This is a genomic window from Paenibacillus sp. FSL R5-0887 (assembly GCF_038002305.1).
Classification (GTDB): Bacteria; Bacillota; Bacilli; order Paenibacillales; family Paenibacillaceae; genus Paenibacillus_AQ; species Paenibacillus_AQ odorifer.
Genome location: NZ_JBBOCE010000001.1, coordinates 3,458,812 through 3,516,482, shown reverse-complemented (window position 1 = coordinate 3,516,482; position 57,671 = coordinate 3,458,812). Strand labels below are relative to the sequence as shown.

The following is a 57,671-nucleotide window of genomic DNA, read 5'->3' as shown; positions in this document are numbered from 1 at the left end:
TATTGCGATGAAAATCACTAAATTGATGGTATTCCATTCTTATTTTAAAGTCAATAAAGCAAGTGGAACTATTATTTGATATATAAATTACAATTATTTCTAATTCATTGATTTAGTAACTATATACTTATTGTAATTTTAACCAAATAAAAAGTGATGAATCACAATTTTTTTTGTGTTTTTAGTTGACTTATAAAAATTACCTGTTCATAATGGACGAAGTAAGCGGAAAAAACGCGCTAAGGACTCAAAATGATGTCGTGGGAAACGTTTCCCATCATTTCATGCGTTTCCACAACCTGATTTTCATCGGGTGAAGGGGGGACTCATCATAGGAGTGGAGCAAGGTAAATATGAATATCAAAGATATTGCAAGGCTATCAGGCGTGGGTATCGCCACAGTCTCCAGAGTAATCAATAATAGCGGTGTTGTAAGCGATACAACTAGAGCTAAAGTGATGGCGGTTGTTAGAGAACATAACTATATTCCAAACGGTAATGCGAGCAACTTGAAAAAAACGCGATCTAATACCATAGCGCTAATGGTAAAAGGGATCTCAAACCCGTTTTTTGCCGACATGATCAAAGAAGTTGAACGCCAGGTGAACCTGCGGGGATGTCCGCTAATGATCCAGCATGTAGAAGATGGAGTAGACGAGATCGATATCGCTCTACAGCTTGTAAAAGAAAAAAATCTATATGGCGTAATTTTTATGGGCGGAACGTATGATCATTCCGAAGATAAATTCAAACAATTAAAAATTCCATTTGTTCTGACTACCATCACGACTACAAAAGAAGTCGATCCTGCTGTTTTTTCAAGCGTGATCATTGATGATCTTCAGGAATCTTATAAGGCTGTCAGCTATTTAATCTCATTAGGACATCGCAATATCTGTTTTTTGGCCAGATTTCCTCTGGTGCAAAATACAACAGGTAACCGGCGGCTTATGGGTTATATCAAGGCGCTTGAGGAGCATGGAATTGAGTACGACCCTTCAATGGTAGAGGACTGTGAATATAGTCCAAGCTCAGGCTTTACAGCTACCAAACGTCTGCTCAATAAGAAAAAAGATATCACTGCTGTTTTTGCTGCATCAGATACGATTGCCATTGGGGCGGCTAAGGCGTTATTGTCCTTGGGCTTATCAATTCCAAATGATGTTTCGATCATCGGATTCGACGGGATTGAAATGGCAGAATATTATCATCCATCTCTGGATACGATCAGCCAACCCGGAGTGGATATGGCGAAGGCCAGTGTTGAAATTTTGTTTGACCTGATCACAGGTGATTCGCAAAACAAACATATGGTATTCGAATCCGTACTGGTTAAGCGGGGATCTTGCAAGAAAATAAACAAATGAATAAGAACGAAAAGGAGATAACTCATGGCATTATTAACAGTTGAGACAGGCTCTCCTACCTTGAGAATGACAACGACCATCAGTATTATCTCCCCCGTCGATTCAGGCAACATGTCTGGAGGAACGCTCTACCTGCTGCATGGTGCTGGTGATAACGCCAGTACTTGGCACAGGATGACTACTATTGAGCAGTATGCAAGTCAATATGGTTGTACAGTCATAATGCCCCAAGTAAACAGGAGCTACTATACAGACATGGAGTACGGACTGGATTACTTCCACTATGTGACCCATGAGCTTCCCGAGCTTTGTGGCCGAATGATGAGGTTGGATGATAATCCGCAGAAGACGTATATCGCTGGTTTATCGATGGGCGGGTATGGCGCTCTGAAATGTGGACTTACCTATCCCGAGCGTTACAGCAAAGTGGTTTCGTTATCAGGAGTTACCGATCTCCAGAAACGATTAAACGATCCGCAAATGTCCAAGGACATGGCGAGGGAGATGGCGGGTACTTTTGGAAAACGCTTACAAATTAAGCCGGATCAGGATCTGTACGCTTTAGCCGCTAAATTGGTCGACGATAAACGTAACCTGCCTTCGATTCTGACTTGCTGTGGTTCGGAAGATCCGTTTGTGGAGATGAATCGGGAATTCGCAGCTTACCTAGAGACGACCCCTTATGAATTTCAGTATGTTGAGACCCCTGGAACTCATGAATGGCGATTCTGGGAGGAGCATCTGAAGACAACCTTTGATTTCTTGTACAACTAAAAGACATAAGCAGAGTGAGGAGATGCAAATTGAAATCCGAAGTTGCAATACCGGCTAAAAAAATGAACGACAGCAGATTCCAACTGTTCCTAAGAGAAGTCTGGAAGAACAGAATGGTCTATACTCTGGTGCTTCCTGGACTAGTGTGGCTTTTCCTATTCGCTTATCTGCCGATGGGTGGTCTATCTCTGGCTTTTAAAGATTTTAAAGCGAACTTAGGAATTTGGGGCAGCCCATGGAGCGGATTCGAGAATTTCACCTATGTGTTCCGTGACCCAGCTTTTATTGACGCCGTATGGAGAACGTTAACCATTAACATCGGTAAGCTGATTATTCAGTTCCCTTTTCCAATCATATTGGCATTGCTGCTGAATGAACTGCGCATGAATCGTTACAAAAAAGCTTTACAGACGGTGTTTACATTTCCGAACTTCCTGTCATGGATCGTAGTATCCGGGGTTGTTATCAATGTGCTTTCCTATGATGGTCTGGTTAACAGCCTCATTCAAATGTTTGGCGGGACAGGCATTAACTTCCTAGGTTCTGAAAAAATGTTCGTTCCGATGTTGTATCTTACGGATATCTGGAAATCAGCAGGTTGGGGAGCCATTATCTTTATGGCCGCTATCTCTGGTATTGATACAGACCAATATGAATCCGCACAGATTGATGGTGCTACACGCTTGCAGCAAATGTTCCGCATTACTCTGCCTAACATTCTTCCGACGATTACGATTATGTTTATCCTTTCTGTCGGTGGCCTGATGTCATCTGGATTTGACCAAATCTTTAACTTGAGCAACGCTGCAACGAAAAACGTCTCGGAAGTACTAGATGTGTATATCTACCGAATCACGTTCCAGTCTTCAACAGACTTTTCATTCTCCACTGCAGTCAGTTTGTTCCGTTCACTTGTTAATATGATTCTGCTGATTCTGGCAGACAGAGCTGCCAAACTTATGGGCGGAGACGGTTTATTCCGGTAAGAAAGGAGTGCAAATGTATGAGTAAAAAAAAGCTGACAATTATGCAAGACCATAAAAAAATGACCGCTATGGATTATGTGATTTTCGTAATTCTGAGTGTAGGCGCTTTGGCCATTCTTATTCCATTCTGGAATGTCATTATGATTTCTTTTTCTACGCAAAAAGAATACGCTGATAACCCTATGATGTTATTTCCGAAGAACCCAACACTGGAATCTTATCGGGCACTCTTTGCTGATGGGCGGATCGGGACAGGGTATTGGAATACCTTTAAGATCTTAATCTTAGGACTCCCGCTTAGCTTGTTCTTGACGACAAGTATGGCTTACGGCCTTAGCCGCAATAAATTCCCGGGTAAAAAGCTGATTTTTATGCTTGTCCTGTTCACAATGATTTTTAATGGCGGGATTGTACCTTTGTACCTGGTGATGAAGGATCTGCATCTGACAGGCAACCTTTGGTCAGTTATTCTGGCTGGAAGCTTCAGTGCGTTTAACCTGATTCTGATGTCGAACTATTTTAGCAGTCTGCCTGAGTCCCTGATGGAATCTGCGCGACTTGATGGTGCTGGGGAATGGAGAATCCTATTCTCTGTAGTCCTGCCATTATCTGCTCCAATCGTAGCTACCATCACACTGTTCTACGGAGTAGCCTTCTGGAATGGATGGTATGACGCCATGATCTTCCTGCGGAAAGCGGATCAGATGCCACTGCAGAACGTGTTGCGATCTATCATTATGGAAGCCCAAGTGAATGCATCGAATGCCACAAGTGTTGACGCAGTGGGTAAACAATCATTCTCCATGGGTATGAAAATGGCGGCAGTATTCGTTACCATGGTTCCTATTATGTGTTTCTTCCCAATGCTCCAAAAGCACTTTGCCAAAGGGGTACTTACAGGGGCTATCAAGACCTAGTGGTTTATGATTTATCCATATAAAAGAGGGTCAGTCACACAATTTAAGGAGGACAAAATGAATATTTTAAAAAGAAAATCTGTAAAGTCAATCCTTGCCGGTGTTTTATGTCTTACTCCAATCATGTTGGCAGCATGCTCAAGCTCAGACAACAATGCTAATAGCGGAAATTCAGGCAATCCAACAGATGGATATAAAGATGAGTTGAAGATTTCGTTAGCCAGTACCATTAAGACAACAGAATCTGATTTTGATAACGTGTATCATAAATATTTTACGGATAAGTTCAATATTAAATGGGATTACAACTATATTGAATGGGATTCATGGGCTGAGAAGCTTCGCCTATGGATTAACTCTGGTGATCTTCCTGACGTAGCAAGCTGGAACTATGTTCACGGTGATGCGCTTAATTACATTGATCAAGGGCTGCTGTACAAGCTGCCAGATGACTGGAAAGAACGCTGGCCGAATGTGGCAGCCGCTTATAAGCTGACAGGACTTGGCGATGAATTGGAGAAAGCGGTAGGTGGCACTTATGTTCTGCCAAGACCGGTATACTTTGAGAACAAGCCGGCAGATCCGCTCATTAACCAAATCGGAGTAATTGCTCTGCGTTCTGACTGGGCTAAAGCCGTTGGTTTTGAATTGAAGGATGCCTACACTACTACAGAACTGATGGAATTTGCTAGATTGCTTAAAGAGAAAGACCCTGGCAAGGTAGGAGATAAACTCATTCCTATTTCTTATGACATCAACGATGCTTTGACTAATATTGTAATGGCTAATAGCGTGCATTCCAGAGTAGAGTCAGCATTCTATAAAGATGCAGATGGCAAATACCAATGGGGTCCAGCCAACGATGAAACGTTAGCGGCACTGAAAGAACTTCAAACTACTTATAAAGAAGGATTACTGCACCCTGAGTTTTATACTTGGAAAAATGGTGAATCTGGCCAAAAGTTCACAGTTAACGGTGTTTCCGGTATTACGAGTCTAGGTGGTTTGGCTTCTTACAGAAAAGACATGGACGTTAAAATGAAAGATAACCTAGGTGTAAATAGTGATGACCTAGTACACACAGCTATTGTACTTGGCGATGACGGTAAATATCGTAACCTCGATCAAGTTAACTTCTGGTCTGCTGTAATCTTCTCGCCAGATATTAGCAAAGAGAAATTTGAACGGATTATGGACTTCATGGAATATACAACAAGTAAAGAAGGTCAATTGACCGTTAACTTGGGCTTTGAAGGAACAGACTGGAAAAAAGGCGAAAATGGCGAATTAATCAGCCTACTCCCTGAAGGAACAACATTGGATAAGAAATATCCGAACCGTTTTGAAGGACTGTATGTCTTGGCGGATGACTTTAGTGTCGTGAACCCTGCGATCAAAAAAGAATATCGCGATCGTTCTGTAGAACTGTTCAAGGAAAAAGCTGAGCTTGCGTTAAAAGACAAAGCAACGGCTGAATATGACTGGGACTACCAGTTGTATGATTCCAAGGCTAAAAATCAGGCTTCCTTTGACTATGCTACAGAATACACTAACCTGATTTTGAAACCAGGCGATCTAGAGGCGAACTGGAAAGAATGGGTTAAGAGCAAACAATCCCTCGTTCAGCCGGTTCTAGATGAACTAAACAATCTAAAAAAATAGCTTTCGCCCTATGCATGTAGGAATGAACCTACAGGACCCGCGTGCAATTCTTGCACACGGGTTTTTCCATTCATAGGCATCGGCAGAATTGAACAATGGAGGATTTGAAATGAATGAGCAGCAACTGACTACCTTGTTGAACCAGATGACGCTTGAAGAAAAGATTGCACAATTGCAGCAGCTAGCCGCTAATTTCTATGAAGGGGCAGAGGATGGAGGACAAATCACTGGCCCTATGGCATCCATGGGAATTACGGACCACATGATCGAGAGCAGCGGCTCTGTACTTGGTCTATCAGGTGCAGCGCAAGTCATTGCGGTTCAGGAAGCCCATTTACGCAAAAATAGATTGGGCATTCCCTTGCTGATGATGGCGGATATTGTGCATGGCTTCAAGACGATTTTTCCGGTCCCGCTGGCAATTGGCTGCTCTTGGGATATGGATCGCGCAGAGCTGAGCGCCGAGATTGCGGCTAAAGAAGCGGCAGTCTCCGGTGTGCACGTTACTTATGCGCCAATGGCGGATCTTGTACGGGACCCACGTTGGGGAAGAGTAATGGAATCTACAGGAGAAGATCCATATTTGAATGGTAGGTTTGCCCGTGCGTTTGTGCGCGGATTTCAAGGAAGCGACTTGACTGGTGATGTAGATCGTCTGGCGGCTTGTATTAAGCACTTTGCTGCCTATGGTCTATCCGAAGGCGGTCGTGATTATAATACGGTGGATTTATCGGAACGGCAGCTGCGTGAATATTATCTGCCGGCCTATCGTGCAGCACTGGATGAAGGTGCAGAAATGGTCATGACTTCATTTAATACGATTGATGGGATTCCGATAAGCGGCAACGTCAAGCTGCTTCGCCAGCTGCTTCGTGAGGAATGGGGATTTGATGGCGTATTGATTTCGGATTGGGGTGCAGTGAAGGAACTGATCCCACATGGTGTCGCCGAGGATGAGGCTGAGGCAGCACTTAAAGCCATCAAAGCTGGTGTAGACATCGAGATGATGACGGCTTGTTACGTTCATCAGCTTCCGGCGCTTGTTGCAGATGGACAAGTAGATGAAAAGATTATTGATGAAGCTGTGCTTCGTATTTTGAAATTGAAGCAAAGATTGGGCTTGTTCGAGCATCCGTTCCGCGGAGCTGACGTCGAGAAAGAGCGTGAGGTAATCTTCTGTGAAGATCATCGAAATGCGGCGCGTGAGTTGGCGGCTAAATCCTGCGTACTGCTCAAGAATGATCAGGTTCTGCCGCTTGCTGCAGAGCAACGGATTGCGCTAATTGGACCGTTTGCTACTAGCGGTGATATTCTTGGACCGTGGTCGTGGTTGGGTTCAACGGAAGAGGCAAGCCGTCTTGCACCAGCACTTCAAGCTCGCGCAGGTGCGGGTAAGATTACTGTTGCAGAAGGTTCTGGAGTCGATAGCTTTACAGAGGAACAGTGGCTGGAGGCGGAAGCGGCTGCTAAGCAAGCTGATGTGATTGTACTGGCGCTTGGTGAACATTCAGAGATGAGTGGAGAAGCGGGCAGCCGTTCAGATATCCGTTTGCCGGAAGCGCAGCTTGAGCTTTTACAACGTCTGAAACAGCTGAATAAGCCTATCGTGGTGGTGTTGTTTAATGGACGTCCACTAGACTTGGCCGGTGTGTACGAGCATGCAGATGCTATTCTGGAAGCTTGGTTCCCGGGCAGTGAAGGCGGAGCGGCAATTGCCAGTCTACTTTATGGAGATGAGAATCCTTCAGGAAGATTAACGATGTCTTTCCCGGTATCCGTTGGGCAGATTCCAGTCTATTACAATCATTTCAACACTGGACGCCCACTTCATGCTCCGGGTGCCGACAAACGTTATGTCTCGCAATATCTGGACATTCCTAATGAGCCGCTTTTGCCATTTGGTTTTGGACTGAGCTATACGTCATTTAGCTATAGTGAACCAATTCTGTCCGGTGAAATTATGACTGAAAATCAGCCTATTGAAATAAAAGTTACGGTGACCAATACTGGAGAAGTAGATGGGGAAGAGGTAGTGCAGCTGTATATCCGAGACATTTCCGGAGAGGTCGTCAGACCGATGAAGGAACTGAAGGATTTTGCCAAAATCGACCTCTCACCAGGGGAAAGTCGTGAAGTGACCTTTACACTTACCGAACAGCAGCTTCGTTACTATCATAGCGATCTAAGCTTTAGCAGCGATCCGGGACGATTTAAATTATTCGTCGGTTCGAACAGCAATGAGGTTAAAGAACGGGATTTTTGCTTAACATTAACATAAGTAGAATATATACGGCAGTAACGCCGTAATGGAGGAAGTGTATAATATGACTACTAATTTGAATACTAACATCCGTTTAAACGCCGGGGATCTATCCTTCACTTTTACAAACAGCGGGGACTTGTTCCAAGTCCTCTATGAACGGACAATGATCAATCAATTGCTGCCAAGCATTGTGGATGGTTCATTATCCAATCTATATTTGCGAGTGCACAATGATGGAAACATTCAAGCCATTCCTTTGCTGGGCATTCATTCTTCAAGCACTGTACGTAAGGCTGGAAACCGTTTGGTTTGGGAAGGTACTGCGGAAAATATTGAATATCAAGTTATTTTCACCCCTACTGCAGAAGGAGCTTGGTTCTGGGATGTGAAGCTTACTGGACAAAATGCAGAGGTAGATCTCGTGTACGGACAGGATGTAGGGATTGCTGATATCGCCGCTGTCCGCAGTAATGAAGCTTACCTGTCACAGTATATCGATCATGCGGTATTTGAGGATCAATCCAACGGGTACGTTGTTTGCTCTAGACAGAATCAGCCGCAGGGCGGGAAATTCCCATATCTGCAACAGGGTTCACTTACCAAGGCAACAAGCTTCTCAACAGACGGTTTTCAATTCTTTGGACTGTCCTATAAAGAAACCAACCAACCAGAGAGCTTGGGTCGTGAGCAATTAAGTAATGAGATCTATCAATATGAATTCGCATATACTGCGCTGCAATCGGAACGGGTGAAGCTGAGCGGGGAAACACGGTTTGTGTTCTACGGATTGTTTAAGCAAGATCATCCAGAAGCGATCACTACGCTAGAATTTGCTAATGATATTGCTGCGGCTTGGGATGCTGTTAAAGATTTACCTTTAGAAGCTGAAGCAGCACTTGAACGTTCTTTCTTCTCGAAGGAGCTGGGAGCACCGCTGGCTGCAGATTCGCTGACAGAGAAAGAGATCGAGGTCTTGTTTCCGGTTCGTTATCAGGAGGAGAGAGAAGGAGACACACTACTTTCCTTTTTCACTGAGAATTATGAGCACGTAGTATTAAAAGAGAAAGAAATGCGCGTAGAACGGCCACACGGCCATATCCTGATGAGTGGGGATAACGCTCGACTTAATGATAAGGTCATCACAACAACTTCTTATATGTACGGGATCTTTAACTCCCAAGTGGTAATTGGAAATACCAATTTCAACAAGCTAATGTCCAATCCAAGAAATGCGCTTAACATTCCAAAAGCTTCAGGACAACGCATTTATGTAGAGTGGAACGGTGAATATCGTTTGCTGACCATGCCTTCTCTATTTGAGGTTGGTTTCAACTATGCTCGTTGGTATTACAGAACAGATGGTGAATGCTTCATTATTACGAACTACACCACCGAAGATTCGCCAGAGATATTCCTGAATGTGCGTTCGGAAAGCGGACGAGCTTATCGTTATTTAGTCACTAATCAAATCACTATGAACGTTAATGAATACGAGCTTCCATATCAATCTAAGCAAGAAAGTGGAGCAGTAATCTTCTCCGCTGACAGAAGCACACTAAGTGCTGGTGAATATCCTGACTTACAGTATAAATTACAGGTACAGGGTGCGGTGTTAACTCTGCAGGATGAAGGTAGACTTGTCTCTCCTGTTCAACCAACTGAAGCGCCGTTAGCAGTTCTGGAGCTGTCTGCCATCAGTGAATGGACCTTGAATATTCAAGGGCTTCTGGATGGTAAGTCACTTGCTCCAAGAAATCGTTCAGCTGAGGAAGAAATTTCTGCTTATCGCGCGTTTTATGCTGGTGTGATGAATGGCTTCCGCCTGACGCTTGGGGACGGAACAGAAGGTGAACTGTTTAAGGTTAACGCTCTGACTTGGTGGTACACACATAACATGCTGGTTCACTATTCGGTTCCACATGGTTTAGAGCAATATGGTGGCGCTGCTTGGGGAACCCGGGATGTATGTCAGGGACCTGTGGAATATTTCATGGCTACGCAAAAATACGAACAGGTTCGTGAAATTTTGCTGACGCTGTATAGTCATCAATATGAAGATGATGGCAACTGGCCACAGTGGTTCATGTTTGATAAATACACGAAGATACAACAAGAAGAAAGTCATGGAGATATTATTGTATGGCCGCTTAAGGTGCTTGGAGACTACTTGGCAGTAACTCAGGATTACAGCATCTTGGGAGCAACAGTACCGTATACCCGTAAGCACAGCTTTGACTTTACAGAAGAAAAGGCGACGTTGCTGGATCACGCACGGAAGGAAATTGCTTATATTAAGGATCATTTCCTGCATGACACACATCTGTCTTCTTACGGTGATGGAGACTGGGATGATACGCTCCAGCCTGCAAATCCACAGCTGAAGCAGTATATGGTCAGCAGTTGGACAGTGGCACTTACCTATCAGACACTTAATCAGTTCTCAGAGGTGCTTCGTTCAGTTGATCAAGCTGAGGCAGAGGAACTGAAGGCGATGGTGGAAGGGATCCGTAAGGATTTCCATACTCATATGCTTCAATCCGAAGTGATTCCTGGCTTCCTGTATATGGAAGACCCTGAGCAAATTAAACTTATGGTGCACCCAAGTGACACAGAAACAGGTATTCAGTACCGTCTGCTGCCTATGACGCGCAGTATGATCAGTGAGCTGCTTACTCCGGAACAGGCCGAAGCACACTATGATGTCATTCAGGATAAACTATTCTGCCCTGACGGTGTGCGTCTGATGAATCGTCCAGCTCAATATGTTGGCGGGGTCAGCACTCATTTCAAACGTGCGGAGCAAGCGGCTAACTTTGGCCGGGAAATTGGACTTCAGTATGTGCATGCACATATCCGTTATGTAGAGGCTATGGCTAAGCTCGGTAAAACCGATCAGGTCTGGAAGGGTCTGGCAGCGATTAATCCGATCGGAATCCGCGATGTGGTGCCAAACGCTGAACTACGTCAAGCTAACTCCTATTTCAGTAGCTCGGATGGTAAATTTAACACCCGTTATGAGGCACAGGAGAATTTCGATAAACTGCGCAATGGTGACGTAGCTGTTAAAGGTGGCTGGAGAATCTATTCCAGCGGTCCTGGGATCTATATGAACCAGTTAATCTCGAATGCACTGGGGATCCGTACGGAAGGTGGAGACTTAATTGTTGACCCGATTCTGCCGGAATCGCTGGATGGAATGCACTTCAGCTTTGAATATGCAGGCACTAAGGTAGACTTTATCTATCACCTTACAGGGCGTGAGATTAGTCAAATTACTATCAACGGTACGGAAGTACAAACAGAAGGTACACCTAACCGCTATCGTAGTGGTGGTGTTCGCATCAAACGTGCGGACTTTGATCGTCTCAGCACGGAAGTTGGAAATGTGATAGAGATTTATAAGTAACATTATATATAGAAGGGCAATCTCCGCGTTAAGCGCGGAAATTGCCCTTTTTTTGTGTTTTTTACATTCGGCTCGGTGTCGGTAACCCAAGCACTTCGAGCACATCTCCCAAGATGTCCTTGAATCTTGAAGTGAGCCAGAGGCGGAATTTGATCGTAGCTGGATCTCCTTTTAGAATCGGACATGCAGAATAGAAGTTGTTGAACAGTGTAGCTAAGGTATGTGCGTAAGTGCAGAGCGTATTTGGCGTTAACTCTATACTTGCTGAATGTAATATCTCGGGCCAGAGGCTTAGCTGTCTTAGCAGCGCAAGCTCTGCTTTTTCCAATTCGGAAGGGAACTGAAGCTGTGCGGCAGCTGTAAGGATTGGGATCGTAGCTTTACTCAAAACGCTTGTCGCACGCGCAAAAGTATACATCAGATAAACTCCGGTATTGCCGGATATTTCGGTAGCCTGTTTGAAATCAAACACGATTTCCGTTCCTAAATTAAACCGCAGCAGATAGTAGCGAATCGCAGCAGTGGCAATCAATCGGCTGGACAGGCCGTCTTTATCGGAACGTGTGTGCTCAATGTTCTGTTCCATAAGCTCCACCAGATCGCTTACCTTAATCCCGATTCCCTGGCGCCCGGACATAGCATAAGAAGATTTGCCTTCTGAAATATCTATACCCAGCTCGGCCGCCGAAGCGGGACTAAGAGATACAACACCATAGCTCACATGATGGAGTTTGTCTGCTTGCTCGTTATAACCTAGTGCCCCTAAGGCTTGCTTAACCATCTGTTGTGGATATTCCTGTCTGTAATCGATCACATTGATGACTCTGTCCGCCTGCCCATAAGATTCTTGGGTTCCAGTTAATCCAGTTGTCCATAAACCGGACGAGAATTCGCTATAGGAGAAATCTTTGGTCAAAAGACCAAATTTCCAGAGATGATAGGCAATATCTTTGGCTGTATACGTTAAAATCCCATTCGAACGCACCAGCACCTTATCGAGCTGATGCTCCTCTGAATCCGCTCCAATGTTAGCCTCTGTTCCTTGCTTTAGCACCCAGCAGCCTGCGAGTTTACCTTCAGTCTCTTGTACAAAAACGGCTGTCTGCTTCAGTAGCTCAGCTGCGGCTACCCAAAATCCCTCTTTTAAAATACTGCTCTCCCATACCAGCAAATCATAATAAATTCCAAAATGTTTCATTTCCTCTACATGCTCTCTAACGATGCGTTCAGCTACAAGGTTGCCCAGCCAGGCTTCGTTACCGCCCCCTTGTTCAAGGGAGTGCAGTATATCTGTGCGCTTATGTGTCATCTCAGGGTTCAGCGCATATTCTTTGTTCACTTTGGCATAAAGATCCCAGCAAAAATCACCGAAACGTTGGTGTTCCCCTTCTAAAGATATATTTAATAATCCAACAACTGTATCCGCCAGCTGATTGCCGAGATCATCAATGTAGTTATGGACCTCTACGTTATACCCAGTTCTTTTCATAATTCTGACTAGAGTATCGCCGATACAGGCGTTTCTTAGATGACCTACGTGGGCGGCTTTGTTGGGGTTGATAGAAGTGTGCTCGATGATGACTTTTTCCCCAGTGCTGGCAGGCAGTTCAAAGGAATGTTCAGCCCAGCTTTGCCAATTCATATACAAATTGATAAATCCGGGAGCAGCGACTTCAACTTTTTGTAAAAGACCGGCGAAGCGCCCTTGGAATTGAAGCTCTGCTTTCACTAATTCTGCTATGACCATTGGGGATTTACGTAGAGTTTTGGCTAGCTGCATAGCAATATTGCATGAATAATCACCATGCTCTAGATTTGCTGGCTGTTCGATCAGAATGGCAATGTCCTCTGGATAGTCAGCTCCTAAGGTATTGAATACACGTTGTACACTGTGCTCGATTCCGTCTTTGATGATTTGATTTAACATGGTATACCCTCCTTTGAAAATACAAAAAAGCCCTCGTCTCAAAAGAGACGAGGGCTTTAGCGCTCGCGGTACCACTCTCGTTGCTGAACAAGTTGTTCAGCCACCTTACGGGATAACGGCCTTCAGCCGGGACTTCCTACTAAGGTTCAGAAGTCCATCTCACGGGTGCGCTTCATTAAAGGGATCTGTACCGGCTTACACTCTCCCGGCTCGCTGAGGACTAGATCTCGTTAACTACTCTCCCGCTCATCGATGCTTAATTAATTTTTACCAGTATACCTAATATTTCATAAAAAGCAATAGTGGTTAGCTTCTTAACAATCTTGGTTGCTCTTTGTTGTTAGCTTATCAGATTAGTAGATTATAAATTTGGAAAAAGAAGGCTGTCTTGTTATAGGACCAGCTGTTCCTTTGCACAACAGTCCACACGCTAACTCAAGCCAAGGAATATTACTATACGGAGCCACTAATCTTTCAATTTGTAGTGGAAGGGAGGAGTGAATAAAACATGGCTATCTTTTCTACTGGACCTATAGATAACAGCCCAATCCTAGGGGTCAGACCGTCGCAACTGGTAACCGTAAAAGTAGTTAATCGGGATTCTCTTAATCCTTATAATCTAGTTATTCAAGGTTTCCTTCTTAACGGATCAAGAACGATGTATGTGAATGAAACAGTAAATCTAGCACCTAATCAAGTTTTAACTAAGAACTATTTTGCCGACTTGGACGCATTTGAATTTGTGTTTACAACAGTAGAAGCAGTTGAAGCAGAGGTTGGGATTTCAGTCTGGGGAAAACAGAACTCGGGGGCATTGGTAGATCCTCATCGCATAGTTGCGTGGGAGAAGCAGGCAGTATTAATTTAATAATTATTTTTGTGACACAGTTAACGTTAAAGGAGTGATGAGAAATTGAGTTATTTATCTACCGGACCGATAGACAATAGTATGGTAGGGGGTGTAAGACCTACTCAGCATGTTACTGTCAAAATTGATAACCGAAGTGACATTGATTCATCAATGGCTCTTGTTCAAGGATACTATATGGATGGGACAAGAACTTTATATGTCAGCGAGCTGATAAATGTAGCACCTAATGAAGTTATAACACGTGATTATTATGCCGATTTTGATGCGTTTGAATTTATTTTTACAACTACAAGTCTGGTAGATGATCCGATTCAAATCTCAGTATGGGGAAAAAATAGCGTTGGCCAGATTGTGACTGCCCATCGACTTGTACATGCAGAATTGCTTGGTGTAACGCAAGGAATAACTGGCGCGACCGGAGCGACTGGTGCAACGGGAGCGACCGGAGCCGATGGAGCAACGGGTGCTACCGGAGCAGGAGAGACTGGGGCGACAGGTGCAACAGGGGCAGATGGAGTGACTGGGGCGACTGGTGCAACGGGAGCAGACGGAGCAACTGGAGCGACCGGAGCAGGAGAGACTGGGGCAACAGGTGCCGATGGAGCTACAGGTGCAACTGGTGCAACCGGAGCGGATGGAGTAACGGGTGCTACCGGAGCAGGAGAGACTGGGGCGACAGGTACAACAGGGGCAGATGGTGCGACTGGTGCAACGGGAGCAGACGGAGCAACGGGTGCAACAGGAGCGACCGGAGCAGGAGAGACTGGGGCAACAGGAGCAGATGGAGTAACTGGGGCGACTGGTGCAACGGGAGCTGACGGAGCAACTGGAGCGACCGGAGCAGGAGAGACAGGTGCAACAGGTGCAGATGGAGTGACTGGTGCAACGGGAGCGGATGGAGCAACGGGTGCAACGGGAGCAGACGGAGCAACCGGGGCGACCGGAGCAGACGGAGCAACTGGAGCGACTGGAGTCGATGGAGCAACTGGGGCGACTGGTGCAACGGGAGCTGACGGAGCAACGGGTGCTACCGGAGCGACCGGAGCAGGAGAGACTGGGGCGACAGGAGCCGATGGAGCTACAGGTGCAACTGGTGCAACAGGAGCCGATGGAGCTACAGGTGCAACGGGAGCAACTGGAGCGGATGGAGCAACGGGTGCTACCGGAGCAGGAGAGACTGGAGCTACAGGAGCAGACGGAGTAACTGGTGCGACAGGAGCCGATGGAGTGACTGGTGCAACTGGAGCAACGGGAGCCGATGGAGCAACGGGTGCCACAGGAGCGACAGGAGCCGATGGAGTGACTGGTGCGACTGGTGCGACAGGAGCAGACGGAGTAACTGGGGCGACTGGTGCAACCGGAGCGGATGGAGCAACTGGAGCAACTGGAGCGACCGGAGCAACCGGAGCGACAGGAGTAGCTGGAGCAACCGGAGCAACCGGAGCAACGGGAGTAGCTGGAGCAACCGGAGCAACGGGTGAAGCTGGAGCAACCGGAGCAACGGGTGAAGCTGGAGCAACCGGAGCAACGGGTGAAGCTGGAGCGACTGGAGCAACTGGAGCAGGAGAGACTGGTGCGACTGGTGCTACGGGAGCAACGGGAGTAGACGGAGCAACGGGTGAAACAGGAGTGACCGGAGCGACTGGAGTAGCAGGAGCAACTGGAGCAACAGGAGCAACAGGAGTAGCTGGTGTAACCGGAGCAACGGGTGAAACAGGAGTGACCGGAGCAACAGGAGCAACGGGTGAAACAGGAGTAACCGGAGCGACTGGAGTAGCAGGAGCAACAGGAGCAACAGGAGTAGCTGGTGTAACTGGAGCAACGGGTGAAACAGGAGTAACCGGAGCAACAGGAGTAGCTGGTGTAACCGGAGCAACGGGTGAAGCTGGAGTGACCGGAGCGACTGGAGTAGCAGGAGCAACTGGAGCAACAGGAGTAGCTGGTGTAACCGGAGCAACAGGAGTAGCTGGTGTAACCGGAGCAACGGGTGAAACAGGAGTAACCGGAGCAACTGGAGCAACAGGAGTAGCTGGGGCAACCGGAGCAACGAGTGAAGCTGGAGCGACTGGAGCAACGGGAGTAGCAGGAGCAACGGGAGCAACAGGAGTAGCTGGAGTAACAGGAGCGACTGGAATAGCTGGTGTAACCGGAGCTACCGGAGCTACCGGAGCTACCGGAGTAACTGGAGCAACAGGTCCGAATATTCAACAAGAAGGGTTTTCTGCTTTCAAACCCTCATTGGCAATTTCCACATCTACACAATTAACTGGCTGGACTGTGACAACACCTTTTTATGATAGCCCGTCTTTCGACGAAGTTGGTGGAAATTATACCATTCCGACAACTGGTAGATATTCGATTGAAGCGACTATCAATTATTCCACAACTGCCTCACTTTCTATCAGTCTTGGTGCTGGAGTTAATCCGGCTTTCGTAGTTCAGAGAACTTCTCCTACTGCAACAAATCTGGTAAGTGGGTTGTTCCCAGTACTTGATGTGAATGTAGCGCTTATATTAGATTTGAGAGCAATTTTGGGAAGTGGTACTGTGACGCTAGCTGGAGAATTTGCATTAACCGCAGGTGATGTGATTGGCTTGTTCTATGTGGCAAATGGTTTGACGGTTCCTTTGAATTTGGGTGGAGCGAACTCAGCAGGTATCGTCTGGTCTGTTCATGAATTAACTTAAGCTTATTTATCTTCAAGTTCAGTGTTTATAACAGGGGTAATTCGGTAGCCGTTAGTGTGGCTCTCGGGTTACCCTCTGTTTTGTTGGCATATGTTATAAGTCGACTGGAACGTTGCTTATTAGATTCTTATTCTATTAAACCATTACAGATTTTTAGCTTATTTTAATAAATCAAATATGTGTAATAGTAGTTTTTAAATGGATGTCCACACCTTAATTCAAAATAAGAATAATACTATAAAGAGCCAAAAAATAGGAACTAATTTTCTAGGCTCATAGATTATCAACTTAGAGTAGGTAGGAGGAATGATTATAGATAAAACCACGTTTTTTACAAAGCTATTGAGGAGAATCTTGTTCGGTTGATTTGATTTTCGCAATTCAAATAATAAGCGTATTTTAAAATTCATAAAAAATGAGGTGTTGAAAATTGAGTCAACTATCTACTGGTCCTATAGAAAATAATCTGGTAGGCGGTGTAAGACCTACTCAGCTTGTTACTCTTAAAATTGTCAATCAGAGTGATGATACTCCGTCAACGGTTCAAGTCGAAGGCTATTATATGAATGGGACAAGAACTTTATATGTAAGTGAACAGGTTAATTTAGCTCCTAATCAAGTGGTTAATAGGGATTATTATGCAAACTTTGATTCATTTGAATTTCTATTCACAACACCTATTACGATTGATGATCCCATTCAAATTTCAGTTTGGGGGAAGAGTAGCACAGGTCAATTAGTGACTGCTCATCGCCTTGTCTACTCTGAATTATATGGAGAAAATATAGGAATTACAGGTGCTACTGGAGCTACTGGAGCTACAGGAAGCGTTGGTGCAACGGGAGCGACAGGTGCTGGCGAAACCGGAGCCACAGGTGCTGGAGCCACGGGAGCGACAGGAAGTGCAGGGGCAACGGGGGCGACAGGAAGTACTGGCGAAACCGGAGCCACAGGTGCTGGAGCTACTGGAGCGACAGGAAGCGTCGGAGCAACGGGAGCAACAGGAAGCACTGGAGCAACGGGAGCGACAGGTGCTGGCGTAACCGGAGCAACAGGAACTGCTGGAGCAACGGGAGCAACAGGAAGCACTGGAGCAACGGGAGCGACAGGTGCTGGCGTAACCGGAGCAACAGGAACTGCTGGAGCAACGGGAGCAACAGGAAGTGCTGGAGCAACGGGAGCGACAGGAACTGCTGGCGTAACGGGAGCGACAGGAAGTGCTGGAGCAACGGGAGCGACAGGTAGTGCTGGTGTAACTGGAGCGACAGGAACTGCTGGAGCAACGGGAGCGACAGGAACTGCTGGAGCAACGGGAGCAACAGGTGCTGGCGTAACCGGAGCAACAGGAACTGCTGGAGCAACGGGAGCAACAGGAACTGCTGGAGCAACGGGAGCAACAGGTGCTGGCGTAACGGGAGCGACAGGAAGTGCTGGAGCAACGGGAGCGACGGGTAGCGCTGGTGTAACTGGAGCGACAGGAACTGCTGGAGTAACGGGAGCGACAGGAAGTGCTGGAGCAACGGGAGCGACGGGTAGCGCTGGTGTAACTGGAGCGACAGGAACTGCTGGTGTAACTGGAGCGACAGGAAGTACTGGAGCAACGGGAGCAACAGGTGCTGGTGTAACTGGAGCAACAGGTGCTACTGGTTCAGGTGCAATTATTCCATATTCTTCTGGTCTTCCAGTAGCAATGACCACTGTATTAGGGGGGCTTTTGAATACTTCAAGTGCAGTTGGTTTTGGTAGCAGTGCAACTAATATCAGTATTACAGGCGGTACTATAGATCTCACCGGAGCGGCTGGAACCTTGCTGAACTTTGCGTTCTCGGTTCCTAGAACTGGAACGATTACGTCTATGGCAGCCTATTTCAGTGCGACAGCTTCCGTTAGTTTGGTGGGGTCTACGGTAACAATCACGGCTCAATTATACAGATCTACTACACCTAACAATACCTTCACAGCAGTACCTGGGGCTTTAGTTACGTTAAGTCCTCCGCTTACAGGATTAATTGCTCTTGGAACTATTAGCAGTGGTAATACCACAGGTTTGAGCATCCCTGTAACTGTGGGAGAACGCTTGTTGTTGGTCTTCACTTCGACGGTCACGGCTGGCATTGACGTTGCAACAACTGTTGCTGGCTATGCTAGTGCAGGAGTTACAATCGCATAATCTGAAGAAAAAGGGATATCCCGATAGCCCTATGGGCTGCAGGATATCCTGATTTTTTCTCCAACGTTGTTATTTAGATCATTAGAATCTCCCGGATGTCTTGCTCTGTGAGGGTAGACAAGCTTTCTTGACCTGGCTGGATGACCTCATCGATCAAGTTCTTTTTCTTCTGCTGCAGCTCATACATCTTGTCCTCTACGGTGCCTTGGGTGACGAGACGAATTACTTGCACTACATTTTTCTGCCCGATACGGTGAGCCCGATCCGCAGCTTGCTGCTCGACGGCAGGGTTCCACCAAAGATCGTAAAGGATTACAGTGTCTGCCCCAGTTAAGTTGAGCCCGGTCCCGCCGGCCTTTAAGGAGATTAAGAAAATATCACGCTCTCCTTCATTAAATTTATTACATAAATCTACTCGTTGAGAAACAGGCGTTTGACCATCTAAATAAAAGTATGGAATGCCCTGATATCCTAGTTCACGTCCAATCAGGCCGAGCATCTCTGTGAATTGTGAGAATACTAACATACGTTTACCCGAACTGCGACATTCTTCTATAATTTCGAGCAGCTGCTCGAATTTAGCAGAGCTTCCTTCATATCCATCGACAAAAAGAGCAGGGTGGCAGCACAACTGGCGCAGACGAGTTAGTCCCGCCAGAACTTTGATCCGATTATTATTGCCGAAGCTATCTTGGGTCAAATGCTTAAGCGCCTCTTTTTTCAAACGGGCGAGATAAGCTACATATAACTTTTTTTGCTCCGGCAGCAGTTCACATGCTTGTACGGATTCGATTTTGTCCGGAAGTTCCTTTAACACATCACTCTTTAAGCGCCGCAGCAAAAAGGGACGCGCCCGCTTCGCAACCGTTTCTCTTGGTAAATCATGAAAAGCTTTTTTGCCTGGAAACAACCCAGGGAACACGGTGCCGAAAATGGACCATAAATCTTCCAACGCATTCTCCACGGGAGTACCCGTAAGTGCAAAACGGTGCCGGGCTTGTAGCGCCATTACAGCTTGGGCTGTCTGTGTAGTATGGTTTTTTATAGTTTGTGCTTCATCGAGAATCAGGGTATGAAAAGACTTTTTAGCATACAGCTGAACATCTCTGCGAAGCAACGGATAAGAAGTGATGATTACATCAGCTTTTGCTGTATTTTTTAAAATCCGCCCGCGTTCAATTAGACTACCGTCTGCAATGACAGCTTTGATCTCTGGTGTGAATTTTTTAAGCTCATTAAGCCAGTTATAAGTGAGAGACGCAGGAGCGACAATTAGGGCAGGCAGTCCATTCTGACGGATCTCTGGAAGTTCTGACAGGAGAAAAGCGATACTTTGCAGCGTTTTGCCTAACCCCATATCATCCGCCAAAATACCACCAAAACGGTAATGGGCCAACGTCTTCAGCCACTGAAACCCATACTGTTGATAATCCCTTAGCACAGGAACCAGACTGTCAGGTATAGGAAAATCAAGATTCTCAGGATTCCGCATGTTCGCAAGTAACCTTTTAAAGGATCTGCCCAGCTTAATGGAGTCACTCTTAGCATCCGTGGAGGTCAAATGTAACCCGCGAACAACGGGCAGAGAAAATTCCACCCCTTTGATCTCACCTTCCCGGATGCCTATATCATTCATAAAGGTAATGATTTCTTGAAGCTCCTCGCTCTCCAGTGGTAGCAGGGCCCCATCAGGCAAGCGGTAGTATCTGCGTTTTTCCTGCAGGGATTTCAGAACCATAACAATCTCAGCTTCTGGAATCCCGCCCATATCGAATTTAAAATCAAGCCAGTCCGTCTTTTCATTCCAACTAATGCTCACCTTTGGGGGTGTAGTGCTCGTGAACAGTCTTGCTTTGACTGCGGAGGTCGCATAGACCGAAAGCAGCGGTTCCAGCAGCGGAATGGTATGGTACAAAAAATCGTACTCGCCCTCTTCGTCTGTCATAATATATCCGCCTTCAGTTTTAGCGAAGGATTCGTGCTCCATCAGCTCCAGAATGCGGGCTTCTCCCTCCCCGTCTCGCAAAAGAATCAAATTCGTCCCGCGAACATGGGCTTTTTCATCTAAGGGATTGATCACAATGTCACCATATTGGAACTCTAGTCCGGCGAGCAGCCGATCTCTCACACGGTCCAGATAAAGTCTCGCGATAAGCCTATGTTGGACAATCCGATCCGCGATGGAATCGGCGATATGGACGTTGCCTAGCTTTTTCAGACCAGGAATAACCTTGTCCATAAAAGACTCCATTTGCTCGGGGGCAATATCGATACCATTTCGGCGGGAGGAATCCAGCATTTTTTTCATTTCAGCAAGGCGTATGCATTCTTGAGGGGATAGCTTCAGCAACTTACCTTCCGATAGTACTATCCCGTAATCTTCTAAGACCGAAATCTGCTCAAGTCCTTGAATATCCAGATGATATCCATCCTCTTCTGCCTGTTCAAATTCAAAGCTGAGTGGAGGCGCCTCATTGGACACGTGGATGCCTTCGTATAGCACCTCTTCTTGTTGCAAAAATACCGACGAGACCTCTGAAAGCGCAGGTTGAAGCGACTCCCAGAAAAAAGGAGGGACGGCCAGCAAACGATCTCCCCCAATACTTCCCCCATAAGGTGAGTAAGGAGTTACGTTATCGCGGTACATTTTTTCATTTAATACAATATCAATCAGCTTCTGTAGAACAACATTGTCTTCCTTCCGAAAGCTGTAAATGGCAGGATCATAGATAAAATGTTTCGAGAACTCAAAGGATTCTCCGCGGTGTACGCTTTCTAGAAATCCCCTTATTTTCTGAACAATATATAGACGTTTTGGACCGACTTTCATTTCTATACCCAGCATGGTGTGGCTGTAACTATAAGTGAACGGCTTGCATGTAAACTCTATATTTAGAGGAAGTCTGTTATCTACAAAAGCCCCCGTACCGCTAGGACGCGGTGTATGGTTGCTGAACATCCCCAGTAGGCTGCTCACGAGCTGTTGATCTCTGGACTTTCCCCCGTTGTCTTGCGCAGTATCTGTAAAAATACGTGGGGTTAGAATCTCAGTATCTTCTATAGAGGACAGGTGCGAAGCTCCGGTAGGCTCTGAACGATCTCGGCCAGTTTTAAGGGCGTCAACGTTGATCAGCACAGCCGCGATATGTTTACAGAATGGCCCCCCATGGGAGTAGGCTGGACAATTACACTCTGCCTGGACATCCCCATCAATATCAATGACCACCATAACTTCATAGTCGATCGCCCCCTGAACAATGGCTTCATATCGAGAGCGGGGCAAATCTGGAATGGAGTCATTGTATTCTTCAACTTCAATTATATCGACACTTTCAGTTTGGTAATAAGCTAATCCTTTTTCAAAAATAGACTTGCCGCACAGCAGTTTGATTACCCGTTCTGATACACTAAAGCCCATAACATAATTCCTTCCTCATAACTTGATCTTGAAAAGCCCGAATTTAATATAGTACTTATGATAACAGAACGGGCGTGCGCATCAAATAGGGGGTGTTGTTTTACTTATTCCATGCATGATAAAAGCGATCGTCAGGTTGATTTCTTCCTCGTCGTTCCAGTCCTTATCTGGCTGCAGCAGCAAGCGATTCATCAAATAACCTACGACAGATGAGAGTGTGAAGCGTATAAGTGTGGGTGTAGGCACCTCGATGATTTCACCCTTTTCCTTAAAATGTTCAACAATATCAATCACGCGCTCCAGTATTTTGCTAAGAATATTCTCTACAAACTGCGCTCTAACTGTTGGCTGAAAAGGAATCTCCTGAATAAGAATCTTAAGAATTTTAAAATTCTTGCGGGCGAAATCCAGCCGATTGATCATAAATGCCCGCAGGAACTCCTCAAAGCTGTCGTAGGGCATATCAAGCACGCCGTTGAAATTCCGCAGCACAAAAGGCGCAAGCATGCGACTCATGGTAGGACCTACTATGGCAAGCAGCAGATCATTTTTAGTCTTGTAATAGCGAAAAATCGTTCCCTCCGCCACGCCCGCCTTCTGAGAAATTTCACTCGTGGATGTCGCAGAGTATCCTTTTTCGGAAAACACCTCAATCGCCGCTTGTAGAATAGAAATCTGCTTCGGTGTCAGTTTCTCGTCTTTGCCAAGGGTCAGCAGCTCTTCTATCCACTGCTCTTCTATATTTTGTTCCGTAGAAACTTCCTCTTTCATTACAATAACCCTCCATGCTTGATTCATTTTGTTTCAATGATAATAGCTTTTGTGAAGTTACATTTTGCGATGCTTGCGCAGTGCCAATACATTCAGCAGCATAAATAGCAGCGAAAATCCTATAAGTACATAGACATCCATTGCAATTGCGCTCCATCCTTTGCCACGGACCATAATGTTCATCAGAGCTTCTGATCCGTAATAGATCGGTGTAGCGAGGCCAACGCGCTGGAGCCACAGTGGGAGGGTATCGAGCGGGAATAATCCACTGAGGAAGATTTGTGGCACTATAATGAGTGGAATGAACTGTATCATTTGCAACTCATTGGCTGCAAAAGCCGACAGCAGTGTGCCCAACGTCAGCGCTGTCATCGATAGGAGTAATGTGATCAGCAATACGTAACCAAAGCTGCCTGTCATCATAATGCCAAGAATCTGTATGGAATACCATGAGATCAATAGCGCCTGAAAAACGGTAAATATGCCGAAACCACATACATACCCGAGCACAATCTCCCATCTTTTTAATGGAGTCGAAAGTAGGCGTTCAAGCGTGCCTGTGGTTCGTTCCCTTAAGAAGGATACACCTGCAATCAAGAATACGAAAAAGAAAACAAATACGCCAATCATAATGGGACCGAAACGGTCGATCGTCTTCATATTCTCAGAACCGTAAAGATAGCTGATCTGCGGCTGTAATTGTTCCTTTGTACTTGGAAGAAGTTTTTGGGAGATTTGTTGCAGCGTCATGATTACTGCCTTATTGGCTGTAGGGTTGCTACCTTCTAACAGCACTTGAGGCGTTACTTGCGAATCTCCGGCGGTTCCGTTCAAAGTGATCAAAGCGTCAATTTTTCCTTCAACTAAAGCGCCTTTTCCCAGCTCTGCGCTGGCATATTCTTTGATGATGGCATTTTGTTCTTTTAACGCAGCTGACATATTTAGAGGTACACCGGACACACCGATTTTGGGTTCATAGGCGTCACCGTTGAAGACCAAGCTCATTAAGCTTAGAACGAGGAGTGGTGCAATGAACATTAATGCCATCGTTCTTTTATCATGAATAAACTGTCGCAAAATCCTTAAGGTGATCGCTCGGATTCTCATGAACGCACACCTCCATAATATAAAAAGGCTTCTTCAATAGAAGCTGAACCGGTGGCTTGCAGCAGTCCGGCAGGCGTGTCGGCAGCAAGCAGCTTGCCATCACGGATCATTCCGAGCCGGTCACATTTTTCAGCTTCATCCATGACATGCGTGGTCAGCACAATGGTGGTGCCTTTCTGGTTCAGCGCTTTTAGTTCCTTCCAGATGGATAGCCGCAGCACCGGGTCTATGCCAACTGTAGGTTCATCAAGAATAAGCAACGGCGGTTCATGCAGCAGCGCGATCGCCAATGATAAGCGGCGTTTCATCCCGCCGGAGTATTGGTCTACTCTTTTTCTTAAATGATCTTGTAAATTAACGATCTCCATTACGGCTGTGATGCGTTTGGAGCGTTGCTCCCCCTTTAGTCCATATAGCGCTGCAAAAAACTCCAGATTCTCCTTCGCGCTAAGCTCCGTGTACAAGGCATCAGACTGGGCCATATACCCAATCTGTTGCAGCATAGTCAGCTTCGGCATCGTCACGCCAAGTATTTTCACCTCGCCGGAGGTTACCTCATCGATACCTGTAAGCAGCTTCACTAATGTTGTTTTTCCTGAGCCCGATGGCCCTAGTATGCCAAAGGTTTCCGCACGTTCCACTTGAAGCGAAATATCCTCGAGCACCTGTTTCTCTCCAAACGCTTTCCCGACATGGCTCACTGAAATAACTGGAATCTTTGAACCCATGTTTATCTCCTCGATTCTGAATGTTCTGGGATACTTACTTGAGTTGAAGGTGTAGAAGGTGATGGTGATGTTGATGGTGATGTTGATGGTGATGGTGATGGTGATGGTGATGGTGATGGTGATGGTGATGGTGATGTTGATGGTGATGGTGATGGTGATGGTGATGAACTGCATTGCGTTAAACACTCTAATTATATAATGAGTGAGTACTCACTCATTACTGTGCATCAAAAGTTAGGAATTGTAAACCATATATTTTATACAAAGGTATCCCACAGTATTAGCTTAATCCCGATTGACGTTTGTTAATTCAACATGTCCTTTTACTATGTATATAGATAGAGATGATCTGAATAAAAGGCAAAAGTGCCACTAAATAGCGCCAGTCCGCCTAAACTAGGTAATAGAAAGGCATAAATGCCCTTAAATGGCGTCGATCTACTTAAATCAGCTAAAAGAAAGGCATAAATGCCTCACAATAGCACGGGTTTACCTAAACCAGACAAAAGAAGGGCATAAATGCCACTAAATAGGCATGATTTAGATAAATCAAGCTAAAGAACGGTATAAATCCCTCACAAAGAGCTCAATCCCGCTAAAGTTAGCAAAAGAACGGTATAAATCCCGTAGAAAGAACTCAATCCCGCTAAAGTCAGCAAAAGAACGGTATAAATCCCGCACAATGAGCCGAATCTCCTAACCTTACGCAGAAACCGCCCCAACAGACCAGGTAGTTTTTAAATCGTAAGCAGCAGCCACATAATTGATAGCAGACTCTCGCCAGCAACAAGCTTCCCCACGCGCCCAAGCGAACTCCACATATACTCCACGTGCCCATCGACCCCAGCAACAAGCTTCCCCCACGCGCCAAGCGAACTCTGCAATATACTCCAAGTGCCCATCGACCTCCTCAACAAGCTTTCCCACCCGCCCAAGCGACCTCCCAATATACTCCACCCGCCCACCTCGGCAACAAGCTTCCCCCACCCGCCTGCAATCTCAAATTAGTCCCTACGTCTCACCAATCCCAAACAATTCTCCAACTCAATAAGGTAGCCACACCAAGCACCTTTTTACGAAAAAAGGCTGTTTTTGCTGTTTAGTTCATTTGGTTTAGAGCAAGAAAATTGTTAAATGAGCTAATATACCTGATTTTTTTAAAAAAAGAATACTAGTTAATATTTCCATTACATTCCTCTGCAACAGAATTGACAATTGTAGACGAAAATGACATTAGCAGTTACCTATACGAAAAGGGTGAATCTAATTGAAAAACAGTAAATGGATTAGCGCAACGTTGGCTTCAGCACTTCTTGCAACAGTAGGCGTTGGAAGTGTATCTGCAGCTAGCACCGGCAGTAATGTAAAATCTGTAGCTACCAATCAAGTCGCTGCTGTTACAGCAGTTAAAGAAGGTACAACTACTTGGAATGTAAACGGAACGCCGATTGTGTTTAACACCATTAACAGCAGTGGTTACAAGCTTTACTCGCTGACTCAGGTAGCTGGTGAAATTGGGGCTAAGGTAGTACTGGGAACAAGCGGGTTTGAACTTAACGACAGCAAAGGACTACATAATGTGCAACTCAAAACAGGCTCAAAGAGCTATCAAGTAGATGGTAATTCCGAATCGTTCACAGTGGCTCCAGTGTTTTATAACGGTAAAACCTATGTAGAGCTGACTAAGTTAGTTATTGCATTAGGTGGAGAGCTGGACGCTGATGCTAGCACGATTTTGAGCTTTGCACGTCCGGAAGGATTGTTTGATACTTTGCACTGGACGGCAGCTGGTAACCTGATTGCGAACAAAAGTGATGCTGAAACTACTCAGCTTATCAAATTCAGTACAGAACCAGGTAACTATGAAGTGTTTTCGTCAAATGACAGTGCGGTGGACTTTGCAGTATCGCCGGATCAACAGTGGGGAGCTTTTAATGATGAGAAAGGTTTGCTGAATCTGATTAACTTGTCTAGCGGAGCTGTTAAAACACTAGGCACCGACAATAGCGTGAAGACAGATCTGGTTTGGTCCAAAGATGGGAAAAGCATTTACTTCATCCAAGGAGACAAGCAAGAAAAAATCGCTAAAATCTCAGTAGAGACTGGTGATGTTAAATCCGTTTTGGCTGACAAGGTTGAGAATAAATCTGAACTGCGCATTTCTGCTGACGAAAAAAACGCCGTTTATATCGTTAATTTGACGGGTGTTGCTAAAAATGATGCAGACAGCACAGAAGATTCTCTTACGGTAGACTTCAGCTCGGCAGGAGAGCAGCTTTACAAGCTTGATCTGGCTACAAAAGATGCTAAACCAGCTGCATTAACAACCACAGCGGATAACAAGCTTTACCCAGAGATTTTGGCTGATGGAAATGTGGCATACCTGAGCGCAGATGCAGACGGCAATGCGAAGAATACCCTGAAGCTTGTAAAAGCGGACGCAACCAGCACTAATATTGCACTTGATATCGAAGTGAATTGGTCCACTGGCGTTAGCAATGGTTTGGTAGTGGCAGGTACTACGGCAGACGGAAGCACAGTGATCTATTCTATCGATGGTAGTGGTGCAAAGACCGAACTGTTCCGTACGACTGAAGATGTATCTGAAGTATCTGTATCTAAAGATGGAAGCAAGCTTGCGATTGTGAGCGGCGACAGCGTATGGGTTATCCAAGGCGGTAAAGGGCTGCAACTGACTAAATAATGATTATCCTAAAACATATTTTAACGGCCTAGAGCCGAGAGGAGAAAATAGTACAATGAAAATCTTCAAGAAATTAACAGTAACGGCTTTAACAGCCGTAATCGCGGTAACCGCATCTTTTGCAGGGATTGCAGCAGCAGCAGATTCACTTAGTGGCAAAATCACCGTTAACGGTTCAACCGCACTTCTTCCATTGACCTTGCAAGCGGCAAAAGAATTCCAAAAGCTCCACCCTAAAGTGAAAATCGCAGCATCTGGTAAAGGTTCTGTAACTGGACCACAAGCTGTGAAAAAAGGCATCGCTGATATCGGCGCTTGCGACTGGGATGCTAGCATCGACGTACCAGGCTTCAAAGCTTTTGACGGACAGGTAGCGAACAAAGTAGCTGTCATTCCTTTTGCAACGATTGTAAACAAAAATGTGGGTGTAGATAACCTCACAACAGAACAACTTAAAGGCATTTTCGCTGGCAAAATCACCAACTGGAAAGAAGTAGGCGGCGCAGATGCAGATATCGTTGTCATCACTCGCTCTTTCGGTTCTGGTACCCGCGTTAACTATCAAGCTAAAGCCTTGGATGGCGGAGATATCGTTAAAAAAGCTAAGAACTACAAAGAAACAGGTTCATCCGGCGACATGAAAACAGCAGTAGGAACTACTCCTAACTCCATCGGTTATATCGACCTTGTTTATGTAAGTGGCGACGTAAAAGCAGTGAAACACAACGGTATCGCAGCTACTACAGACAACGTAATTAACGGTTCTTATAAGATTTGGGCTTATGGTTACTACATGACTAAAGGTCAACCTACTGGCGCAACTAAAGAATTTATCGAATACGTACAAAGCAAAAAGTTCCAACAAGGTTCTCTGAAAAAGCTTAAATTCATTCCGATCGCAGCAATGAAGGGTTAATAACATCTGAAGATCATATTGAACGGTAACAGCGGCCAGCCCCGATTTTGATACGGGGTTGGCCGCTTACAGGAGGGAAAGTATGGGGGCACCAGTCCACAACCTGGCAACTAAGGTTAAGGAGGGCGTTACAGAAGTTAGCGCCAACTCCAAACGTCACAGTAGACATATGTTTAGCAACCGATTATTCCGCTTTTATTTCTTATTCAGCATTCTTGCACTTTGCTTCGTGCTTGGACTTGTAATTCTATTTATCGGCAAAACGGCGCTGCTTCTGTTTGGTCATCTCTCGCCTGCGGACTTTTTCTTTTCTTTTAACTGGACGCCTGAAGAGGACTCGTTTGGGGCTGCTGCCTTCATTGTAAATACACTTTCACTGACGGCTTTGACCCTGCTGATCGCAGTACCTATTTCTGTGGGTATGGCCGTGCTCTGTGCGGAGATTGCTCCGAAGTGGATGAAGACCTTCATTCGCCCGGTGCTCGATTTGCTCGTTGGGATTCCTTCTATAGTATATGGTTATTTAGGCTTAACGGTATTACTTCCTTTCCTGCGTAGAGTTAGTGGGGAGAGCTTGGGTGATGGTTTGCTGGCTGCGGCCCTCGTACTCGCATTAATGGTCCTGCCAACGATTTGTCGAATCAGTGATGATGCTATTGTCGCTGTCCCACGCAAATATCGGGATGCTGCGTACGCTCTTGGATCTACCCGTTTGCAAGTCATTATGCGTGTTGTTTTGCCTGCGGCCAGCAGAGGGATTATCTCTGCAGTCATCCTCGGGATGACTCGTGCTGTGGGGGAGACAATGGCTGTAGTTATGGTTATCGGAAACACACCACAGTTGGCGAAAACCTTATTTACACCTGCTTCGGTCTTGACTAGTAACATCGTTATGCAAATCTCGAATGTAGAGTTTGAATCAACCTGGAATTATGCCCTACATATGATGGCCTTTCTTCTACTGGTGATTTCCTTTGTACTGATTCTGATCATCCGCGTGCTGGGTAGAAAAAGGAGGGATGCAGCGTGAACGGATTCGCAAGTACAAAGCATACAGCGCGTGCTCAGAGACGCAATAAGATGGCGACTATAGGGTTTTATACGCTTGGGGCTTTAGTTATGCTGCTAATCTTCTGGCTGCTCTTCACGATTCTTAGTAAAGGTCTGCCAGCGCTGCGGCCTGACTTCCTGATTAAACAGCCTGAAGAGATTGACGTAGGTGGCGGGATCGGTCCTGTACTTTTCAACTCTTTTTATATTTTGTTCATCTCGCTGCTTATTTCCGTCCCTATCGGTTTAGGTGCGGGGATTTATATGGCGGAGTATGCTCCGGATAATGCTTTTACAGGCGGCCTGCGTATATGTGTAGAAGCTCTCTCTTCGGTTCCTTCAATTGTATTTGGTATGCTTGGACTTGCGATATTTGCTGAATATTTTGGAATCGGCCTGACGATTCTTGGCGGTGGGGTAAGCTTGGCGCTTTTGAATCTGCCTATGCTTGCACGTGTGACGGAGGAAGCGGTTCGTGCTGTTCCTGGGGAGATGCGTGAAGCTGGATATGCACTGGGCATGACTAAATTCCATGTGATCCGCACAGTAGTTCTACCCGTTGCAATGTCAGCCATTGTTACTGGGATTTGTCTCGTTGCTGGACGCGCCTTCGGGGAGTCTGCGGTTATTATCCTTACCGCGGGTCTCAGTACCTCGGGCGAAATGTGGGACTTTAATCTATTCTCACCGGGTGAAACCCTTGCAGTGCATCTATGGTATGTACAATCTGAAGCAATTGTAGAAGATGCGCGGCAAATCGCTGACAAATCAGCGGCAGTACTCGTATTTGTAGTTCTGTTTATTAACTTTGCCTTCCGTTTTCCGCTCTGGCTCGGAAATCGCCGCAAAGGGCGCTGATTCGCTCATATAGGAAGACATGCATAAAAAACTGTCTCTCGGCGAGAAATCGCCGTGAACAGTTTTTTTATTACCGATTAAATAAACAAGGTGCTCCATTTATCGATAAAATTGCTAATGTGCGTGTCTTTTGAGTAATTAGATTGGCCACGCTTATAGAGAGCTAAAAAAGTTTCCATATTTAAAAATCAGAAATGGGAATGTGAAGAGTAATAGTCGATGAGTAATGAGTGGTTTTTAATTGCACTTTATACACTTATTTTTGATGGGGATAGGTTTGTTTGGGTTTAATTGTACTTTGTGCAGTTAAAAATGGTGAAAAGGACATTCTAGGAGTAAATCTGAGAATATAAGTGTATGAAATGCAATTAAAGCGAGTTTTGGAGGTAAAAGGGTACTTTTAGTTGCAGAAAATGCAATTAGATAGCATGTAGCGGCGTTTCTCCGGAAAAGCAGCCGTGATGTTCTAATGCGGCGGGGTATGATGTGGTATTGACTCATAGAAACTGATCATCGATTGCTAAGCTTCACAGAACCCTGAGCCCCAATGAGTTCTAAGTGTGACCAAGTCCGAGCGAGCATCAAAGGTTAAGCTCCATCGACTCATAGCCCGACGAGGCATGGGTTTTCACTGAATTCTAAGTTTCGAATGCTAAGCTCTATCGGATCCTGAGCTCCGACAAGGCTAAAGTTTTCATCAAGTTCTGAGCTTCGAATCCAAGCTCCATTAATCTCTGAAACTCAACTAATCCAGAGCCGCGAATCTTTAAGCTCAGTCATTCAGTCGTCTAATCGTCCCAGTGACTCCCTGAGCCCCGCCCAACCCCTCCCCTGAACACAGAAACAGCCTTCCCGAAGGAAGGCTGTTTCTATATGACGTCCCGGAAGGGATTCGAACCCCCGACCGTGCGCTTAGAAGGCGCATGCTCTATCCAGCTGAGCTACCGGGACATGGTTGCTGGCAGAAAAGCAAGCAGGAATTATCATATCATATGGGGTGTTTTTTTTCAAGCTGTTTTTTAAAAAGAGTACGGGGTATGCTATAATCTACAATTATTAAGTTTCGGAAGAAGCTTAAGGTATTAATAACTTTTATAATGGTTAGGATTCCATTCACATAAGTAGACATAAGGAGGTGCCCTCATTAAACATTCGGATTCCCCCGCCACCAAAGAGAATATCGTCCTTTTCCCCAAGACACTGGACTATTATCAAATCCAGCTGACGGTGATGCTGGAAAGTGAACGCTACGGGGAAGCGATGGAGCTGCTTCGTTTTTTGCTGCAGTGTCAAGGACAGGAAGAGCGAAATTACGAGGAATGGCGGTCCCTGCTGGAATGGCTCGAAACGGCATTTCCTTACGCGTCCCAGAATGGAGATGCGGAGGGAGCTGTTCACCCCGAAGACGAAGATTTAAGGGAAGAGGATATGGCCCGCTTTTTGGCCAAATCTAAAATGAACGAGGATACGGGGTATCCCAAAAAGCTGCTGCAGCGGGTGATGAACGAGCCTCTGTCTGAGGCGACAATACTTGCACTAGAGCAGCTATCCTATCTGGAAGGTGGCGGCGTTGACGAGGAGCTGACCACTTGGCTACAGGGGGATAATGTTCATCCACTGCTGCAATTTCGGACCTTGCAGACGCTTAAGCGGCGTGGGATGCAGGGAACAGTGAAGCTGATTCGCGGACATGAAAAGGTACTTGTAGAGATCGAGAGCGTGCCACTGCAGACGGAGGATTTTCCTCCGCAGGTGAGTCATGTGCTGGAGCGGGTAGCCGGGCAGGCTGAGGTGCATGAGCCTACGCTGTATTATTTTGCACAAGAGCTCTGGGGCCAGTTCATCATGTCGATTTATGGGTCGGATGAATATCGGAAATTGCTGGAAGGCGAAGACGTTTTGCTGGATATTTGGGCAGGAGCGTTGCACCAATTTGTTTCTGAGAGTTTAAACGGCTCCCGACAAGAGGAAGAGACACGTGGAATGTATGGCATCACAGACGGCATGCGCTTTCAATTTGAGGGAGCTTATCGTGCTCTCAAGGGTTTTGTAAAGACTTCTCTACTTGATAAATAAAGTAATGTTGTATATAATATAATGGTTATTCTGTGCGTGGATTGTATCATTATTTGAAGTAAACTTGTGAACCTATATTTTGGAGGGAAAAGTATAATATGAAAGCAACATGGGAAAAAATAGAGAAGAACCTTGGAGTTCTTGAAGTAGAAGTAGACGCAGAACGCGTAACAGCAGCACTTGATAAAGCTTTTAACAAAGTCGTTAAAAAAGCTAACGTACCAGGCTTCCGTAAAGGTAAAGTACCTCGGCCGATCTTTGAATCCCGTTTTGGTGTAGAAAGCTTGTACCAAGATGCAATCGACATTCTTCTTCCTGAAGCTTACGGTGAAGCAGTTGAACAAACTGACATCTTCCCTGTAGACCGTCCTGAAGTTGATATTGAGCAATTTGCTAAAGGCCAATCCTTTATCTTCAAAGCGAAGATCACGGTTAAACCTGAAGTGAAGCTCGGCGATTACAAAGGTCTGGAAGTTCCAGTACAAAAAGCTGAAGTGACTGAAGAAGAGTTGAGTGCTGAACTTGCTCGTCTGCAAGAACGTCATGCTGAGCTTGTAGTAGTTGAAGAAGAAGCAGCAGCTAACGGCGACATCGCTGTAATCGATTTTGACGGATATGTTGATGATGTACCGTTTGAAGGCGGAAAAGCTGAACGTCACTCTCTTGAGCTTGGCAGCAACTCCTTCATTCCAGGATTCGAAGAGCAAGTGGTAGGAATGGCTACTGGAGATTTCAAAGATGTTGAAGTTACTTTCCCTGATGAATACCATGCAGAGAACCTTGCGGGTAAAAAAGCAGTATTCAAAGTGAAGCTGCACGAAATCAAACGCAAACAACTTCCTGCATTGGATGATGAGTTCGCTAAAGATGTAAGTGAATTCGAAACTTTGGATGAGTACAAAGCAGATTTGAAGGCTCAGCTCGAATCCCGTAAAGAGGAAGAACTGAAAGGCCTTCGTGAGAATGCAGTTGTTGATAAAGCAGCAGCTAACGCTGAAGTTGAAATCCCTGAAGCTATGATCAACAGTGAAGTTGAGAATATGGTTCGTGACTTCGACACTCGTCTTCGTCAACAAGGCATGAACATGGATATGTTCCTTAGCTTCTCCGGCCAAACTCGTGAAGACTTGCAGAACCAAATGAAAGGCGATGCTGAAAAACGCGTTCGCAACAACCTGGTATTGGAAGTTATCGCAAAACAAGAGAACATTGAAGTTTCCGAAGAAGAAGTTAACGAAGAGTTGGCTACTATGGCTGAAGCTTACAAACGTACTCCAGAAGAAATCCGCAGCATCTTGGCAGCTAACGGTTCACTGGGCAGCTTGAACGAAGAGCTTTCGTTGCGTAAAACCATTGATTTCCTTGTTAGCAATAGTGTAGAAGTTGAAGCAGTAGAAGAAGCACCAGCTGCTGAAGACACTAAAGCTGAGTAGGATATTTTAAAATTATAAGAAGGTATAAGTTTCACTTTATACTTTATTCTTATAATTCTCGCATAAACGCTTACCGTCCTTAAAAGGACGCCGAAGGCGTTTTAGCTTGACACTACCTAGAACGGCCAAGTTACACGGCCTCCATACAGATATGATAAGGCACGTAAGTTTCGTTACGTGCCTTATTTTTATCCTCGGCCGCAAATATATGTGACTACATAGGTATCCGTATGAACGTATGGCAATAAGGTAATAGGGGCGGTAACGTCACAATTCACAAGCAGCGGACTGTCCACTGTAGTGAAAAAATGACATCGCGCCGTGAACGTGTTAAAATATTTCTGAAACGATAAGACTAATCTGTACAGAGAAAAGAGGTTGGTGGCATGAGTCTGGTACCAATGGTTGTGGAATCAACAAGTCGTGGAGAACGTTCGTACGATATCTATTCCAGATTACTCAAGGATCGCATCATTTTCTTAAGCAGTGCGATTGACGATGATGTCGCCAATCTGGTTATTGCTCAATTGCTGTTTTTGGCAGCAGATGATCCCGAGAAGGACATTCACTTGTACCTCAACTCACCCGGTGGTTCAGTAACAGCCGGCATGGGTATATACGATACGATGCAATATATCAAACCGGATGTTTCAACCATTTGTGTAGGGATGGCAGCAAGCATGGGATCGCTCCTTCTAACAGCTGGGGCGCCGGGCAAAAGATATGCGCTGACCAACAGCGAAGTTATGATTCATCAACCGCTCGGCGGTGTTCAAGGTCAAGCGTCTGATATTTGGATTCACACTGACTGGATCCTCAAGACGAGACAGAAGCTGAATCAAATTTATGTAGATCGCACAGGTCAGCCCCTTGAAAAAATCGAACGGGACACAGACCGCGATAACTTCATGAGCGCGGAAGAAGCCAAGGAATATGGGCTTATTGACCAGGTTCTTTCTTCACCGATGAAATCTTAAAGGGGTGGTTAGATGTTTAAATTTAATGATGAAAAAGGGCAATTGAAATGTTCTTTTTGCGGTAAATCACAAGAGCAGGTTCGTAAGCTTGTAGCAGGACCGGGCGTTTATATATGTGACGAATGTATCGAGCTTTGCACGGAAATTGTGGAAGAAGAGCTCGGTCATGAGGAAGAGCTTGATCTGAAGGATATTCCAAAACCAAAGGAAATTCGTGATATTTTGGATCAATATGTAATCGGTCAAGAGCAAGCGAAGAAATCTCTTTCTGTAGCGGTTTATAACCACTACAAGCGCGTGAACAGCCAAAGCAAGATCGAAGATGTTGAGCTGACTAAGAGTAATATCCTTTTGCTCGGTCCAACAGGTTCTGGTAAAACCTTGTTAGCACAAACGATGGCGAAGATTATCAACGTTCCTTTTGCTATTGCAGACGCTACTTCCTTAACGGAAGCTGGTTATGTTGGCGAGGATGTTGAGAACATTCTGCTCAAACTCATTCAAGCTGCAGATTACGATGTGGAGAAAGCCGAACGCGGCATTATCTATATTGATGAAATTGATAAAGTAGCACGTAAATCCGAGAATCCGTCCATTACTCGTGACGTTTCCGGCGAAGGTGTGCAGCAAGCGCTTCTGAAGATTCTGGAAGGAACTGTTGCTTCTGTGCCTCCGCAGGGCGGACGTAAGCATCCTCACCAGGAGTTTATTCAGATCGACACGACGAACATCCTGTTCATCGTTGGCGGTGCCTTTGACGGTCTGGAGCAAATGATTAAACGCCGTATCGGTAAAAAAATCATTGGCTTCAACGCAGCAGTTGAAGGACAAAAGGATCTTAAGCCTGGCGAATATTTGTCGATGGTATTGCCTGAAGATTTGCTCAAATTCGGTCTTATTCCTGAATTTGTAGGCCGTCTGCCAGTCATCTCGACTTTGGAGCCGCTTGATGAGAATACGCTTGTACGTATCCTTTCCGAGCCTAAAAATGCACTCACTAAACAATATATCAAGCTGCTGGAAATGGACAACGTAGCGTTGAAGTTCGAACCATTGGCACTCGAAGCAATTGCCAAGGAAGCGATCAAACGTAATACGGGAGCCCGTGGACTGCGCGCGATTATTGAGAGCATCATGCTCGATGTGATGTATGAAGTTCCTTCACGCGATGATATTAAGGATTGTGTGATCACGGAACAGGTCGTTCAGGAGAAAGCTTTGCCTGAGCTCAACCTTAAGAAAGACAAGAAGAAAGAGGAAAGCGCGTAAGCCGCTTTTCCTTAACAATACATGTCACAGTCTCCACCTTTCTTCCGCTTATCCCGCTTCACATTAGCGGGAGCGAAGGGGTGGAGCTTTGGCGTTATGGGGGAGAAAAATCATGTTCTTGAGACACCAAACCCGTCCTGTCAATGTTGGCGGGCTCATTATTGGGGGAAACAACGAGGTTGCGATTCAAAGCATGTGTACAACCAAAACCGCTGATGTGGAGGCTACTGTAGCTGAAATATTGCGGCTTGAGGAAGCAGGCTGCCAGCTAGTACGCGTAACTGTCAACAATGAAGAGGCGGCTGCCGCAATCAAGGAGATCAAGAAACAGATTCATATCCCACTCGTAGCGGATATTCATTTCAACTATAAGCTAGCGTTGATGGCTATCGAGAACGGCATCGATAAAGTACGGATTAATCCGGGGAACATTGGTCGTCGCGAAAAGGTAGAAGCGGTAGTTAAAGCATGTAAAGAAAAAGGAATTCCGATTCGGATTGGTGTAAACGCTGGTTCTTTGGAGAATCACCTTTTGGAGAAATACGGATATCCAACCCCAGAAGCCATGGTAGAAAGTGCGTTATACCATATTGGGATTCTGGAGGAACTGGATTTCCACGACATTATCGTTTCTCTAAAAGCATCCGATGTGCCAATGGCCATCGAAGCTTACCGTCAGGCTGCGGAAGTTATCCCTTATCCACTGCACTTGGGGATTACAGAATCTGGCACATTGTTTGCTGGTACAGTGAAGAGCTCCGCAGGTATTGGTGCACTGCTCTCTATGGGCATCGGCAGCACACTGCGTATCTCGCTTAGTGCCGATCCGGTTGAAGAGATTAAGGTGGCGCGTGAGCTGCTGAAGACGTTTGGTCTGATCTCTAACGCGGCGACGCTGATCTCTTGTCCGACTTGCGGACGACTGGATATCGATCTTTTCTCCATCGCTAATGAGGTGGAAGAATACATTTCGAAGCTTAAGGTGCCTATTAAAGTTTCCGTCCTTGGCTGTGCTGTTAACGGTCCTGGTGAAGCACGTGAAGCAGATATCGGTATTGCTGGCGCTCGTGGGGAAGGTTTGCTTTTCCGTTACGGCCAAATGATCCGTAAAGTGCCTGAAGCAGAACTCGTGAACGAGCTGAAAAAGGAAATTGATGCGATCGTGGTGGCTTACGAGGCAACGGGCGAAATCCCAGGCCGCGCCCACGCTAACCTTGCACCTCCGGTGCAATCGAAGTAACTTGGTCTGAATGGTATTTATAAGAATTTTCAATCTCATAATATTATAAACACTTCTTAGCATCGTATAGTAATTTTGGGCGACGTTAGGTAAGTAGTGATCTAAGTGGCGAAGAACGTCCTGTGCAGTTCCGGTATATCCGGGGCTCATGGGGCGTTTTTTTTGCGTTTATTTCCATTTTGGAGGAAGGGATGAGTAAACATGAACTATGAACAAGCCCATGAAAAATTTATTGCGCAGCATCTTGCAAGCAGAACGGGCGAACGTCGGGGGAGGCTGGAGAGAGGGCATGGCCACGCCGAGAAATTATTTTTGCAGAATGTCTGGTGGCCGCTTTGTGGTGATTTCAATAATCTTCATCCGGAGTATGAGGTGCTGGATTTACAAAGACGAGCTTATTTTGCTGATTTTGCTTTTTTGCCGGGGCCGATCAAGCTTTTGTTTGAGATCAAAGGGTATGCAGCTCATGTAAGAGACATGGATAGGCTGAAGTATTGTAATGAGCTAAATCGTGAAACTTTTCTGTACGGAATGGGTTATCAAGTAATTTCATTTGCCTATGATGATGTTGAACAGCGCCCTGAGTTATGTGTTACACTGCTGCGTTTGGCGCTAAGCCGCTACCAAATTGTAGATGCACCGCGTGGCAGACTGCTAATCGCTGAGAAGGAAATCATGCGTTTAGTGGTGCGTCAAGCTGGGGTGATACGCCCTAAAGAAGTCGCTGATTATTTCACGCTAGATCCCAAAACAGTACGCATGATGCTAAAGAATCTCTGTGAAAAAGGCTGGCTTACCCCTGTGAACAGGGGGATCGGCGTCAAAAATGTTGAGTATAAGCTGGCTCGTGATGTTCTTTATTACTGGGATTGATATTTGTAAAGGCTGGTGGTTGATGGCTGATGGCTGATGGAGCAGGTGTAGCAGAAGTGTTTGATGGGGCTGATCATATAGGCGTAACAATGTTGGCCATGGCTTTTGCTGAAGGTGGAAATTTGAAAAGAAGGTATGTGAAGGAGCTTGATGTGAAGTCCGTTATGAAGTAAAACGCAACAATTAGGGAAATTCTCCCTGAAATAAGCCGATTATGGCTCAAAATCAAGCTTATTAGGGAAAAACTCCCTAATAAGAGGAGCATTTCTCCCATTTATGTGTGATTCGTCCAATAATCAGGGAGGATTTCCCTAATTGGCAGCTTTGAGGTCGTGAATCAATGATAAATAGGGAGGATTTCCCTAATTATTTGGCAGGGTACCAATGATACTTAGATTTTTGTACTAAATAGGATGTTTCTACGGGCATAGGAGATACAAAGGGATATGTTCAGCAAATTAAGTTAACTCTGCATCTTAGAGGTAAACTGACGTAACTTCTAGAAGTAACCCACCGTCCCTAGCTAACTCAACTTCTAAAAGTAGCTCACCATGCCCAGCTGGCTTAGCCTCTAGAAGTAGCTCACCGTCCTCAGCTAACTCAGCTTCTAGAAGTAGCTCACCATCCCCAGTTAACTCAGCTTTTAGAAGTAACCCACTGCGTTCAGCTGACTCAGCTTCTAGAAGTAGCTCACCATCCCCAGTTAACTCAGCTTTTAGAAGTAACCCAATGCGTCCAACTAACTCAGCTTCTAAAAGTACCTCCTCGAACTCAACAAAATAAACGTCTACAGGAAACTCCAGACGCCCTTACCCTTTGCGCTACGCACAACTAGGTTCCTTACCCCCACGTAGCACCGATCACGATACTCAGTTACTAAGTATGACGATTCCCCTTAACACCACAGTTACTCAAATTCCCTTTCCACTAATCTCTCCCTCATTTCTCCGCATTCCTCCTTCATTCCTCTTCATCTCTTCATCCCTCCTTTACTTCCGCACTCCTCCTCACTCCTCCGCATTCCTTCCTCTCCAACTTCCTCTCCAACCTCCTCAACAATCTCCTTTTTTTAAAATTATCTAAGCTACATTCGTACTCCCCATACTCATTAATGCCCTTATAGTTAATTATCAGAGTCTATCCTACTGCAACAATTCAACAAATCCTCAAATTCGCGTTTACTAATTACCGAAACGGCTATACTACCTAATAGTAGCCAAGGGTGGAAAGGTAGACTGAACGAAACAGGAGGATGACCTATGGAATTAAGTATAGTTGTGATGATCGTGCAGCTCTTTTTCGCGCTGGTTATCGGCGTATACTTTTGGAATCTGCTGCGGGGTCAGAAGACAAATAAGACAGCGGTGGAACGAGAGTCGCGCAAGGAACTAGACAAGTTACGGAAAATGCGGATGATTACATTAACTAAACCATTGTCGGAGAAAACACGTCCGGCTTCTATTGGAGATATTGTCGGGCAAAAAGATGGGCTGCGCGCCCTGAAAGCCGCACTTTGCAGCGCTAATCCGCAGCATGTGATTATTTATGGTCCGCCGGGAGTGGGCAAGACTGCGGCAGCGCGTGTTGTCATGGAAGAGGCGAAAAAGAATGTGCTTTCTCCTTTTAAAAGTGACGCTAAATTCACAGAGATTGACGCCACTACCGCTCGTTTTGATGAGCGTGGTATTGCTGACCCGTTGATCGGCTCTGTGCATGATCCTATTTATCAAGGTGCAGGGGCCATGGGTGTGGCGGGTGTGCCACAGCCGAAACCGGGCGCGGTCACTAAGGCGCATGGCGGGATTCTTTTTCTGGATGAGATAGGAGAGCTTCACCCTATTCAGATGAATAAGCTGCTTAAAGTGCTTGAAGACCGGAAGGTCCTGCTAGAGAGCGCTTATTATAATTCGGAGGATAATAATACTCCGGCTTATATTCATGATATTTTTCAAAATGGATTGCCTGCTGATTTCCGGCTAGTTGGCGCTACTACGCGCTCTCCGGATGAGATTTCACCTGCGCTGCGTTCGCGCTGCATGGAGATTTATTTCCGCCCGCTGCTGCCGGATGAGATTGCCGTCATCGCGCGTGACGCGATACAGAAAATTGGGCTTAAACCAAGTCCGGAAGCAGTCACTGTGGTGCAACAGTATGCAACCAACGGCCGGGAGGCAGTTAACATGATCCAGCTGGCTGCTGGGTTAGCTTTAACTGAGCAGAGAGATACACTAAATGCTGCTGATGTGGAATGGGTGGCAGGCAGCAGCCAGCTTCCGCTGCGTACGGAACGCAAGATTCCTTCGGCACCACAGATTGGATTAGTGAACGGTCTTGCTGTGTATGGACCGGGTATGGGGACTTTGCTCGAAATCGAAGTTTCCGCAGCGCCTGCTGTGAACGGCCAAGGCAGATTGAACGTGACAGGTGTGGTGGATGAAGAAGAGATCGGTGGAGGCTCCCGCACGATTCGGCGAAAAAGTATGGCAAAGGGCTCAGTTGAGAATGTATTGACCGTACTGCGTACGATGAATCTGGAGCCCGATCGTTATGATCTACATGTGAATTTCCCAGGGGGTACACCGATTGACGGACCTTCTGCTGGAGTAGCGATGGCAGTAGCAATTGTCTCCGCTATTCGTGGACTTCCCGTGGATAACACGGTAGCGATCACAGGTGAGATAGGCATCCATGGTCGAGTTAAGCCAGTGGGCGGTGTAATTGCCAAAGTAGAAGCTGCTTTTCAAGCTGGAGCCACTACAGTGCTTATTCCAAAAGAAAACTGGCAGTCGCTCTTCGCTGACCTCGCACCATTACGCGTTATTCCAATGGAAACAGTAGAAGAGGTGTTCCGTCACCTGTTCGGTGCCGATACAGCTGATGTAAGGCTGCCTGCAGTTGCTGGAGAGCTGTTCTCCGCTGCACCTTCACTCCTGAAGGCCGATGCGGCTGGTGAATCTGCAAAGGGTTAAACTAAATTGATCCCTAATTCGAAGAATAAGGTGAGATTTGTCGCTGTAAAATAAAGGAGGCTGCAGGCAATTCTGCTGCTTCCTTTTTAAATGCTACAAGAAACGTTGTCTCTATTTATGGAAAAGCAAGTCGGTTCTTCTTGAAATCTAAGGACTCTGTTGGTGTTTTGGGGCTGCTTTTGTTAGAATGAATGCATATGAGATTAATTGAGAGCCATGGGAGGTGCGAAAGCGATGATGACAAATAAAACAAAAGGTCGTCGTTTTCCTTTATTGCCGCTAAGAGGGCTTCTTGTGTACCCAAGCATGGTTCTTCACTTGGATGTGGGCCGTGAGAAGTCAGTTCGGGCGCTAGAGAAAGCTATGGTTGAAGATAATTTGATTCTTCTTTGTTCCCAGTCGGAAGTGAATATTGAAGAGCCAGGTCAGGACGATATTTTTCGGGTCGGTACTGTCGCCAATGTGCGGCAAATGCTGAAGCTTCCAAACGGTACGATACGTGTACTGGTTGAAGGTGTAGAACGGGCCGAAATTATTAATTATATCGATAATGATGAGTACTATGAGGTTATGGCGCGTGAGCTGCCGGAAGATGAAGATAGCGATCAAGAATGTGACGCGCTGATGCGTACAGTACTCAATCAGTTCGAACACTATATTACGTTATCCAAAAAAGTGACCCCAGAGACCCTCGCTGCTGTATCCGATATAGAAGAGCCTGGTCGACTTGCGGATGTCATTACGAGTCATTTATCGCTAAAAATTAAGGATAAGCAAGAAATTCTCGAGACGATTGATGTCAGTAAACGGCTGGAGAAGCTTCTTGATATTCTTAATAATGAGCGTGAAGTGCTGGAGCTTGAACGTAAGATCAATCAACGTGTCAAAAAGCAGATGGAAAAGACGCAGAAGGAATATTATTTGCGTGAGCAAATGAAAGCGATCCAGAAAGAACTCGGCGAGAAGGAAGGCCGGGTAGGAGAAGCGGAAGAGCTGCGGACGCTAATGGAAGAGAAAAATGTTCCAGAACGTGTGAAAGAAAAGATGGAGAAAGAAATCGATCGGCTGGAAAAAATGCCAGTCAGCTCTGCGGAAGGCGGCGTCATTCGCAACTATGTAGATTGGCTGCTTAGTCTCCCTTGGAGTGAACAGACAGAGGATGATCTTGACATCAAAAAGGCCGAGCAGGTACTTGATGAGGATCACTACGGTTTGGAAAAACCGAAGGAACGGGTATTGGAATATTTGGCCGTTCAGCAGCTGGTTAAGAAGCTTAAGGGTCCGATTTTATGTCTTGTAGGTCCTCCGGGGGTGGGGAAAACCTCACTGGCTCGTTCCATCGCCCGCTCGCTCAACCGCAAGTTCGTCCGTATCTCGTTAGGTGGTGTACGTGATGAGGCGGAGATTCGAGGACATCGCCGGACTTATGTAGGTGCGATGCCGGGCCGGATTATCCAAGGCATGAAGACGGCGGGTACGATTAATCCGGTTATCCTATTGGATGAAATCGATAAGATGGCTGCGGATTTCCGTGGAGATCCATCTTCAGCGCTGCTTGAGGTGTTGGATCCAGAACAAAACAACACGTTTAGTGATCATTTTGTAGAGCTGCCGTTCGACTTGTCGAACGTAATGTTTGTAACAACAGCGAACGTAGTGCATAATATTCCGCGTCCTTTGCTGGATCGAATGGAAATGTTGTTCATTCCGGGATATACGGAACTGGAGAAACTGCAAATCGGCAGCCGTTATCTATTACCTAAGCAGAAGAAAAACCACGGTCTTGCAGAAGATCAACTGATTATCGAAGACGATAGCTTATTACGCATTGTCCGCGAATATACCCGTGAATCCGGTGTTCGTAATTTGGAACAGCAGATTGCAGCATTATGCCGCAAAGCTGCGAAACAAATCGTGTCTGAGGAAAAAGAGAAAGTGGTCATTCTTCCTGACGACATCAAGGATTATCTTGGGGCTTCTAAATATCGTTACGGTATGGCTGAGCTTGAAGATCAGATCGGTACGGTCACTGGGCTAGCTTGGACTGAGGTCGGTGGAGATACACTGCTGATCGAAGTTACGGTTGTGCAGGGAACAGGTAAACTAACCCTTACCGGACAGCTTGGCGATGTAATGAAGGAGTCGGCACAGGCAGCATTCAGCTATACTCGTTCGAAGGCGGAGGAGCTGGGGCTCCAGCCCGATTTTTATGAGAAGATTGATATTCATATCCATATCCCGGAAGGTGCAATTCCGAAGGATGGTCCGTCTGCAGGGATTACGATTGCAACCGCATTGATCTCCGCGCTCACGAAACGTTATGTTTCGAAGGATGTGGCGATGACAGGTGAAATCACCTTGCGGGGACGTGTACTGCCCATTGGTGGATTGAAAGAGAAATCCCTTGCGGCTCACCGAGCTGGATATAAAAAGATCCTTCTTCCCAAAGACAATGAACGGGATTTGAAAGATATTCCTGAGAGCGTACGTAATGATGTTGAGTTCGTACCTGTATCTAATATGGATCAGGTCTTGCATCATGCGTTAGTTGAGCATCATAATGAAATTAGCAGTGAGCCACCGAGTAGTGTGCATTAGAAAGGAAGTCCTATGAAAGTTAATATTGCCGAATTTATTATCAGTGCCGTTGGCCCTGATCAGTACCCTGATGATTCCTTGCCAGAGGTTGCTCTGGCAGGGCGTTCCAATGTGGGGAAGTCTTCCCTCATTAACCGAATGATTAACCGTAAGAATCTGGCTCGGACAAGCTCCACGCCTGGTAAGACACAACACATGAACTATTACCGTATCAATGAAGACAGCATGTATTTTGTTGACTTTCCAGGTTACGGGTATGCCAAAGTCTCCAAGACACAACGCGCGGTGTGGGGTAAAATGGTTGAGAAATACCTCTCTGAGCGCGATACGTTGAAGCTTGTTCTGCTTATTGTGGACCTGCGGCATTCGCCTACCAGCAATGATAAGATGATGTTCGACTGGTTGAAGCATTATGATCTTCCTATGTGCGTTGTAGCGACCAAAGCGGATAAAATTCCTAAGACACGCTGGCAAAAGCATATCAAGACCATGAAGCAGGAGCTGGGCGTGCTGCCAGGGGATAATTTTATTCCATTCTCCTCGGAAATTGGTCTCGGCAAAGACGAGCTTTGGGGCTTAATCGATGGGTATATTCGCCCTTCTGAGAATGAATCTCCGGATTCAGAGGATGCTGAAATGATAGCAAATGAATCTCAGCAAGAGGAGTCAACCGAAGCGTAAGATATGAACTCATTTAAAATCAAGCAACCATTCCTGGTGGGAATGGTTGTATTTTTTTGTTGATAAAACTAAAATTTCTATGGAAAAGGACCGATAGATAACATATGATAGATATTCATTGCCACATCTTACCCTTTTTGGATGACGGAGCCTCTGATTGGGAAGCTGCTCTTGCCATGGCGCAAGACGCCCACAGAGAAGGGATTACTTCAGTCATCGCCACGCCACATCATGCCAACGGTCAATATATGAATAATGCCCCCAAGATTAAAGAAGCTGTGGAGATGATGAATGAGAGACTTCGTCAGGCTGGTAATCCACTGCTTGTTCTTCCAGGTCAAGAGATCCGTATCTACGGTGATCTGCTGAATGATCTGGAGCGGGGGGAACTGCTGAGTCTTGCAGATTCGCGGTATATTTTACTGGAAATGCCTTCTTCACGAGTACCACGTAACATGGAAGAAATCTGCCACGAGCTGATCATTCAAGGGTTCGTTCCGGTCATCGCCCATCCGGAGCGCAATGCTGAAATAGCTGCTGATCCTTCTAAACTAGAGAGATTGATAGAGTTAGGATCACTTGGACAGGTAACCGCACAGAGTCTTGCAGGCGTTTTCGGGAATAAGCTACAGAGATTGTCGCTGGAGCTATGCCGTAGAAATGCAGTACATGTGTTGGCCTCTGATGCACATGACAGTGTTCATCGTCCTTTTGGATTAAACGCTGCTTATGTGGTTATGGAGAAAGAATTAGGCCCTGAGATGCGTGACTATGTTCGCGGCAATGCTCAGCAAATTATGACCAATGGCGAGGTTATTCATGGAAAACACGTACAAACAAGGGGAAACCGACAAAAATTGTTTGGATTTTTTTTCCGAAAGGGCTGACTAATCTACCTAATAGTGGTAGAATGGGTTTTATTGGGTGATTTAATGCTATACGTAATAGCGTAGCATTTGGGCGAATTGTTCTAGGTCTATGGTAGTACAGTATTTTAATACATAAGAAGAGGTGGATATTTAGTGACTTTGAAAAAGAAACTAGTAGTATCAACATTAGCAGCAAGTATGGTAGCAGCATCCGTAGCGGGTCTTCCGTTGGGAAGCCTTGGAGCAGTAGGCACAGCATCTGCGGCTACAGTTAGTAGCAGTGCAGCAGTTAAGGATAAGGTTCTTGCTGTTTACAAACAATTGACCGCAACAGATGCAGTTTATCTTTACAATTTGAAGACTGAGGTTGCAGCACTGAGTGAGAAAGAATTTACAGAAATTTTTGCTCCAGTACTGAACAAGCTTTCACTGGATGGAGAAGAAACAAAAACATCACTTAAATTGTTCCAAAGCGTTACTAGTGTAGTCTACGATGTCTATGGAAATGACTTCTCCGGAATCCAAGTGATCCGTAACGATGACAAAAACATTGCTTTGGTAAGCAAAATTGCAGCTAAAGCGGGTGTGTCTGGACTTACTGTTGATAGTGTTGCTGAATTCTTGAGCAGTATTGAAACAGAACTTCGTGAACTGGTAGGTAACAAGTCATCAGCAGATTTGTTGGCAATTCTTACATCTGAATCTGGTTACGAGACTTTGTTGGATGAAGCCATTGCGAAAGTGATGAACCACACTACAGGTGCAGGAGCTCTTACAGTAAGTCAGGCTTTGAACAAGCTTGGAGTTACTGCTAATGATGTTAAGCAAACATTGAAAAACCTGAACAATAATATTAAATCCGCAAAACCTGCGGCAAAATCACTTGCTGTTGCTTACGTTAAAGCTTATGGATTTAGTACTGGCGGCGGAGTCGGTCCTGGTAGCGGTGGAAGCGGGAATGGAAGTGTTACAACGCCTGTAGCTCCTGTTCAAACTCCAGGAATCTATGACGTATCTAAGCTCGTAAGCATTGTTGACGGTAAAGCAACCTTGAAATTGGTTGATGCTGATGTAATTAAAGAATTTGATAAACTAGTTGCAGCGAACCCTGGTAAAACTGGTCTTACTTTGACCCTGAATCTGGGAACAGTAAACGCTACTACAGTTGAAGTTCCACTTTCCCAAGCCATTATTGAAGCTGCAAAAGCTAAAGGTATTGCGAATATCGCCGTTACTTTCAACGGTGTAACTGTAACGATTCCTGTAAGCCAATTCAGCACAGCGATTTCATTGACAGTAACTACAGCTAAACCAGAAGTTGTAACTTCCGTTACCAAGCTGAAATTGGCTTCGGATGTGTATGAATTCACACTTAGTGTGAACGGTGTAGTACAAAGCACATTTAAACAACCAATTACTATCAAATTGCCACTTAAGAATACTGATGGTCTTGATAAAGAATTGCTTTCCGTTGGTAAGCTTGTATACGGCGACCTGCAATTCCAAGGTGGAGTTCTTGATGGAGATTTCATCGTAGAACCACGTGATACATTCTCTTCTTACGCAGTACTTGAGAATAAAGTCTCCTTTAATGATATTGCTGCTGTACAAGCATGGGCTGGTAGACAAATTCAAGTCGTAGCTGCTAAAGGTGCAATTGAAGGAGTCGGAGCAGGTAAATTTGCACCGAAGAGCAACGTAACTCGTGCTGAGTTCTCCAAAATGTTGATTCGTGCGCTTAACCTGGAAAACAACTCTGCTGTACAAAGCTTTAGCGATGTAAGTTCAACTGCTTGGTATGCACCATATGTAGCAGTTGCAGCAGAAAAAGGGATTATTACTGGACGCAGTGCGGCCAAATTTGATCCTAATGCAACTATTACACGTGCAGAAATGGCAACAATGATCTCCCGTGCGTTGAAATCTATCAATCCTGATGCAAAAACAGATTCTACTGCAATCAGCAAATTCTCTGATGCTGCTAAGATCAGCGCATCCCTAAGAGATGGCGTAGCGTTTGCAGCTAGCCACAACCTGGTTATCGGAAATGCTGGCAAGTTCAACCCGAACGATACAGCTACCCGTGCTGAAGCAGCAGTAATTATCTACCGTACTATTAACTTCAAGTAAATAAAACTTATAGTATACAGCCTCCTCTCATGTAGGTGAGAGGAGGCGATTTTTTTGCAAATAGGGAAGATTTGAACAGGCATCGAAATATTTCAGAAATAGCTTGGGGGTAATTTCACTTGTCATCACAAGAATTGGATCTTCGCGATTATTTTCAGATCGTCAGGAAGAGACTATGGCTCATTTTCAGCATAGTTGTATTGGTGTGCGGTATTGCTGGTGTATATAGTCTGTATATTAAAAACCCGGTATATGAGGCATCCACGAAGATTATCGTTAACCAAACACCGACGCAGTCAGCGGTGGGGCAGCTTGATTTAAACCAGATTAATACCAATATTCAATTAATTAATACGTATAAGGAAATTATTAAGACTCCGGCCATCCTTGATATTGTTACAAAGGATTATCCGCAATTCAATATTACTGCGGAAGAGCTATTAAAAAAGGTTAATGTGAGTTCCGTAAATAATACGCAGGTGATGACACTTGTCGTTCGAGATAATTCTTATCAGCGGGCTGCTGAAATCGTGAATGCCATTTCACTTGTGTTCAAGGAAGAAATTCCAAGTCTATTTAATGTGGAAAATGTATCGATTCTGAATGAAGCTAAAGTGAATCCAACTGTTGAGCCACGGCCGGTAGAACCAAATGTTTTACTGAACATGGCTATTGCTTTTATCGTCTCTTTGATGATTGGATTAGGGATTGCCTTCCTGCTGGAATATATGGATGACACCCTGAAGACAGAAGCTGATATTGAGAAGTATCTTGGTTTGCCTACCATAGCTATGATTACAAGATTGGGTCAAGATGAAAGCAAGCAAGGTGCCACACAAACACAGAAACAATCATCCAGAAAGGCGGGGGACCTCGAACATGTCACAGCTTCCAAATAAACAACGCCATCTGATCACCGTTACGAACCCACGCTCTCCTGTCTCTGAAGCATTTCGCGCATTGCGCACGAATATTGATTTTTCTTCTGTAGATCAGACTATTCAAGTGATTATGGTCACTTCCTCCGGACCGGAAGAAGGTAAATCTACGGTATCTGCTAACCTGGCGGCAGCTTACGCACAAGCAGATAAAAGAGTATTGTTGATTGACGCCGATTTGCGGAAGCCAACGGCACATAAGACTTTTACACTAAGTAACCGTTTTGGTTTATCCTCCCTACTGTCTCAGCAGGCAGTTCTTGAGGACACTGTCCAAGACTCTGGAGTTAATAATCTTTCAATTATGACCTCTGGACCAATCCCGCCCAACCCGGCGGAAATGATGGCATCTAATCGGATGAGTACTCTTTTACAGGATTTGCGTCAGCGGTATGATGTCATTCTTATTGATACTCCACCACTATTAGCGGTTACGGATGCACAAATTGTGGCCTCGAAGAGTGATGGCGTTATTATGGTTGTCAGCTATGGTAAGGTAAAACGCGATATCGCAGTAAAAGCTAAAGCTAATCTAGATCGTGTAGGTGCAAAAATGCTCGGCGTTGTTCTCAATAATGTAAAACGTAAAGCTAGTGAAGGGTACTATTACTACTACTATGGAAATTGATTTATTCATAATTAAAAATGTTATTTTTGGAGGCACTGAAAATGACAGCGAAATCTAGAGTGATTCTTTTATTCTTCATTGATCTTGCGATCATTTGGTTCAGTATTGTGACATCTTATTTGTTTCGGTACCCTAACCATGCTCTTCAGGAATATGTTGTACAGATGCTGCAATTTGGTTTGATTGCAACATTTGCATTTGGTGGAAGCCTGATATACTTCGGTCTTTACCGAAGAATGTGGCAATATGCCAGTATCGGTGAGATTATATCGGTTTCTAAAGCTATTGTAGTAGGGTCTTTATTTTCATTTGCACTGGCGTATCTAATTTTGCCGGATAGAGTACCTCTTGCCATAGAAGTTCGGTCCATGGAGACTATTCTTTTATTAGTAGGTGGAGTTCGATTTTTATGGAGAGTACTTCATAATGACCGAATCAATTACAAAGACACTAAGACCCATACACTAATTGTAGGTGCTGGTGATTGTGGGTTATTAATTGCTCGGGAAATGATGGGACCCTCTTTTGCACATACCAAATTAATCGGTTTCATTGATGATAATGCGAATAAATACCATATGTATATATTGGGTGTTCCTGTATTAGGTAATCGATATGCTATCCCAGCTATTGTGAAAGAAAGAGAAATTCATGAGATTATCATCGCCATGCCCTCTGTTTCACGTACTGAGATTTCTGAGATTATTAATCTTGCCAAAAAGACTGGAGCAAAGCTGAAGATTATACCGGCTCTTAATGATCTGATCGCTGGAAAAATATCAGTTAAGAAACTTCGGGATGTTAGCGTAGAAGATTTATTAGGTCGTGAGCCGATCGTAGCTGATTTAAACAGTATTTTAGGTTATGTACATCATAAGACGGTGTTAGTTACGGGGGCTGGCGGATCTATTGGTTCAGAGTTATGCCGGCAGATTGCTCCTTTTGGTCCGGACAAGCTAATGTTACTTGGACACGGTGAGAACAGTATTTACACGATTGAAATGGAGCTTCGTAAGAGTTTTCCGGAGTTGAACATTGTAACCGTGATAGCAGATGTACAGGATCGCAGTCGGATAATGGATGTATTCAGTGGCCATAGACCGCATGTGGTCTTTCACGCAGCAGCACATAAACACGTTCCTTTAATGGAGCGTAATCCTTCGGAAGCCATTAAAAATAATGTTTTTGGCACCAAAAATGTTGCGGATTGTGCAGATAAATATGGTGCCGAGAGATTCGTAATGATCTCTTCTGATAAGGCGGTTAACCCAACCAGTGTAATGGGTGCCACTAAACGGATTGCGGAAATGTATGTGCAGAGCCTGCACACCACAAGTCAAACAAAGTTCTCTGCTGTGCGTTTTGGGAATGTTCTTGGCAGTCGTGGTAGTGTGATTCCAGCCTTTAAGCAGCAGATCGCTGCCGGGGGGCCAGTGACTGTGACTCATCCAGAAATGGTGCGTTATTTCATGACGATTCCGGAAGCTGTTCAGCTTGTCATCCAATCTGGTTCTTTCGCCAAAGGCGGAGAAGTGTTCATTCTGGATATGGGAGAGCCGGTTAAGATTCTAACGTTGGCGGAAGACTTAATTACGCTCTCTGGATATGAACCCTATAAGGACATTGATATTCATTTCTCCGGTATTCGTGAGGGTGAGAAGTTATATGAAGAGTTGCTTACAGATGAAGAAAATCTAGGTTCTACTGATCATGGAAGAATCTTTATCGGTAAACCTAATGTCATAAGTCTGAACCAGTTAGAACTGGAGTTTAAACGTTTGGAACGTGTTCTCGCTGAGGAACCAGAAGTCATCCGCGAAATAATCAATCAGATTGTACCGATGCAGCCCGTTGCCCAAGTTGCTATTAGCTAAGTAATTCATAAAGGAGGATATAAAGTGTTCAACAAACGATGGAAAAAGATCCTTTTATGGACGCTGTCAGTTATTGTAGTACTGGGTGTTGGCGGCTTGTTCGCCGCGAATTATGCTGTCGATAAGCTGATGAATTCAATGGCAGATGGTTTTGATCTGGAATCTGAGGATAATGTTGGTGGGCAAGATCAAGGAACGGCACCGACTGATACAGTTGATGATAGTAATGTCGAACCTGTAGAGTCTGCGGTACCTTCTACTCCACCAGTAAATGATGAGGGAAATAGTAATCAAAGTAGTAAAAATAACGATAAACCTAATGGTGAAACAACAGCTTCTACTACTAGTGAACCGACCAAAGCTCCATCATCAGATAAAGAGGGCTCTTCAGATGGTTACACAGCACAGGTCTCCACAGATAAAGCTAAGCAAATTCAAGAAAATGTAACGATTAAGGATAAAGCAGATGTTGCTTCTATTGTTCTTGGTCAACTTAGCGTATCAGATATTAACCACCTAAAAGAGTTAGCCAAAGGTGGTTTAACCGTAGAAGAAAAGCGAGAAGCACGCAGTATCATTCTCGGTAAAGTATCTGATGAGCAATACAATCAGTTATCTCAAATTGCTAAAAAGTACGGAGTTAGTCAAGGAAAAACACGTGACCAAATTATTGCTGAAGAAGAACGACTAAAAGCGAAAGAAAAGGGAAGTGAATAAACATGTCTAAAGCAACACTATCAGTCGTAGCTTTATCATTAGTTGCTTCAATTGGTCTAGCACCATTAACAGCATCCGCACCTATATCTGTGTCAGCAGCGGCTGCGTTACCGAGTACAACGACTAAGGCTGCAACTAATACGATTAAAGTGCAAAGTATGAACGTGAATTTGATTTTTGACGGCGTAAGTATTCATCCACCCGCAGGTCAGTATGTATTCATGTACAACAATACAACTTATGTTCCATTGCGGTTTATGTCATATGCCTTGCAAAAGAGTGTAGCTTGGGATGCTAAAAACGTTAAAGTTACCGTAGCAGAGCCTAGCAGCTCAGAGCTAGTTGTGATTAAAGAATATCTAATGAATGCAACGAACGGGAATAATACTTCAGCAGCAGCGAAGAATATTGTCCTCAATCAAGTTAAGGCAAGTTATGTATTTAACGGTGCAACCAAGGCTTTGCCTACAAGCCAATCTAGCTTTATTCTGAATGGTTCCTTATATGTACCCCTACGTTTTTTATCGGAATCTGTAGGTCATAACATTAGCTGGGATCAGAAGACGAAGACCATTACTGCAGCTTCCAAGGCTTATCAGGAACAAACCACTAATGGATCGACAAACAATGACAATGTTAAGGACCCATCTCCAGTAGCGACACCAGTGCCAACGGATACAATAGGTGCACCAGGTGGTACAGGTGCAACAGGTGGTGGTTCTGCAGGAACTGGAAAGGTTTCATATGAAACTATCACTAGTGACACAGAAGCTAAACTTACGGCGCTTAAAAATCAAAGTCAATCGACATTAATGAGTATTGCATTTGAGTATGTTGGAGCAACAGATGAGGCGAGTAAGAAAAGTATTAAAGCTAAAGGGGTACAACAACTAGCCTCATTCACAGCTAGCTTCAATAGTATAGTTGCTGATGCTGAACAAAAACTGAACAGCAATGGGTATAGCACGGAGATTATTAGTCAATATAAAAGTGAATTTGAATCACAGCTTCAGTTAGGGAAAGATCTGGCTGCGGGAATGGCGGATTAAATATCCGCTGTTTCTTTATCAATATATATGCAGAGGTTGAGTGATGGATGAAGCCTTACTTAGTTGTAAAAAAAACATTTGATTGGATTACTGCTTGTTTTTTAATCATTTTATCTTCACCTATCATGTTAGCAGCAACTATAGCTATCAAGATTGGTTCGAAAGGTCCTGTTTTATTTCGTCAGAAGCGACCTGGTAAGATGGGAAAGATATTTACAGTGTATAAATTCAGAACAATGTCATTAGAGACTGACCAAGATGGAAATCTATTACCTGACATACTAAGAATGACTAGAGTAGGTTCCTTTTTGAGAAAATGTAGTATAGATGAATTGCCGCAATTATTCAATATTCTCAAAGGCGACATGAGCTTTATTGGTCCCCGTCCTCTACTAGTACAATATCTTAAACATTATACTCCTGAACAAAATCGTAGACATGAAGTGGTCCCTGGCATTTCTGGGTGGGCCCAGGTGAACGGTAGGAATACCATCAGTTGGGAAGAAAAATTTCAATATGACGTTTGGTATGTAGATCATATTAGTCTCAGTTTGGATACTAAAATTGTCTTTAAAACCATAAAGAACGTTCTAGTAAGAGAAGGAATAAATAATTCTCAGAATGATACAATGCCGATTTTCTCTGGGAGTACTCTAGATATCTAAGTAGAAAGAGCGAAAGCTGGGTGAATATGGGTGTCTAAGTTATTGATTTTGGGAGCAGGTGGGCATGGCAAGGTAGTTGCTGATGCAGCGTTGAGTACTGGTAATTGGGACGAAATAGCCTTCCTAGATAATAATAAAGAGCTTAATGATGTATTGGGAAAAGCTGTATTGGGTGGATTTGAAAGTTATATGGATCATAGAGAAGATTATTCAGCAGCGTTTGTAGCCATAGGAAATAATGTGACAAGAATGATATGGCTGGACAGACTTGAACGTGCAGGTTATGAAATTCCAAGTATCATTCATCCATCTAGTACAATAAGCAGATTCAGCCAGATAGAAAGAGGCAGTGTCATTATGGCTGGAGTAGTAGTAAATGCTAGTGCTAGAGTTGGTAAAGGCAGTATTCTAAACACTTCATCTACTATTGACCATGACTGTACATTAGAAAATGGGGTGCATATTTCTCCTGGTGTTAATGTATGTGGAACTGTTCATGTGAAAAGCTGTAGTTGGTTGGGTGTGGGTTCTAAAGTGCTAAATAATGTAACTATCGGATTTAACGTAATTGTAGCTGCTGGAACGATAGTGATAAAGGATATCCCGGATAATGTAATGGTGGCAGGAGTGCCTGCGAAAATAAAGAAAAACTTGGAGATGAAGAGCGATGCCGGAAAGGATTTTTTTATCCCCGCCTCATATGAGTGGGAACGAAATGAAGTACATACAAGAAGCGTTTGATACTAACTGGATTGCTCCCCTGGGGACAAATGTGGATAAATTCGAAGAAGAATTATGCGAGTACGTAGGTGTAGAACATGGACTGGCTTTATCCTCTGGGACAGCAGGTATTCATTTAGCACTGAAATATTTTGGTGTCGGTCCAGGGGACTATGTGTTTTGCTCTGATCTAACCTTTGCGGGAAGTTGTAATCCGATTTTATATCAATATGCTAATCCTGTATTCATTGATTCTGAACCTGAAACTTGGAATATGTCTCCTATTGCTTTAGAGGAGGCATTTGAGTGGGCTAAAAAAGAAAATAAAATGCCAAAGGCAGTTATTATAGTTGATTTATATGGTCAGAGTGCTGATTATGATTTGCTAATTCCGATATGTGAACAATATGGTGTTCCAGTTATAGAGGATGCAGCTGAAGCGCTAGGTGCAACGTACAAAGGTAAGAAATGCGGATCATTTGGACATATTGGTATTTTTTCATTTAATGGTAACAAAATTATAACTACCTCAGGTGGTGGTATGGTCGTATCCAATGACGAGGATGCTATTAAAAAAATGCGTTTTTGGGCTACGCAATCGAAAGAAACGTCAAGACATTATGAACATAAAGAGATTGGCTATAATTACAGAATGTCCAATATCTGCGCTGGAATCGGGCGAGGGCAGTTAGAGGCATTAGATTCTTTTATTCAAAAACGTAGAACAATTAATAATTTATATAGAGAATCTCTGAGCGACCTTCCGTTGTCTTTTATGCCAATATCTAATAATGGAAAGCCTAACCATTGGTTGTCAGTTTTAAATCTTTCATCCGGCGAATTAGTTACTCCTGAAGATATCATAGTGCTCCTTGAGGAGGCTAATATTGAATCTCGTCCTGTATGGAAACCAATGCATTCACAACCATTATTTAAAGATTATCCTTTCTTTTCACATGCTAATAATATATCTGGAGGTTTGTTCAAAACTGGTATTTGCCTTCCTTCTGGAAGTGCAATGACTCAAAAGCATTGCGAACAAGTAATTAGTATTATAAAAGGACATTTAATGAAAAATTACTAATCATAGTAAATTCGTTATTTTCTGAAAGGAAGTTTAAGTGAGTTTACGATTTAAGGAGCTATGATAATGGAATTATTATTAAAGATTCTATTTTACTTAAGCGGATTTATTATTGTATGGGCAATGATTGGTTATCCAGTATCATTACGGTTAATAGGTAAGTTGTATAAGAATAGAAAATTGATGAAAAATTATTCACATCAACCAACTGTAACTTTAATGATTGTTGCTCATAATGAACAAAAAGTTATTCTCGATAAGCTGAATAATATATTAGAACTCGACTATCCAGAGGATAAAATAGAGTTCTTAATTTCTTCAGATAACAGTACGGACAATACCAATCAAATTGTAAAGAGTTTTATTGAGAGTCATAAAGAAAAGAATATTATATTATATGAAGTTAATGCTCGAAAAGGAAAGACCAACGCGCAGAACGAAGCTCATAAGAAAGTTAAAACAGAATATTTAGTCATGACTGATGCTAACTCAATTATGAAAAAGGATGCTATAAAAGAACTTATGGCTGCTTTTACTTCTCGGAAGATTGCTTATGTTACTGGGAAACTATCCATAGTGAATAATGAAGTGAATGATGTTAGTAGTTCGGAAGCAAGCTATTGGGATAGTGATCTAGCAATTCGCGAACTTGAAGGAAGAATACAGACAATAACAGCTGGAAATGGTGCGATTTATGCATGCAGAACTTCTGATTATTATGATTTTAATCCGATACAATGTCATGACAGTGCTATGCCACCATTTTATGCATTAAACGGTAAGAGAGCTATTTGTAATCATGATGCAATTGCGTATGAAAAAGCTGGTGAGGTAATTGAAGATGAATTTGGACGGAAAGTTCGTATGAACCGAATTATTCTCAATCATATTTTACCTGATTTGAGAATACTCAATATTTTTAAGTATAAGTGGTTTTCGTACTTTTACTTTGGTCATAGGACATGCAGATATTTATTGTGGTGTTCGCATCTGATTGTATTTTTGACTAATGCACTTTTAATACCAAGTTCAACCTTTTTTCTTGTTACATTTGGTGGGCAGATACTATTTTATTTATTAGCTTTAACTAAAGCAGTAACTAAAACAAATAATAAACTATCTACTTTAATTTACTATTATTGCGTAACAATACTTGCTCAGTGGGTGGGAGTATATAAAATACTGACTGGGAAGTCCAAACCGTTTTGGGAGAAAGCTGAGAGTACAAGGTAAGACCTAATTAGACGAGGTGAAAGAAAATGAAAATAACTGTAGCAGGAGCAGGCTATGTTGGCCTATCAAATGCAATACTATTAGCTCAACATAATGAAATAATTGCTCTAGATATTATTCAAGATAAAGTTGATATGATTAATAATAGAATCTCACCGATTAATGATAATGAGATTGAAGAATATTTGGCAAATAAAAATTTGAATTTAAAAGCAACTACTGATAATTATATAGCATTTAAAGATGCAGACTATGTTATTATCGCTACACCAACCAATTATGATCCTGATAAGAATTATTTTAATACAAGAAATGTTGAAGCAGTTATTGCTAATGTTTTATCCATAAATCCAACTGCTGTGATGGTTATTAAGTCAACAGTACCGGTTGGTTATACTAAAAAAGTAAAAGAGATGTTTGAAACAGATAATATTATCTTTTCACCTGAATTCTTAAGAGAGGGTAAAGCCTTACACGATAACTTATATCCATCACGTATAGTTATCGGAGAACAATCGGAAAGAGCAAAGAAGTTTGCAAATTGTCTGATTCAAGGTGCGATTAAGGATGATATTAAGCTTTTATTTACCGGTTCAAATGAAGCAGAAGCTATTAAATTATTTGCCAATACATATCTTGCTTTAAGGATTGCATATTTTAATGAACTTGATACCTATGCTGAGATAAGAGGATTAGATACAAGACAACTTATTGAAGGAGTATGTCTTGATTCACGCATCGGTAACCACTATAATAATCCTTCATTTGGATATGGTGGATACTGCTTGCCTAAAGATACCAAACAGTTATTAGCTAATTATGCTGATGTTCCAAATAATATTATGGGGGCAATTGTTGATTCTAATAGGACTAGGAAAGATCATATTGCTGAGAGTATTTTTTCCAGAAATCCAAAAATTGTAGGGATTTATCGTTTAACAATGAAAACGGATTCTGATAACTTCAGACAATCTTCTATACAAGGTGTAATGAAGCGTATTAAAGCAAAAGGTATTGAAGTTGTAGTTTACGAACCAACATTAAAGGAAGACAGTTTCTATAATT

43 protein-coding genes, 1 tRNA gene and 1 other annotated feature (1 of these 45 running past the window's edge) are annotated in these 57,671 nt (G+C 44.3%); of the genes, 37 read left to right on the top strand and 7 right to left on the bottom strand.

Going from position 1 to position 57,671, the window contains the following annotated elements; all coding sequences use genetic code 11:
* Positions 1-353 precede the first annotated feature (353 nt).
* From MKY14_RS15655 to MKY14_RS15625, 7 genes are all read left to right on the top strand, one after another.
* Positions 354-1,367, top strand: a complete 1,014-nt coding sequence (locus MKY14_RS15655) for a LacI family DNA-binding transcriptional regulator (RefSeq protein ID WP_076142395.1) — start codon at positions 354-356, stop codon at positions 1,365-1,367.
* A gap of 24 nt (positions 1,368-1,391) precedes the next feature.
* Positions 1,392-2,141, top strand: coding sequence for an alpha/beta hydrolase (locus tag MKY14_RS15650; RefSeq protein WP_076195222.1), 750 nt, complete (start codon positions 1,392-1,394; stop codon positions 2,139-2,141).
* Between the two features lie 62 nt (positions 2,142-2,203).
* Complete coding sequence (locus tag MKY14_RS15645) at positions 2,204-3,127, top strand: ABC transporter permease (RefSeq protein ID WP_036687012.1); 924 nt, start codon at positions 2,204-2,206, stop codon at positions 3,125-3,127.
* 17 nt (positions 3,128-3,144) lie between these two features.
* Positions 3,145-4,044 carry a carbohydrate ABC transporter permease gene (locus tag MKY14_RS15640; protein WP_036686985.1) on the top strand — a complete coding sequence of 300 codons (900 nt, stop codon included), beginning with the start codon at positions 3,145-3,147 and terminating at the stop codon, positions 4,042-4,044.
* Between the two features lie 57 nt (positions 4,045-4,101).
* Positions 4,102-5,706 (top strand): extracellular solute-binding protein, encoded by a 1,605-nt coding sequence (locus tag MKY14_RS15635; RefSeq protein ID WP_076129208.1) that lies wholly within the window; start codon positions 4,102-4,104, stop codon positions 5,704-5,706.
* Positions 5,707-5,815: 109 nt separating this feature from the next.
* Positions 5,816-7,984: a beta-glucosidase BglX gene (gene bglX / locus MKY14_RS15630; RefSeq protein WP_340976811.1), complete on the top strand. Its 2,169-nt coding sequence runs from the start codon at positions 5,816-5,818 to the stop codon at positions 7,982-7,984.
* A 46-nt stretch (positions 7,985-8,030) separates the two neighbouring features.
* Complete coding sequence (locus MKY14_RS15625; protein WP_340976810.1) at positions 8,031-11,375, top strand: GH36-type glycosyl hydrolase domain-containing protein; 3,345 nt, start codon at positions 8,031-8,033, stop codon at positions 11,373-11,375.
* 61 nt (positions 11,376-11,436) lie between these two features.
* Here MKY14_RS15625 and MKY14_RS15620 read toward each other — a convergent pair whose 3' ends face one another.
* Complete coding sequence (locus tag MKY14_RS15620; RefSeq protein ID WP_340976809.1) at positions 11,437-13,302, bottom strand: arginine--tRNA ligase; 1,866 nt, start codon at positions 13,300-13,302, stop codon at positions 11,437-11,439.
* Positions 13,303-13,342: 40 nt separating this feature from the next.
* Positions 13,343-13,561 (bottom strand) — a binding site (T-box leader).
* A 249-nt stretch (positions 13,562-13,810) separates the two neighbouring features.
* On the opposite strand from MKY14_RS15620, the gene MKY14_RS15615 reads away from it, so the two are divergent.
* From MKY14_RS15615 to MKY14_RS15605, 3 genes are all read left to right on the top strand, one after another.
* Entirely contained in the window at positions 13,811-14,170 is a 360-nt protein-coding gene (locus MKY14_RS15615; protein ID WP_036687001.1) for a hypothetical protein, read from the top strand.
* Positions 14,171-14,215: 45 nt separating this feature from the next.
* Positions 14,216-16,861: a beta strand repeat-containing protein gene (locus MKY14_RS15610; RefSeq protein WP_340976808.1), complete on the top strand. Its 2,646-nt coding sequence runs from the start codon at positions 14,216-14,218 to the stop codon at positions 16,859-16,861.
* A 430-nt stretch (positions 16,862-17,291) separates the two neighbouring features.
* Positions 17,292-19,031 carry an exosporium glycoprotein BclB-related protein gene (locus MKY14_RS15605; protein WP_340976807.1) on the top strand — a complete coding sequence of 580 codons (1,740 nt, stop codon included), beginning with the start codon at positions 17,292-17,294 and terminating at the stop codon, positions 19,029-19,031.
* Between the two features lie 73 nt (positions 19,032-19,104).
* On the opposite strand, the gene MKY14_RS15600 is transcribed toward MKY14_RS15605, so the two are convergent.
* The 4 genes from MKY14_RS15600 to MKY14_RS15585 form a co-directional block, all read right to left on the bottom strand.
* Entirely contained in the window at positions 19,105-22,449 is a 3,345-nt protein-coding gene (locus MKY14_RS15600; protein ID WP_340976806.1) for a DEAD/DEAH box helicase, read from the bottom strand.
* 81 nt (positions 22,450-22,530) lie between these two features.
* Positions 22,531-23,220 (bottom strand): TetR/AcrR family transcriptional regulator, encoded by a 690-nt coding sequence (locus MKY14_RS15595; protein WP_076220316.1) that lies wholly within the window; start codon positions 23,218-23,220, stop codon positions 22,531-22,533.
* A 57-nt stretch (positions 23,221-23,277) separates the two neighbouring features.
* Entirely contained in the window at positions 23,278-24,327 is a 1,050-nt protein-coding gene (locus MKY14_RS15590) for an ABC transporter permease (protein ID WP_076277516.1), read from the bottom strand.
* Positions 24,324-25,055 (bottom strand): ABC transporter ATP-binding protein, encoded by a 732-nt coding sequence (locus MKY14_RS15585; protein ID WP_339191281.1) that lies wholly within the window; start codon positions 25,053-25,055, stop codon positions 24,324-24,326. Before MKY14_RS15585 ends, MKY14_RS15590 begins: the two co-directional genes overlap by 4 nt.
* 67 nt (positions 25,056-25,122) lie before the next feature.
* Between MKY14_RS15585 and MKY14_RS15580 the strand changes: the two genes are divergently transcribed.
* Positions 25,123-25,254 carry a hypothetical protein gene (locus MKY14_RS15580; RefSeq protein ID WP_340976805.1) on the top strand — a complete coding sequence of 44 codons (132 nt, stop codon included), beginning with the start codon at positions 25,123-25,125 and terminating at the stop codon, positions 25,252-25,254.
* Between the two features lie 503 nt (positions 25,255-25,757).
* Here MKY14_RS15580 and MKY14_RS15575 read toward each other — a convergent pair.
* Positions 25,758-25,982: a hypothetical protein gene (locus MKY14_RS15575; protein ID WP_340976803.1), complete on the bottom strand. Its 225-nt coding sequence runs from the start codon at positions 25,980-25,982 to the stop codon at positions 25,758-25,760.
* A gap of 340 nt (positions 25,983-26,322) precedes the next feature.
* Between MKY14_RS15575 and MKY14_RS15570 the strand changes: the two genes are divergently transcribed.
* From MKY14_RS15570 to pstA, 4 genes are all read left to right on the top strand, one after another.
* Positions 26,323-27,759, top strand: coding sequence for a stalk domain-containing protein (locus MKY14_RS15570; RefSeq protein WP_340976802.1), 1,437 nt, complete (start codon positions 26,323-26,325; stop codon positions 27,757-27,759).
* 55 nt (positions 27,760-27,814) lie between these two features.
* Positions 27,815-28,675, top strand: coding sequence for a phosphate ABC transporter substrate-binding protein (locus MKY14_RS15565; protein ID WP_038573065.1), 861 nt, complete (start codon positions 27,815-27,817; stop codon positions 28,673-28,675).
* Between the two features lie 82 nt (positions 28,676-28,757).
* Complete coding sequence (pstC, locus tag MKY14_RS15560) at positions 28,758-29,705, top strand: phosphate ABC transporter permease subunit PstC (protein WP_036685038.1); 948 nt, start codon at positions 28,758-28,760, stop codon at positions 29,703-29,705.
* A gap of 50 nt (positions 29,706-29,755) precedes the next feature.
* Complete coding sequence (pstA, locus tag MKY14_RS15555; RefSeq protein WP_076194563.1) at positions 29,756-30,583, top strand: phosphate ABC transporter permease PstA; 828 nt, start codon at positions 29,756-29,758, stop codon at positions 30,581-30,583.
* A gap of 877 nt (positions 30,584-31,460) precedes the next feature.
* Here the strand turns inward: pstA and MKY14_RS15550 are convergent.
* A tRNA-Arg gene (locus MKY14_RS15550) sits at positions 31,461-31,534 on the bottom strand.
* A gap of 279 nt (positions 31,535-31,813) precedes the next feature.
* Between MKY14_RS15550 and MKY14_RS15545 the strand changes: the two genes are divergently transcribed.
* From MKY14_RS15545 to MKY14_RS15440, 22 genes are all read left to right on the top strand, one after another.
* Positions 31,814-32,659 (top strand): hypothetical protein, encoded by an 846-nt coding sequence (locus tag MKY14_RS15545; protein ID WP_036685042.1) that lies wholly within the window; start codon positions 31,814-31,816, stop codon positions 32,657-32,659.
* A gap of 98 nt (positions 32,660-32,757) precedes the next feature.
* Positions 32,758-34,092 carry a trigger factor gene (gene tig, locus MKY14_RS15540; RefSeq protein WP_076303255.1) on the top strand — a complete coding sequence of 445 codons (1,335 nt, stop codon included), beginning with the start codon at positions 32,758-32,760 and terminating at the stop codon, positions 34,090-34,092.
* Positions 34,093-34,478: 386 nt separating this feature from the next.
* A complete protein-coding gene (gene clpP / locus MKY14_RS15535; protein WP_076129430.1) occupies positions 34,479-35,069 on the top strand; it encodes an ATP-dependent Clp endopeptidase proteolytic subunit ClpP in 591 nt (196 codons plus the stop codon).
* Between the two features lie 12 nt (positions 35,070-35,081).
* Complete coding sequence (gene clpX / locus MKY14_RS15530) at positions 35,082-36,338, top strand: ATP-dependent protease ATP-binding subunit ClpX (protein ID WP_036685052.1); 1,257 nt, start codon at positions 35,082-35,084, stop codon at positions 36,336-36,338.
* A gap of 112 nt (positions 36,339-36,450) precedes the next feature.
* Positions 36,451-37,578 carry a flavodoxin-dependent (E)-4-hydroxy-3-methylbut-2-enyl-diphosphate synthase gene (gene ispG / locus MKY14_RS15525; RefSeq protein ID WP_339188256.1) on the top strand — a complete coding sequence of 376 codons (1,128 nt, stop codon included), beginning with the start codon at positions 36,451-36,453 and terminating at the stop codon, positions 37,576-37,578.
* 201 nt (positions 37,579-37,779) lie between these two features.
* On the top strand, positions 37,780-38,451 hold the full coding sequence (locus tag MKY14_RS15520) for a BlaI/MecI/CopY family transcriptional regulator (RefSeq protein ID WP_340976800.1): 672 nt from the start codon (positions 37,780-37,782) through the stop codon (positions 38,449-38,451).
* Between the two features lie 29 nt (positions 38,452-38,480).
* The gene (locus MKY14_RS15515) at positions 38,481-38,624 is read left to right on the top strand and encodes a hypothetical protein (RefSeq protein WP_179086850.1); all 144 of its coding nucleotides are present in this window, start codon (positions 38,481-38,483) and stop codon (positions 38,622-38,624) included.
* Between the two features lie 1,086 nt (positions 38,625-39,710).
* Positions 39,711-41,420 (top strand): ATP-dependent protease LonB, encoded by a 1,710-nt coding sequence (gene lonB, locus MKY14_RS15510; protein WP_038573063.1) that lies wholly within the window; start codon positions 39,711-39,713, stop codon positions 41,418-41,420.
* A gap of 234 nt (positions 41,421-41,654) precedes the next feature.
* Positions 41,655-44,018: an endopeptidase La gene (gene lon, locus MKY14_RS15505; protein ID WP_076129428.1), complete on the top strand. Its 2,364-nt coding sequence runs from the start codon at positions 41,655-41,657 to the stop codon at positions 44,016-44,018.
* A gap of 12 nt (positions 44,019-44,030) precedes the next feature.
* A complete protein-coding gene (gene yihA, locus MKY14_RS15500) occupies positions 44,031-44,699 on the top strand; it encodes a ribosome biogenesis GTP-binding protein YihA/YsxC (RefSeq protein ID WP_036685063.1) in 669 nt (222 codons plus the stop codon).
* Positions 44,700-44,803: 104 nt separating this feature from the next.
* Positions 44,804-45,586: a tyrosine-protein phosphatase gene (locus MKY14_RS15495; protein ID WP_076129427.1), complete on the top strand. Its 783-nt coding sequence runs from the start codon at positions 44,804-44,806 to the stop codon at positions 45,584-45,586.
* A 135-nt stretch (positions 45,587-45,721) separates the two neighbouring features.
* Positions 45,722-47,698, top strand: coding sequence for an S-layer homology domain-containing protein (locus tag MKY14_RS15490; protein ID WP_076129426.1), 1,977 nt, complete (start codon positions 45,722-45,724; stop codon positions 47,696-47,698).
* A gap of 119 nt (positions 47,699-47,817) precedes the next feature.
* The gene (locus MKY14_RS15485; RefSeq protein WP_340976797.1) at positions 47,818-48,597 is read left to right on the top strand and encodes a YveK family protein; all 780 of its coding nucleotides are present in this window, start codon (positions 47,818-47,820) and stop codon (positions 48,595-48,597) included.
* On the top strand, positions 48,578-49,264 hold the full coding sequence (locus MKY14_RS15480) for a CpsD/CapB family tyrosine-protein kinase (RefSeq protein WP_036685074.1): 687 nt from the start codon (positions 48,578-48,580) through the stop codon (positions 49,262-49,264). Before MKY14_RS15485 ends, MKY14_RS15480 begins: the two co-directional genes overlap by 20 nt.
* 41 nt (positions 49,265-49,305) lie before the next feature.
* A complete protein-coding gene (locus MKY14_RS15475; protein WP_340976795.1) occupies positions 49,306-51,138 on the top strand; it encodes a polysaccharide biosynthesis protein in 1,833 nt (610 codons plus the stop codon).
* Between the two features lie 24 nt (positions 51,139-51,162).
* Positions 51,163-51,855 carry a hypothetical protein gene (locus tag MKY14_RS15470; RefSeq protein ID WP_340976794.1) on the top strand — a complete coding sequence of 231 codons (693 nt, stop codon included), beginning with the start codon at positions 51,163-51,165 and terminating at the stop codon, positions 51,853-51,855.
* 2 nt (positions 51,856-51,857) lie between these two features.
* On the top strand, positions 51,858-52,904 hold the full coding sequence (locus MKY14_RS15465; protein WP_340976793.1) for a copper amine oxidase N-terminal domain-containing protein: 1,047 nt from the start codon (positions 51,858-51,860) through the stop codon (positions 52,902-52,904).
* A gap of 47 nt (positions 52,905-52,951) precedes the next feature.
* The gene (locus MKY14_RS15460; RefSeq protein ID WP_340976792.1) at positions 52,952-53,569 is read left to right on the top strand and encodes a sugar transferase; all 618 of its coding nucleotides are present in this window, start codon (positions 52,952-52,954) and stop codon (positions 53,567-53,569) included.
* Positions 53,570-53,599: 30 nt separating this feature from the next.
* The gene (locus MKY14_RS15455) at positions 53,600-54,310 is read left to right on the top strand and encodes an acetyltransferase (RefSeq protein ID WP_340976791.1); all 711 of its coding nucleotides are present in this window, start codon (positions 53,600-53,602) and stop codon (positions 54,308-54,310) included.
* A complete protein-coding gene (locus tag MKY14_RS15450; RefSeq protein ID WP_326046211.1) occupies positions 54,285-55,373 on the top strand; it encodes a DegT/DnrJ/EryC1/StrS family aminotransferase in 1,089 nt (362 codons plus the stop codon). The genes MKY14_RS15455 and MKY14_RS15450 overlap by 26 nt, the downstream gene beginning before the upstream one ends.
* Positions 55,374-55,439: 66 nt before the next feature.
* On the top strand, positions 55,440-56,606 hold the full coding sequence (locus MKY14_RS15445; protein WP_340976789.1) for a glycosyltransferase family 2 protein: 1,167 nt from the start codon (positions 55,440-55,442) through the stop codon (positions 56,604-56,606).
* A 26-nt stretch (positions 56,607-56,632) separates the two neighbouring features.
* A protein-coding gene (locus MKY14_RS15440; protein WP_340976787.1) for a nucleotide sugar dehydrogenase crosses the window boundary here: on the top strand, positions 56,633-57,671 show its 5' portion. Its footprint extends 128 nt past the window's final position; 1,039 of the gene's 1,167 nt are visible here — the first part of the coding sequence; the start codon lies at positions 56,633-56,635; its stop codon lies beyond the right edge, outside the window.

What these genes read in the sequence shown, in the direction of transcription:
- MKY14_RS15655 (WP_076142395.1), top strand. Translation starts at nt 354, where the DNA reads ATGAATATCAAAGATATTGCAAGGCTATCAGGCGTGGGTATCGCCACA.
- MKY14_RS15650 (WP_076195222.1), top strand. Translation starts at nt 1,392, where the DNA reads ATGGCATTATTAACAGTTGAGACAGGCTCTCCTACCTTGAGAATGACA.
- MKY14_RS15645 (WP_036687012.1), top strand. Translation starts at nt 2,204, where the DNA reads ATGAACGACAGCAGATTCCAACTGTTCCTAAGAGAAGTCTGGAAGAAC.
- MKY14_RS15640 (WP_036686985.1), top strand. Translation starts at nt 3,145, where the DNA reads ATGAGTAAAAAAAAGCTGACAATTATGCAAGACCATAAAAAAATGACC.
- MKY14_RS15635 (WP_076129208.1), top strand. Translation starts at nt 4,102, where the DNA reads ATGAATATTTTAAAAAGAAAATCTGTAAAGTCAATCCTTGCCGGTGTT.
- bglX (WP_340976811.1), top strand. Translation starts at nt 5,816, where the DNA reads ATGAATGAGCAGCAACTGACTACCTTGTTGAACCAGATGACGCTTGAA.
- MKY14_RS15625 (WP_340976810.1), top strand. Translation starts at nt 8,031, where the DNA reads ATGACTACTAATTTGAATACTAACATCCGTTTAAACGCCGGGGATCTA.
- MKY14_RS15620 (WP_340976809.1), bottom strand. Translation starts at nt 13,302, where the DNA reads ATGTTAAATCAAATCATCAAAGACGGAATCGAGCACAGTGTACAACGT.
- MKY14_RS15615 (WP_036687001.1), top strand. Translation starts at nt 13,811, where the DNA reads ATGGCTATCTTTTCTACTGGACCTATAGATAACAGCCCAATCCTAGGG.
- MKY14_RS15600 (WP_340976806.1), bottom strand. Translation starts at nt 22,449, where the DNA reads ATGGGCTTTAGTGTATCAGAACGGGTAATCAAACTGCTGTGCGGCAAG.
- MKY14_RS15595 (WP_076220316.1), bottom strand. Translation starts at nt 23,220, where the DNA reads ATGAAAGAGGAAGTTTCTACGGAACAAAATATAGAAGAGCAGTGGATA.
- MKY14_RS15590 (WP_076277516.1), bottom strand. Translation starts at nt 24,327, where the DNA reads ATGAGAATCCGAGCGATCACCTTAAGGATTTTGCGACAGTTTATTCAT.
- MKY14_RS15585 (WP_339191281.1), bottom strand. Translation starts at nt 25,055, where the DNA reads ATGGGTTCAAAGATTCCAGTTATTTCAGTGAGCCATGTCGGGAAAGCG.
- MKY14_RS15580 (WP_340976805.1), top strand. Translation starts at nt 25,123, where the DNA reads ATGTTGATGGTGATGTTGATGGTGATGGTGATGGTGATGGTGATGGTG.
- MKY14_RS15565 (WP_038573065.1), top strand. Translation starts at nt 27,815, where the DNA reads ATGAAAATCTTCAAGAAATTAACAGTAACGGCTTTAACAGCCGTAATC.
- pstC (WP_036685038.1), top strand. Translation starts at nt 28,758, where the DNA reads ATGGGGGCACCAGTCCACAACCTGGCAACTAAGGTTAAGGAGGGCGTT.
- pstA (WP_076194563.1), top strand. Translation starts at nt 29,756, where the DNA reads ATGGCGACTATAGGGTTTTATACGCTTGGGGCTTTAGTTATGCTGCTA.
- MKY14_RS15545 (WP_036685042.1), top strand. Translation starts at nt 31,814, where the DNA reads ATGCTGGAAAGTGAACGCTACGGGGAAGCGATGGAGCTGCTTCGTTTT.
- tig (WP_076303255.1), top strand. Translation starts at nt 32,758, where the DNA reads ATGAAAGCAACATGGGAAAAAATAGAGAAGAACCTTGGAGTTCTTGAA.
- clpP (WP_076129430.1), top strand. Translation starts at nt 34,479, where the DNA reads ATGAGTCTGGTACCAATGGTTGTGGAATCAACAAGTCGTGGAGAACGT.
- clpX (WP_036685052.1), top strand. Translation starts at nt 35,082, where the DNA reads ATGTTTAAATTTAATGATGAAAAAGGGCAATTGAAATGTTCTTTTTGC.
- ispG (WP_339188256.1), top strand. Translation starts at nt 36,451, where the DNA reads ATGTTCTTGAGACACCAAACCCGTCCTGTCAATGTTGGCGGGCTCATT.
- MKY14_RS15520 (WP_340976800.1), top strand. Translation starts at nt 37,780, where the DNA reads ATGAACTATGAACAAGCCCATGAAAAATTTATTGCGCAGCATCTTGCA.
- MKY14_RS15515 (WP_179086850.1), top strand. Translation starts at nt 38,481, where the DNA reads ATGGCTGATGGAGCAGGTGTAGCAGAAGTGTTTGATGGGGCTGATCAT.
- lonB (WP_038573063.1), top strand. Translation starts at nt 39,711, where the DNA reads ATGGAATTAAGTATAGTTGTGATGATCGTGCAGCTCTTTTTCGCGCTG.
- lon (WP_076129428.1), top strand. Translation starts at nt 41,655, where the DNA reads ATGATGACAAATAAAACAAAAGGTCGTCGTTTTCCTTTATTGCCGCTA.
- yihA (WP_036685063.1), top strand. Translation starts at nt 44,031, where the DNA reads ATGAAAGTTAATATTGCCGAATTTATTATCAGTGCCGTTGGCCCTGAT.
- MKY14_RS15495 (WP_076129427.1), top strand. Translation starts at nt 44,804, where the DNA reads ATGATAGATATTCATTGCCACATCTTACCCTTTTTGGATGACGGAGCC.
- MKY14_RS15480 (WP_036685074.1), top strand. Translation starts at nt 48,578, where the DNA reads ATGTCACAGCTTCCAAATAAACAACGCCATCTGATCACCGTTACGAAC.
- MKY14_RS15475 (WP_340976795.1), top strand. Translation starts at nt 49,306, where the DNA reads ATGACAGCGAAATCTAGAGTGATTCTTTTATTCTTCATTGATCTTGCG.
- MKY14_RS15465 (WP_340976793.1), top strand. Translation starts at nt 51,858, where the DNA reads ATGTCTAAAGCAACACTATCAGTCGTAGCTTTATCATTAGTTGCTTCA.
- MKY14_RS15460 (WP_340976792.1), top strand. Translation starts at nt 52,952, where the DNA reads ATGAAGCCTTACTTAGTTGTAAAAAAAACATTTGATTGGATTACTGCT.
- MKY14_RS15450 (WP_326046211.1), top strand. Translation starts at nt 54,285, where the DNA reads ATGAAGTACATACAAGAAGCGTTTGATACTAACTGGATTGCTCCCCTG.
- MKY14_RS15445 (WP_340976789.1), top strand. Translation starts at nt 55,440, where the DNA reads ATGGAATTATTATTAAAGATTCTATTTTACTTAAGCGGATTTATTATT.